This window comes from Planktothrix mougeotii LEGE 06226, from assembly GCF_015207485.1.
GTDB lineage: Bacteria > Cyanobacteriota > Cyanobacteriia > Cyanobacteriales > Microcoleaceae > Planktothrix.
Map to the genome: position 1 here is coordinate 1 of NZ_JADEWU010000028.1, position 57,671 is coordinate 57,671.

Sequence of the window (57,671 nt, forward strand, 5' to 3'; positions counted from 1 at the left end):
GGGATTTTGAGGGACAAAAATTACATCACCATTGGCACCCGGTAAGGTTTCTCCAACTAACCCGGTGAAGCTTTGAAAGATACCCGGAAGTTCTGTCGGAAAAATTAACAGGGTTTCCTCTGTATTAATAACTCTGGCCCTAACAGTATTAATTGCTGCACTTGTCATTTGTTAGTCTCCTCATGAATAAACCCAAGCAATCAAATTAACTCCTTACACCCCAACCTCGTTTCATTTATAGCATTCCCAGAAGGGTTGATGATAGTAACATCAATTTCTATAAATTGATCGGATTCAATTGTTTACCTGAAAACAAACATGACCAACCTCATTTTAATATTATTAGTAGAAAATTTTTTATTTCAAAAATGAGTAAGTTTCCTTGTGGAAGCCTTCCAAAATTGAAAATTGTACATTCAAAATGATGAAGAACTCAGAAAAAAAAAGAAGAAAAGCTAAAACTTGTACTTCATTGATTTCAAGTCCTTGCGTGAGATTTTATAGGTTAGTCTGAAGGTAAAATTTACCTTCTAGGGTTAGTTTTTAGGTAGACGATCCTGTACAAGTGGTGTCCCAACACTATTCCCTATATTATCTTATTTTTTCCCTTGTTCAATTTGAACCAATCGAAAGCTAAATATTCCCCAACTTACAGTTCAATAATAATCCTGATTACTGATTACTGATTACTGATAACTGATAACTGATAAAGGGGGCCAAGTTGTTCTTGGCCATTAACCGCTAAATCACTGTGACACAGAATTAAGCGATCGCTGACCCGACTCAACAAATCTACAATAATACGACGTAATCGTTGTAGATCAGCTTCCAACCCCTCTTCCACTGTCCAGGGACGATGCTCTCGTTCCCTCAAAAACAAAGGTGCTCCCCACAGGATACTTGCTCCCCCACTTAACCACAAGGGAGATCCCACATCAAGCCAAAAGTGCCAACGATGGGATGCTCGACTGGCCCGATATTGGAAAATCGTTCCTAAAGTCACCCCCCCAGGTTTAATCCCCAAACTGGATATGGGATAGGGATTGGCAGAAACCACTCCTAGGCGCAATAACTGAATAAACTGACCCACTTGTTCTGAAGGAGTAACACCAGTTTGCAGTTGTAAACGATTCTGCACCTCCCAATAATGAATTGCCGTTTCCATTAACTCTCGCAGGACGGACAATTGATCGGGTCTTAAACTAGAATTATGAATTAAAAAGTGCTGAACTCCCCGGTCTAACAGCACCACCGGACTTGCTAATAACCGTTGTTGATACTGTTGTTGTTGAACTTCAACCCAATGCAGAATCTGTTGGTAAGCTTGGGTTCCTTGATATCCCAACCGATCCCAACGGGGAAAAGCCGTCACCGGAAGCAACCGAGGATTTTCCCAATCTGGCACAAAACAATGATCCGCCAATAGACCAGCCCGTACCGGGTCAATCACAGGAGTTGACAATTCCCTGTTCCCTTCATAACTGAGAGTTACCAGCATTTCTGCGATCGCATCTCGGTGGACAAGGCGACCATTTCCCGGATAAATCAAGGCGATGAGGGTTAATAAAGCTCGAACCAGGGGAGAACTGACGAGGGGACGTTGTTCTTGCATCGACTCCACCGTAATACCTGCATGGTTGAGCAGTTCTCGTAGGGTATAACGAGCAATGGCATCTAAACCCGGAGCAATAACAGCAATTTCATCCGGTTGTACTTGACCTGTTTTTACCCCGGCAATAATCTGTTCAGCCGTTTGTCGCAGTAAATCAGCCCGTGATAGGGTTTGAATGGATTTAATATTAGGAGAAAATAATAGGGAGTCGGGAAAGGCGATGGCATTTTCAAACACTAATTCCAAAATCGGTTGCGCCAGGTCTTTTCCTAAACCTTGGGGTGAGTCTAAGGTTTCCACACGACAACGGGATTGTAAACGGGCGAGGTCATTGGGATCAGCCCCTAACCCTAACCGTACAGCCCCCTTTGGATTGTAGGTGAATGCAGCCATTTTTCCCTGCTCCAGAAAGAACTCAAACAAGTGGCGCGCGAGGGCGGGATATTCATCCACATCATCAGCTAAAACCACTGGATATCGACGCAGTAAGTGTTTTTGATAGATAGGATCATGCAGCAGGTGTTGACCATAGAGGTCTGCAATGATCCCATAGGTGAGTAACCCTCGTTCTAAGCACTCCTTTTGCCACTGTTTCAACCAAAAACCGATTTGTTGATTCAGGGTTTGGGTGGTGTCTGCGGGAGTCAAACCCTGCTCTAAAATCTGAGGAATGTCTTCAATGGAGGTTCCACTCAGAGCAGCCAGTTGTAGAAGATCCAAGACTTGGCGTACCCTCCGATTAACGCTAATCCCTGGACGTTCTAAGCTGTGGATTTCCAGATCACGACTCCAAAGTTGCAGCGCAAGTTCCTGTTCTGTTTCAGGACGTAATCGCAGGGGAAATTGGGCTTTTAGCCCTAACTTTTCGACTAATAGGGGCCAAAATAGAATCACTTCATCTTGAAAAAAGCCTAGGGGGGTTGTGGAGTAAAAAGAATATTGTCCCTGGGGTGTGGTGGTCAAACGCTCTGCTAAGACCATGCGATTATCACTATTAGCCGCAAAAATTAAGGTCGTCGTCCCCGTGAGTTGAAGCTTTAATCGGCTTTTTTCCCTTTTCTTTTTCCCCCTTTGGGGGTTGGGGAGTGTTCCTAATACAGGTGTCCATTCACAAAATAACTCAATGAGGCGAGTAGTTTTGCCACTACGGGAACCTCCAGTAATCCACAAAGCAGGAGACAGCACAGCAATCCGATAGAAATTTGCTAATATACCTCGTACATTGTACCGATCAAGGAGACAGTAGAAACCAGACAGAACATAGCCAGTAGGAGGCAAAAGTCACAAGTCATAACAGAAGAGATCCTGGAAGACTCATGACTGATAACTGATAATGCGGATACTTGATAACTGAATTATGGCGACTTCTAACTCTAATTTTTTAAACCGATGGTTTGGGAATGCGAATCAATGGTTTCGTGATACACCCGAACGGGCTTTGGATCAAGCTTATGATGCGGCTTTGAAGATTCGTTCCCTGGAAAATGAGCATTTTCAAGGGGAAAAAATTCCTTCGGAATCTCATACTGAATATAGCGATCGCACTCTGGCTTATTTTAATTCTGAATTGAAAAAACATCTCAAAATAATTCAGACTCGCTTAATGGTATTTAATGCTAGTCGTTCGGTTTTGGGATTATCTGAACAACTCAATCCGGCCTCAACGGTGAACGGTGAAATCACCCATAATCTGGAAAGGAATGGTTCATTACCGGACTCTAAAACTACTTCTATTATCTGTGAAAAGCTTGATTATATTGATACGGTGATTTCTCGATACCACCCCATGACACCGGAAGATTCCGTTGCCTTAATGAAAGCACCTACGAATCAATCTCTATCGCTGCGGAATACAGTTATTAATCAAGATCTTAGCATTACAAATGCTCCGGGAAACAATAAATCTTTGAATAATGGAAGTTCGACTTCAAGTTCGGGAAAAACAATTCAAGAGGATTTAACAACTAAACCTTCCCCCAGTGTTCTTCCTCGATCTTTGCTGAGAACTTTAAATCGGGTTCAACAGGAACTCAGACCTGAATCTGAGTTTGAAATGATCCAAAATTATCGAAAGTCTAAAATTAAAACCCTGGTTTCTATCCGATTTGTTTTATTGATCATTTTAATTCCCTTACTCACTCAACAATTGGCTAAAAATTTTGTAGTCGGCCCCCTTGTGGATCGAATGTTTACCAATCAAGAACAAACGCCTATTTTTCTAAATGTTAATATGGAGGAGGAAGCGTTTATTGAACTTCAGCATTATGAACAACGGCTGAAATTTCAAACCTTAATTGGTCAAGCTCCTCCCCTAACTCCCCAGGAACTCGATGAAAAATTAGAGGAAAAAGCCAAAGAATTAGCGGAAGAATATAAAGTTGATGGAAGTAATGCCATCAAAAATGTTTTTGCCGATATTATCGCTGTTTTTATGTTCTGTTTTGTGCTGGTTTCTAACCGGAAAGAGGTAGAAATTCTGAAATCTTTTATGGGGGATTTAATTTATGGATTGAGTGATAGTGCTAAAGCGTTTATCATTATTTTATCCACCGATATGTTTGTGGGGTTCCACTCTCCGCACGGTTGGGAAGTCATCTTAGAAAGTACAGCGCGACATTTTGGACTCCCTGAAAATCGGGATTTTAATTTTCTGTTTATTGCTACTTTTCCGGTGATCTTAGATGCGGTGTTTAAATATTGGATTTTCCGCTATCTCAACCGCAGTTCACCGTCTGCTGTTTCTACCTATAAAACGATGAATGAGTAAGGATAATTGCCTTATTCCAGAATGGCAACACGGGCATAATTTAGCCCACTAACCCCCGGAAGGGGATCAACGATTCCAAATTCAATTTGAGAATCTACCCACCCTTCCCGATGCAAATAACGAAAATATTGTTGATATTCTTGCCATTCTTCTTCTGTTGAATAAACAAGGGTTAGCATTCCGGGTTGGGTAATGCGAATTTTGGTGTCTTTATCTACTCCTTTATCAATCCGTTTTTTAACAATTTCATATCGGATATCACGGGTTCCTCGAACAGCAAAAATCCCTTCGGTATTCTCATCATGAAAAATATCAATCGGGGTATATTGGACTAAAACTAAATGGGCTAAATCTAGGGTGATTTTTTGTTCTGATTTTAAGCGAAATATCCTGCGGGCGCAATCACACATTGCCCTCAGTTGTTCATATCTTAAACTGCGGATATGAAAGGAGGTAAACCGAGAGTCAATGGACTTTCCAACATAAATAATATGATCCATTCCATCACTAAATTCCATTTCACAATAATGGGGAAGAATAGCCTGCATTTGCTCTTGCCAGTGTGTCCAAACTTGTTGTAAATGATAGGTAATTTGGTTTAACATTTCATCATAGTAGGAGCGGGCAGTATAAACACATCCATGTTCATTATTACAAGCTTCTTTATACTGTTTTAAAGCAGTTTGTACCTTGGAACTACACTGAGAAAAACAATCAAAATAAATTTCTAAATGCTCTTTCAAATAATCCGTTGAACTCATTTCAATTTCAACATTAATTTCTGTTTTAAGTTGAGTAATATAGTCTTGTAAATCCAGTTTAAGCTGTTCTCCTAATGAGGATTTTTGGGTTTCACATAAAGCGTCTACAATATTAATAGCTAATTGAAATTGTTCTAGTAAATCTACCTGAATCGCCCGATTTCGTTGTTCCGATGAACCTCGAATATCAGAAATTCCATAGAGGGGATAAACGGTTTCAAAGATAATTGTTTCGGGTTGAAATCCCCAACTCCGGCGCTCTGCTTCTTGTAAAAATCGCCATTCAACGGACGGATGAATATTGCGTAAGTTTGTGAATTGTTCTTGTAAACAATGGCAGAATGCTGTAATCAAAGCTGGGATTAATTGATAGGCGTTTTTAACATCACTTAAGGTAAAATGGTTGGGGTGATCACTGGTTAATCCAACTACCCCTAAAATTTGTTGACTTCCTTGTAAATTAACGGATTGAATCACTAAGGGAATTAATAAAACCGAACGTATATTTAGCTTTCTTAAATAGCGTTCACAATCTGTAAAGCACTGTTGTCTTAGGTCGGGAATATTAATGACTTGATTGTCTTGAAGTGCTTGTAACATCGGAGAATCTTTTAAGGTATCCAGAGGATAAATGATGGGTTGGTGAAGGGGATTATTCTTTAAACTCTGGGATAATTTGGCTTCTTGTCCTTGAATTCTCATGACTAAACAAGTTTTAACTCGAAATAAAGCTTGTAATTGTTTTTCAATATTTTCCCACTGCTGAGATTGGACAATTAAATCTCGACTAATTAATTGATGGGTAAGACGACGCATTTGTTCAGATTCTGTAATCTCTAATCCTTCTAACAAAAATACTCCCTTGACTTGATAGTTTTCTAAATTTAATTTTTGGGCAATATAATCTAAATTTCCCGGTTTTAAAAACCAACTTTCTCGCTCAGAAAAGGGCATTAAGTTAAATTTAAACTCTGCAAAGTCATCAAGTTGAGAATTCAGTTTTGTGATCTGTAATAAATCGGAATTTAACCAAATTGAAATAAATCGTTGTTCTGAAGTGTTAGCTGAATTTAAAATAGCGATCGCTGACTGATTAAACAGTTGTAAAGATTGTAAATCAATGTCATAATATTGCTTCAGAATGCGGTGTAAGAGATGATAACGATAGAGTTGTTCAAAGGTTAAACTATCCCACTGTTGAAACAGATCTGAAATTTTAAGATTTAAGCCGTTAAAGAGTCCGTCTTCAATTTTAAGATTTTTATTTTTTCCCAGCAACTTCTCCGATAATCCTGTTTCTGAGCCTAATAAAGTTGAATGAATATTAGAAACTTGACAAAATAATTCATTACCATAACGCAAAATTAAAGTTTGTGGCTCAATGACTGCCATCAATAGATGACTACAGCGCTGTAAATAGAATAACTGTTCTAAACTCTGTTTCCAATCCTGAAGGGGTTCAACTTTCTCGGACAGGGTTAATGGTTCTGTAGAGTCCGATGATACAGTATCTTTAGAAAGTTTACTGTTAGTGGAAACCGACTTAGAAATAGTCATAGCACAGCACCAAATTGGGGTGAAAGCTGAAGTTATCTCAATCTTCTACAGGTCGTATTTTTTTAGCTGCCCTATTTTTAGAAAGGTGCGAGAGCTATATCTATAATTTTATCAGGTTTTTGCCTAGGTGACAACCCCGTCCGATTCCTAAGCCGTTTATTTTTTGGTTAAATTAATAATACAAAGAACTAACTCATCAGGTTCAATCGGTTTAGCGAGGTGAACTTGAAATCCAGCCGCTAGAGCTAAAGCGTGGTTTGTTTCTCCCGCATAAGCTGTTAAAGCGATCGCAGGAATGGATGATGTTTTTCTGACTTCTGCAATTAACCCATAACCATCCATTTCTGGCATCCCAATATCCGAAACTAACACATCCGGCGCAAAATCCGACATCAAAGCCAAAGCTTCCCGTGCGCTGTTTGCAACCCTGACTTGGGCCCCGGCTTGTTTTAATATAAATTCGACTAAATCTCGAATATCAATTTCATCATCAACCACTAAAATTTTTAACCCCATTAAGTCAATTTTATCAGTCTCTATTGTTTGAGATTGAGGGTGTTCCCGCTTATATTCCATTAAGGGTAACTGGACGAGAAATACCGCACCTTGTCCTTCTCCTAAACTATCAACGCTGACAGTTCCTCCATGCAATTCTGTGAGATGGCGAACGATGGCTAATCCCAATCCTAAACCGCCAAACTTACGAGTTGTTGTACTATCTTCTTGACGAAAATAGTCAAAAACAAAGGGTAAAAATTCAGAATTAATTCCTTTTCCGGTATCTTTAACTTGAATTTGAGCTTGACCTTCTCGACACTCTAATCGCACCTCAACAATCCCTCCAGCAGGAGTAAATTTAATCGCATTCGATAACAAATTCCACATCACCTGTTGTAACCGAGTTTCATCCCCCAAAACATAGATAAAACCTGGAGATTCACCGGACAAAGCCTCTGAACTTCTCAAAACTTGTCCCAAAGAAATCACCTCAAACCTCACCTGAATTCCCTTCGCTTCTGCGGCTAATTTCACGGTTTCTAAAGCAGCTTCAATCGTGGGAATTAAATTGACAGGTTCCATATTTAACGCCATTTTGCCGCGTAAAATTCGAGAAATATCTAATAAATCCTCAATCAATTGGGTTTGTAATTTAGCATTGCGTTCAATCGTTTCCAGGGCACGAGCCGTTGCTGCTGCATCAAATTTGCGAGTTTGTAAAAGTTTTGTCCAGCCTAAAATCGGATTCAACGGCGATCGCAACTCATGGGATAAAACCGCCAAAAATTCATCTTTAATCCGGTTCGCAACTTCTGCTTCTTCCCGGGCGGCTCGTTCACGGGTTAACAGTTTTTCTCGCTCTTGTTCGGCTTGTTTTCGGTCAGTAATATCTCGACAAATCGCCTGTACCGTTGGTAAACCATTGAGGGTAAACAAAGTCGCACTCACTTCAACCGGAATTCGCTCCCCCTGTTTGGTGCGATGCACCGATTCCGCCACCAAACGCTTCTGCTCCAGCAGTTGTTCTATATTGGCTTGGGGATAAACCCAAGATGAACCCACAATATCGGCTACAGACATCCTAAGCAATTCTTCCCGACTAAACCCTAACCGATTACACGCTTGTTGATTCACCTCGATAAACCTTCCGGGTCGGTAATCCGGTGTCAGATGATACACTAGCACCCAATCTTCCATACCATTAAATAAGGTAATAAACCTCTGTTCCCGTTCTCGTAGTTCCTCTTCGGCTCGTTTGCGATCGCTAATATCCAAAAACGCACCAATCACTCCCCGAATTTTCCCCCTCTCGTCCCGTAAGGGAACCGCCCGACCATAAATATACCGAACTTCCCCATTTTCAAAGACAAACTCAAATTCTGCCTCAACATCCTCCCCCGTGCGTCCCGCCCTCTGCATCGGTAAGTCTTCTGGGGGAATATCAACCCCCTGGCGTTGAATTTTGAATGAAAAAGGATAACTTCCATCTTCCGGGGTAGCCGTCACAATCCCGCCAGACGGTAACTGTACCAATTGATGGGCAGCCCGGTTTGCTGTCATATCATGACATTGGGGATCGTGGGCAACCCAAACCGCAGCCGGAACCGTTTCCATAAAGGTTCTCAATTCCTCAGCTATTGCATTAGCCAACCCTTCACTTTCACGTAAAGCTAATTCCACTTGTTTATGGTCGGAAATATTAACCCCAGAACAAGTCACTCCGATAACTTCATCCTGAGTATTGCGTAAAGGTTCAATGGTTAAATCAAAATAATATTTCTGTCCCTCAATGCTCAAGCAAAGTTCCTCCCGTGCCCCGGTAGCAGTTTCTAAAACTCTTGATTTGAGTTGAACCAGTTGGGATGCTTGTTCATCTGGAAGTAAATCAAAATCGCTGCGACCGATAATTTCATCAGCAGATTGTTTCAGAAAGGGATTATAAATCCAGGTGTAGCGTAAATTTTGATCTTGATTAAATAACGTAATCGGTGCACTTTTAAGAGCAACTCGCAACCGTTCTTCACTTTGGAGTAAAGCTGCTTCTGATAATTTGCGATCGCTAATATCACTAAAAGAAATTGCCACACCATCACCAATTTTAACACACATATTCCGAAACCAACCCATAATTCCTTCTGATTGGTAAGATAACTCAATATCGTGGGGTTCTCCCGTTTCCACCACTCGCACATAACGTTCAAATAAATCACTATTAGTTTTATTCCCTGGAAGCACCTCTAAAAGTCGCTGACCGATTAAGTTTTCAACGGTTTGATGCAAAATATCAGCCGCCTTCGGATTAACATAAGTCCACTCAAAATCAATAATTGTACCCGTTTCATCTCGCACACTTTGCAAAATAGTAAAGGCATCTAAGGATAATTCTTGAGCCACCCGAAACCGTTCCTCACTGAGACGCAAAGCAACTTCTGCTTGTTTTCGTTCAGTAATATCTCGCCAATAAACCGCCAAACCTTCTTGATAAGGATAAACGTGGGCTTCATACCAAAACCCCGGATGAATCGTTGAAGTTTCAAAATGTTCTGCCTCCTGATTTTCCATGACTTCATGCAGTTTTTGAGCTTCAATAGATTCTAAAAAATCAGGATAAGTTTCCCACAAATTACACCCTAATAATTCCCCTCTGGTTTTCAAAAATAGCCGTTCTGAAGCTTGGTTAATATAGGTAAATCGCCACTGATGATCTAAGGCGAAAAAACCATCGGTAATACTTTCGAGAATATCAATCACCTGAGCTTTTGTCGTCTTTAACTCTTGTTCTCGAATTGTGGCTTCCTGTCGCAGTCGAGTCAGTTCTAAAATCGAGTGGACACGAGCTAAAAGTTCACGGGCGGAAAACGGTTTAATGAGATCATCATCAGCCCTCGCTTCTAAGCCTTCAATATCTGCCAAGGCTTCTGAGCGTTGTCGTTCAGTTTCGTAGGCTTGAGCATTGGCGATGGCAGTTGCGACGTGATTGGCAATTAAATCAAAAAACCCCCGATAGGAGTCATCAAAGGCACGTCGGGGGCTAATTCCTAGGATTAAAAACTCAGTTAAATGAGATTGAGGCTTTTGGGTTAAGGGGATGACCATCGCAGCCTGGGAAGGTTCATCCCAAGTCGCCTGTGGTAACGTCTGGAACCGGGTGTTTAAGTCTTTTAATAGTAGGGTTTCCCCGGTTTGGTTAACAAGATTTAACTGCCAAGGATCAGAATTTTCGGTTAAGTTAATCGGGGATAGGGCAATGAAATCATGGGGTTCTATTCCGGCGGTTCCTGCAAGAACAGCTTGTTTGCCCTCTTGAATGCGATACAACAGGGCAAAGGGGATGTCCATGTTGTTAGATGCGATCGCCTGAATTGCACGCTGACACGCTGTTTCAACGGTTTTAGCGTCCGTGGTGGCTGTGGCAATTTCCCGCAGGGTTTGCAGTCGTCGTTCTCCGATAATTTGTTCGGTGGTTTCGGTGACAGCACAAAAAATACCCCCGACTCCGCCACTTTCGTCGGTAATCGGACTATAGGAAAAGGTAAAATAGGTTTCTTCGGTATAGCCGTAACGGTGCATGATCAGCATCAAATTTTCCGACCAGGTAGGCTGACCGGTATGCAGCACACTGTCGGCTAAAAGTCCCACGACATCCCAGACTTCAGCCCAACATTCTTTCGCAGATTGTCCGAAAAATTGGGGATGTTTTTGGGTTCCTAAAATCGGGCGATACGCTTCATTGTAGAGGTTGATGTAGTCTTCGCCCCACCAAATGAACATCGGATAGCGAGAGTTTAAGATAATACTGACGGCGGTTCGTAAACTCTGAGGCCATTGTGACGGTGGGCCGAGAAGGGTTTTTGACCAATCCAAACTACAGATTAACTCATGGATTTCTCCTTGCCCACTGAACGAATCTTTTGACAGGTGAATGTTCACTCTTTGAACCCCCATTTTAGCTTCATCTGCATGCGTGCCCCACGTCTGACCCGTGATTGGCAGCGTGGGATACTTCGACAGTCCTTAGTCGGAAAAATATTGAGCCAGAAGATCCCGACTTCGTTGTTGCAGAGTTGGTTCTGGCGAAGTGCTCATCTGATGGAGTAATTGCTTAATCTGATTTAAGGCTAAAGGTAGGGGTCTGGTTCGCCCATTCTCCCAGCGATTGACGCTTTGGAATGATACCCCTAATTTTAAGGCAAATTGAACTTGGGACAAATTCAGACAGTGACGAGTTTCACGAATTAACTGTGCTACTCTTGGTTGCTCTGTAGCTTTCATAACAAAAGATAAAAAGGATTAATAATTAGCTCGAACTATACCAGATGTTATATTAAATATAACATCTATCTTTTGATAGATGTTATATTAGTCTATTATATAAAGTTCTGATGTTCACGACGATAAAAACCCTGATGGTTGATTGGGATTAACGTCGGTAAAATTTAAGGTTTGACTAATTGGGTTAAATCTGATTTTTTCAGAGAAAGCCAAATTAATCTGGGGTACTTTCAGTGTGAGCCGGAAGCAGAATTTTTTCCTGTAATAAGGCATCCCTCAATGTTTTTCGCAAAATTCGCTGAATCTGAAGATGTTTTCCGGGTTTCACTTTGGTTAATGTTCGTAGCAATAAGTTAGATTCGCTCAGACTTTCTACCCCATCAATTTGTGTAGGCTCTAGGATATCTGTAGAATTAGCTTTTAACTCCCGTCCTATGTCCTCAATAACTTGATAGATATAAACTAAATTAGAATCATAAGGGACGCTAACTTCTACTACTGCAAAAACATATTGTTTGGAATAGTTAGTAATAGAACCCATATCACCATTGCGAATAATTTGTAATTGACCATTGGGATGTCGGATGCGGGTTGTTCTGAGTTCGATGGCTTCAACAATCCCTTCTACTGTTGTTTCTTCGGCTTTCCTCAACTCAACATAATCTCCCACTAAATAGTAGTTTTCAAACAGAATAAAAAACCCACTGACGATATCGTTAATTAGGGTCTGGGCGCCTAAACCAACAGCAATACCAACAATCCCCGCACCTGCTAATATGGGAGTAGGATTAATATCGAGGGTATAAAGAATGAAAATTCCAACGGTGAAATACACTAAGTATTGCAATAAACTCCGAAACAAAGGAATTAGAGTTAAGCGTCTACTTCTTTGGATATCCGTCAAATTCTGCTCTTTAAATACTACTTCTTCTACGAGTAAGTGAATAACTTCAAATAATACTTGACTTAAGAAGACTATGGCAATAATCTTAATAATTCGTAGACCAAAAGTGGAGAGTTGGGCGATTAATTGGATCTGTTGCGTTACTAATGTGGCGATGCAAACATAGATGACAAATTCCAGACACCGTTTTAATAACGGAATCAGGTGTTGGAGACGAGCATAAAATCGTAACAGGTTATCGGAGTTAGAGTATTTGAGGGTGAGAATATCGAGGGTATCGACAATGGCGGCAACAGCTTTTAGAATCAGTAATCCAACTGCTATAATCAGATAGATTCGGAGTCCGATATAGAGATATTCGGAAACGATGACGGGTAATTTGAGAAATTGGGTACAGCAAATAATTACCCCCAGCCAAATTCCGCCTCTGATTCTTTGATAAAGGGCGGTAAAGAAAGCATCAATACTTTCATCATCGGCGGTGCTCCTTTCGATATTTTTGGCGCGAGTGCTGGCAATTTGTAGCCAATATTTCAGCAGTTTTAGGGCGATTACTGCTACAACAACTGCACCAATACTTTGACTAATACCGATGCCAAGGGTAATCCAAAATCCTGGGGGAATACGGCTAATTAAATTGAGTGTATATTGTTGAATATTTTTACCTTGGTAAAGTAAAAAACCATTGACACCGACAATCAAAATACACAGCACTAAGCCAACCAATAGCAAAAATGTTGTGATATTTCGGCGCAGGGTTTTGATTCGGGAATCGTCGCTTTTAAACAGGGAAAATTTAATTAAAAGTTGGGATGAATTTCTAACCAACCCAATCAAAACTATAAAAATAATGATCACTAGGCTAACTTCAGCCAAGATAATTAATAGGTTGCTCATTTCATTGTCAAAGTCAAAAACTAAGAGTTTAATAGACTATTTACTGATAACTGATACAGACGCGCCTGGGCGAAGCCATGCCGTAAGGCTATTGGCGCGTCTCTACACTGATGACTGATGACGGATAACTGTATTAGCTAATATCTTGAACGATCCGAAAACCAGCGTGTTGATAGAAATTGGGACGAAACCAATTGCGATAATATTTCAAAGCTTCTGTGCCGTTTGTAATCCAGCATCCCCCTAACATCATTTGATGTTGGGTATCAAAAAAGATAGCTGAATTGTCTTCATACAAAAAATGGGGTTCATATCCTGAAAGGGGGTTTAAATGATCACTCAACCATTCCCAAACATTCCCCCGCAAATCATAGAGTCCAGAGTAACTTTTTGCCGTTTCTAACAGTCCAACGGGACTCGGTGAGCCGAATTTAAAATTGAGATTATAATGGTCTACATCTTCTACTAAACCATTACCATAAGTGGCAACATTGTACTCGGCTTCATTCATTAACCGAGTTCCTTGACCTTTCCAACGACAATAAGCCATTGCTTCATAATAATTGACTTCCGCCGGCCAATCTAACGGTAAATCCATTTCATCAAACTGGGCGCGATATTGATAACTGCCATTTTCTAAACGCCAAAATTTGGGATGTTGGATATTATTTTCCGTTTTCCATTGCCAAGATTTTTCATCCCAATATTCTTGATTTTCATAGCCACCCGCCTTAACAAAATCCAGAAATTCGCTATTAGTAATCAGATATTTACTCGCTAAAAAAGGCGCAACTTCAACAAGGCGTAACCCATAATCAATATCCCAACCATAAGTTGGATCATCAAAAGCTTTACCCAGTTTTGCAATTCCACCTGCAACTTTTACCATTTCATTCTCAGGAGTGAAATGATTAGACGGGGCATATTTCCAGTCTGAAGGGCGTTTTACTCGCTCAATGGGTAACTGACGAAATAACATTGAAGAGGTTTCAATGTGAATGCGCTGATGTTCTATTCCCATGATTAACGCCCACAGGGGATAATCGGGAAGAATTGGCAAAGTAATCGGCGTTTTTTCAATGAATTCTGATAGTATTTCTAAGACTTGTTCTCGATATTTCCAAGCCGAGGTAACGTCTGGCCATTCCAAATGAGCGATCGCTTGATTCAATTCTGTGGGTGTTTCAGGATCAACCCCAACTCCAAACAGAATTTCATAGTCTTGATTAAGACATTTTTCTAATAATCCCACCCGAACTAATTTATTGATATAGAAAGCCGCCGAATGTCCGAGATAAAAAATAAGCGGATTTCTCAAAGGGTCAGGATTCAGATAAAAAGTGTCTTCTCCGACTAAACTTTTTAGGAGCATATCTTCGAGTTGCCAAGCTTCCTGAAAATAGTTGAGGAGGGTTTGGCGATCGCAACAATCTAGTTTGGGAGCGCAATTAGATACAAGGGTGTTCATAGGTAATGACGATGAATGTTTTCTCAGAATAAAACCCAAAAATCGGGCTGTATTGTTCAATTTTATCAACAAAATTGTTTCTAGCTTGATAAAGAATTAACCCAAACCAATGCTAGGTTTAATTGTTAGCGGCTTTCTGAGTTTGTTTATAGTGTTCTGGATCAGTTCGGAGATCGACATACAAGAAATCAATGCCTTCTTGTTCCAAAAGTTCTAATATGGCTAGATTCAAATTTTTCTCCGCATCAAAGTAGAGATTGTCATCATTAACAAAAGCAACGATGTTAATCACACGGGCATTATTTTCAATCTTACTAAACCGAACAATCATCTCTTTAGACAAGCCCTTAATAGATAAAGATATTTCTCGAATTGCATCACAAATTCGGGCGGTTTGTTTGGCTGAAATACCATCAATTTTGAGCGTTAAACTAATGCCCCATTTTAATTCATCACCTGGATTTTGTGACCAATTTTCTACGATTCCAGTAATCATTTTAGAGTTAGGCATTTTTACAATCGAACCCCATTGATAGACATGGAGAGTTGTCGTTCTAAATCCTATACTCATGATCTGTACAAAACCCTGTAATCCTGAGACTGAAACCCAATCTCCTTCTCGATAGAGATTATCAGAATAGATAATAATGGTACAAAACCAGTCATAAACAATATCTTTCAACAGCAAACCCAAAGTAATCCCAGCACCTCCTAATAGACCCACCAATGCTGCTGCGGATTGTCCTAAAAATATCTCACTGACTTTAATTGTGATGACGATAATGGCTGCTGATTGAAAAATCTTCGGCATCAAGGGCCTGAGTAACTCATCGAGTTCGGTTTCGGTATGCAGCATGACATTAGCAATGATCTGCCCGAAGATCGAAGCACTGCGATAAATCACATAAGCAACGATGAAAAAAACAATTAAGTTAAGAATTTTAGTGATTGCTTCGCTCAATTGGGGCCCAATGTTGATCGCCACAATCTCCTTAACTAGCCACAGTCCACCAATCAAAATCAGCCAACTTAAGGCGGGTTTGAGAATCGCAATTAATTCATCATCCAGTGTACTCTCGGTTTTTCGGGTTAAATACTCAATGCGTTTAATAATTGCTTCGATCAAAAATCGTCTGAATACCTGTGTTATTGTCAGGATCAGAATCACTAAAAGAATTTTGCCGACTGGGACACCTGAAACATCAATATTGATGTTTTTTAGGGTGTTTAAAATTTGTTCCATAATTAGTTTATTCCCTGGCATAAAATTGATAGGCGATCATCCAATATTGTTTGGACAATCACCCTAATACTTTCCTTGTGGGAAAATTTAGCATGATTAGAGGAAAGATTAGCGGATAACAGAAAAATTTAACAATACTTCACTTTGCTTTACTTCCGTAAAATCACTAGGTCATGGTTGCAGCTTTTTAAAACACTGATTCTTTCTTCAAATGGTAATATTAAAACAGGGAGTAGAGATCAGGGTTAATTTTCTCTACTCCCTTTTAAGATTTATATCAAAAAATTAATCTAGCTGACAGAAACGTCTACAACAGTTTGATCACGGTTGACAGATTCAACTTCATTAACCTCTGTCCCTTGGCGGGTTTGTTTGCGACGGTTTAAACCTTCAATCAGTAATTGTGATACTTCAGTGACTAAAATGGTCGCAATTATCCCATCATCTAACCATCCTACAACAGGCAGAAAGTCAGGAGAAATATCCACCGGACTCACTAAATAAAGTAAACTTCCTAAAATCACAACCCAACGATATTTTGTATTCCGTAGGGTAACGCGATACCAATTATAAAAGGATTGAATAAGATCTTTCATTTCAGAGCCCTAAAGTTGTTTACCTATTTATAGAATGACAAATTGAACTGGGAGCGAGAAGTGTAGAAAACCCTGTATTGTTGTAGGGATGTTTCACCAGAGATGTTTCCGTAATGGTGAGGTTGTTAGATGTAGGGTTTTATTTTAAATTCCTAATTACTGATGACTGATAATCACCTGGACTTTTGCCCCTAAATCTATTTTTAATTGTTGTTGAGCATTTCCCCCATTCATGGCAATTTCTACCCACTGATGCGAACCTACTAACCCCACCAATTGACCCGATGGCACATCTCCATAGGTTTCACCTTTTGGAATCAGACAAGATAAACCCGCAAGTTTATATTGTTCTGTCTGCAATATTTTTTTAGAATTTTTCTTGTTTTTAAGCTTATTTTTTTTGGGTTTGTGCTTTTTATTTTTGGTCTTTTTATTACCTTTACTGATTGCTATATACCAGTTTTGATCAGCAACAGTTTCCCCAGGAATATTGGTGACTAAATTCCCAAATCCATCAATATATTGAATACATCCTTCTATACCAAAATTAGTTAACTGATAAGACGGTAAAGATAACCGCACTAAGGTTTTGGGGTCAATGAAGGTTCCCAATTGTTCTAAGGGAACACCAGAGGCTAAATGAGCGCCAACCGCCGCAAAAATATCTCGACCGTGAAAGGTTGTACTTGGTTGAGTCTTTCGCCAATATTGAGGATTATTCAATTCAATCGCCATAATTTCAGAAGATTCTAAATGATTAGAATTAATGTCATTTTTAGGAGTTAAAAAGGATTCTAATAGTCCCGTTAATAATCCATTATCTGGCCCGACTAAATAGCTATTTTTAAATTGAATAGCGATCGCTCTTCGTTGGGTTCCTACCCCAGGATCAACCACAGCAATATGAACGGTTCCTTCTGGAAAATAGGAATAAGCATTCATTAAACAAAATCGGGACATAGCAATATTTTGAGGGGGGATTTCATGGGTTAAGTCAATCATATTAATTTGAGGATTAATTTGACTAATCACTCCTTTCATGACCCCGACATAAATATCTTTTGATCCAAAATCTGTTAAAAGTGTTATGATTGGATAATCTGGTGACATCATAAATTTTATCAATTAATAAAAATAAAAATGAACAGTCAATGGGAAAGTTTTCTAAAAAATCTGGGAGAATGGCAAGGATCTTTTACCCAGTTCTCAGCCCAAGGAGAACTCATTAATGATATTCCCAGTCATCTTACCCTAGAAAGTTTTAATGAAAATCAAATAGCCCGCCTAACCCTAAAACGATTTTATCCTAATTCTGATCCAACACTTCAACCGGAAATGAAAGAATTAGTTCGAGAATACCAATCTCTGGGACGAGATATTTTATTTTTTGAGAATGGTGCTTTTTCTCAAGGAACTATTCAACTGTCTCCAATTTCAAAATCCGGTGCAGAGTTCGGGTTTATTCATGAAAATCGACGGTTGCGTCTCGTGGAATTATTTAATCTTGATGGTTATTTAGAAAGCTTAACTTTAATTCGAGAAAAACGTCAGGGAAGCAATGACGTTGAACGCCCTGCTTTAACCCTTGAAGCTTTATTAGGAGAATGGCAAGGGGAAGGAATTACCCTTTATCCTGATTTACGTTCCCCTGAATCTTATTCAACTCGAATGCAGTTACAATTAGACAATGATCATCAACTTCAGCAAAATCTGACTTTTGGAGTTCAGGGAACTAAAATATCATCAAAAGCCAGAATTGACGGATCTATTCTTTACTTTGATCAAGGGAAAAACCCAGTTAGAGTAATATTATTGCCTGATGGGGCATCTGCTACAATTCCTGAGAAAGTAGAGCTAGGGAAGCCCTGCTTTTTTGAAGCGGGTTGGTTAATAAAACCCAATCTCAGACAGCGTTTAATTCGTCAATATAATAACAAAGGAGAATGGGTAAGTTTAACGTTAGTTACAGAACACAAACAATCCTAGGAGTCGGGTTTTATCCCTATAACGTTGATGGGGTAGCAAACTGAGAAACATAAATTCAATATCCAAAGTCCAAAAGTGCAGAGAAAGAATCGGTTTTAGGATAAACTGCAAGAATCAGCAATTTATTTCTGAACCAGAAACTAGAAATGAGTCAAATAATAGATAGACAACTGAACGAATTTATAGAAAAATCTCGGTTACTAACAGGGCAAATCATCCAAGAAAGAGAGCCTTGGAATACAGAAGTTACAGCACAAGCCATCAGACATTTTGCTTATGGGATTAGCGACGATAATCCCCTATGGCTCGATCCAGATTACGCCCGAAAGAGTGATTATGGCAGTCTGGTTGCGCCACCTACTTTTCTAATTTCAGTGTTATACCCATCACTGCATGGATACCCAATGAAATTATCCATGTCCAATTTGATTGCAGAACTGGAATATGAATGGTTCCTCCCGATTTTAGAAGGAGATTCCTTAAATTCATCAGCGAAACAAACAGGGGTTTACGAGTCTAAGGATCGTCAAAATCGTCCCTTGGTTTGTATTCTATCAGAAACAAGCTACTGGAATCAAAAGGAAGAATTAGTCGGTAAAGCCAAGAGTAATTTAGTTTGGGCGGCGCGGACGGAAAACGACTTTTTAGTGAATCGTTCGATTTACGAATATTCGGAGGAAGAATTAGCAGGGATTCGTGAAGCCTTAGAGCAGGAAACTCGCAGGGGCGATCGCGTTTTATGGGGAGAAGATGTTGAGATTAATACAAAACTTCCGCCCTTAGTTCGCGGCCCCTTAACTTTGGGTGATTTGATTTGTTGGCAAGCTGCAGTTGGCCCCTCTTATCGTCCTGGGGCTTTAGGGTATCGCGATATTCTCAAAGCTCCTCATACTGCGGTTAAAAATCCGATCACAGGTTGGTCAATTAAAAATTCTCAACACCATGAGGATTTTCTCTTAGCGAAACAACGGGGAATGCCCGCCCCTTTTGATAATGGGGTGATGCGCTTTGCTTGGCTGTCGCCGTTGTTGACGAACTGGATGGGCGATCGCGGACAGCTTAAACGCTTATCGGTACAAATGATCGCTCCAGTTTTATATGGAGATACAATTTGGTATGAAGGAACAGTGATTAAAAAAACAGAGAGCGAATTAGGAATTTTAGCCAAAGTCAAAATTACAGGCACAAATCAACTGGGAGAACTAACCACCACAGGAGAAGGAGAAGTTTTACTTCCCAGTCGAACTCGGACACCTGAAAAAAATTCTGTTGAATTCATCCTCGCCAATTCTTATCCAGAAGAACCCTGTTTTCATCAGTTAATTGAAGTGCAAGTCGAAGGAAGACCAGAGGCGATCGCTCTGATTGATAATCGCCAACAACTCACTTATCGAGAATTCAATCAGCAAGCTAACCAACTGGCTCATTATCTCAAGCAATTCAATCTTAAACCTAATACTTTAATCGGAATTTGTTTAGACCGTTCTTGTGAATTTGCGATCGCGATTCTTGCCATTCTCAAAGCAGGTAGCGGTTATTTACCCCTAGACCCAGACTATCCGGCAGAGCGTTTAGCATTTATGTTAAAAGATGCCCAAGTTCCGGTTGTCATCACGCGCAAAGAACTTGGAAAAATCAATCCAGAGTCAGACATAAAGTTCGTTTATCTCGACTCAAACCACTCAGAAATTACCGAGCAAAGTTTAGAAAACCCAGCAGATGAAGTCAGTTCTAACCATCTGGCTTATGCAGTCTATACATCTGGATCGACAGGTCAACCTAAAGCAGTTTGCATTCCCCACTATAGCTTATCTTCTTATCTGCAATCGATTGTTTTGCCTTTAGGAATTGAACCCAGTGATCATTATTTACATACTGCTTCTTTTGCCTTTTCAGCCGGGGTGAGGCAAACGCTTTTACCGTTATTTTTAGGGGCAACATTAATCATTGCTGATCGCGAACAAAGACAAGACCCTGTACAGCTTTTCCAACTGATTAAAAATGCCAAAGTCACCATCTGGGATACCGTGCCGACCATCTGGCGATTTTGTATCGATTTTTTGCAAGAAATAGACAGTCAATTCAGATTGGATTTACTGAATAATTCCTTACGATTAATTTTAGTGACCGGAGAACCTTTGGCTTGGAATATTCCCCACGATTGGCGTTATCAAATCCAACATCACGCCCAAATGATTAATCTGTATTCCCAATCTGAAACTACCGGAACTGTAAGTTATTATATCATTCCTGAAGCGTTTCAAGATCAAACCGGAATTGTCCCTTTAGGAAAGCCTGTTGAAGATGCAACGATTTTATTACTAGACGAACATTTAAAACCCGTACCCGAAGGAGAAATTGGAGAACTCTGTGTAGCCGGAAAACGTCAAGTCTGTAGTTATCTCAATCGTCCAGAATTAACTGCCCAGAAATTTATTCTTAACCCCTTTAAAGGAATAACTCATCTTTATAAAACCGGAGATTTAGCCCGGTATTCGCCAGAGGTAATATTAGAATTTGTTGGCAGAAGCGATCGCCGGATCAAAATCAGAGGATTTCGAGTAGAACTCGAAGGAATAGAAGCAACCCTAAACCAACATCCAAATGTCAAAGAAACTGTAGTCATTGCCCGCGATGATTCGCCAAAAGACAAGAATTTAGTAGCTTACGTTGCCACTAATAATCATCCTTTGAATCCAGAAGAATCCACTCAAATGCAAGAAAAACTTCGCAATTTTATTGCCGAAAAATTACCGGAATATGCTGTACCAAACTTCTTTGTTTTTTTAGATACTTTGCCCCGAAATCCTAACGGTAAATTAGAGCGACGTAATCTTCCTTCTCCCCAATCATTAACTCGTCAACAAAGTAATTTTATCGCTCCTCGCGATGAATTGGAATTAGAATTAACCAAGATTTGGGAAAGCATTTTAGAAACTCAACCCATTGGCATCCAAGACAACTTTTTTTCCTGGGGAGGTCATTCTCTTTTAGCAGTTCGCTTGTTTGCCAAAATTGAGCAAATATTTAACCAAAATTTACCCCTATCAATTCTTTTTGATGCTCCCACTATCGAGCAACTCGCTAATCTCTTACGTCAGGAAGGATGGTCAGCAACTTGGTCATCATTAGTTGCAATTAAGCCCAAGGGATCAAGACCGCCTTTATTCTGTGTTCATGGCGTGGGTGGCAATATTTTATCTTATCGAAATTTAGCGAATTATCTGCCTTGAGATTTACCCGTTTATGGACTACAAGCTTTAGGCTTAGATGGAAAACAACCTTATTTAACCACAATTGAAGCGATGGCAGAACATTATCTCACAGAAATTCAGTTGGTTCAACCGCAAGGGCCTTACTTTTTGTTAGCGCATTCTTTTGGGGGAAAAGTTATTTTAGAAATGGCGCAAAAACTCCATAAACAAGGTCAAAATATTGCCTTATTAGCTTTGTTAGATTCTTCTTCCCCGGAAGAAAAGTTCATTCCTCTTTCCCCAGCCGAAGAACACCAGCGCCAAGAAAAATTTATTAGTCAACTTCCCCCTTGGTCGCGAGAGCCTGGAATTTCACCTTTAATTGAAGTTTTATACCAAGCAAAACGCCAATATGAAGCCAAGCCTTATCCGGGTAAAATCGTTTATTTTAAGGCTAAAGAACAAGGATCAAGAAATACTGATATATTTATCGAGAACTGGCGAAAGTTCGCTCAAGGGGGCTTAGACTGTTATGAAGTTAGTGGAGATCATTGGTCTATGCTTGAAGAACCTCACGTTCAAGAGTTAGCCCAACAAATAGAATTGTGTTTGGCTATGAATTTTTCTTGAGTTTGTTCTATAATCGTCTAAATTAAAGCCAGAATTAGGTCAAGCAAATAGAGTCAAATTAACTGAATGTATGCACACAAATTCGTCCCGTAAAACAACAAGCGTTAATTGCTCCTCTCCCGATGCACTAATCAAGATTTTGCCTGAAGTTGTTAACCAGGTTGAACAAAAGGGGTTTTCTGTTTTTTCCGCTTGGGATACGGAAGCAGATACTGTCCAAAAAATTCCCCGACAATTTGGCAAAATCATGAGACATATTAGGGCAGATGAATCAGGAATTACCACCGTTGCTCAGGAAAAATCTTGGCATCAAAATTCCAATTCTAGTCAAAATTCACCCATTGAGAAAAATGAATATCAAAGTTATGATGCCCATGAAGTCATAGCCCATACGGATGGAACTTTCATTGATGGCATGAATATCATTGATGGTCAGATCGTGCGTGTAGAACCGCCTTATGTTGTACTTTTTCAATGTGTCGCTCCGGCTGAAGAAGGAGGAGAATTAATTTTAATTGATACCCAGCAGGTTTTGAGCGATATGCTAGTTGAAAATGCCCCATTAGCAAAAATTCTCTTAACACCGGGATGTATATCTTTTTGTCGCGATGACCAAATTGCTTTAGACTTTCCAGTATTTCAACAAAGGTTTGATGGTAGTTTGCGAGTTCGGATTAATTGCGACAATAAGGCTTTTACACCAGATTGGTCTTATGAGGCAGTTAAAAGATTATATGAAGAGTATTTCAAGAATCCAAAATATCGAGTAGCTCTCAAATTAGAGTCCAAAGATGTTTTAGTTATCGACAATTATCGGGTTTTGCACGGTCGTGCTGTTTATCAAGTTTATAACAACAATAATATCCGACATCATCGACGGATCTGGGTTGCTAACGAACCTCCGAACCTGGTTAAAAATTTGCAAGAAGAAGTCAAGATGAAGCGTGCCTTTGAAATTTACAATCCTTACCGAATCACTTCTCCTTTGCTCGAAGAAGTTCCTTTTAAAATCAAAGGCGGAATTCGTTTAAAAGCGGAAAGTGAAAAATTATTACAAGGTATTTTGCATGACTCAAACTTCTCTAACTCAAACGGAAAATAGTGTTAGAATTATTACTCTCGCTAAGAGCAGCGCGATCGCTTTAACTTTACAATTTGCGGGAGTGGCTCTGGCTTACCTCGTTCAAGTCTTTCTCGCTCGCTGGATGGGAAAAACTGAATATGGTATCTACGAATATGTTATAACTTGGTCTTTGTTATTAGCCGTACCTGCCAGCCTGGGTTTGCCGAGGGCTGTCGTTCGTTTTATTAATGAATACCGCGTTAAGCAAGAGTGGGGACTTCTGCGAGGACTCGTACTGGGGAGTTGGCAACTCACGATCGGGATGGGTTTGTTCCTAGGTGTGTTGGGTACAGGATTAATTTTCCTCGTCAACCACTACTATCCATTTTCTTATGCTCCCGTTTTACTAATTGGGATTTGGTTAGTTCCCTTGCAAGGGTTAGTTTTATTGCAAGAAGATATGGCTCGGGGAGCGGAAGATATTATCCTTGCTTATACTCCCACGAAAGTAATTTGGCCGATGCTGGTACTGGTTGGGGGGTTTCTTCTCTGGCATGATCAGCATATTCTTGGCAGCATTTCGATGACTGAGGTAGCTTTGGGGACGCTGTTGGGAATTATCGCCTTTCAAGGCTGTCTGGTATGGTTCAAAATTCAGGGTGATCTCGTTGTTACCGATCCCATTTATACTCCTAGGGCTTGGTTAAAAGTTTCCCTACCCCTTCTGCTTTATCGCGCCTTCCGAGAACTTCTAGTGCAAACGGATATTTTAATGTTGGGTTCATTTGTCGGTGCTGGTGCGGTTGGTATCTATAGTCCAGCTTCCAAAACTGCTCTGTGGGTCAGTTTTGTCTTGCAAGCTATTAATATTGTCGTTGCACCTGCTTTTGCCATTCTCCACACCCAAGGTGAGCGGGCTGAATTACAAAAGGTCATTTCTATCGTTACGGTTTGGATTTTCTGGTCGTCAATAGCCATCGGACTCACCTTAATTGTTTTTGCCAAACCCCTTCTGGCAATTTTTGGCCCGGAATTTACCGAAGCTCATTGGGCTTTAAAAATTCTGGTCATCGGACAATTGGTTAATGCTTTATCGGGTTCGGTGGGCAATTTACTCTCGATGACGGGCTATCAAAATCAATTAATGCTGGTTTCGGGTTGTACTGCTTTAATTAATCTGGTTTTAAATGCTATTGCTATTCCTCTGTGGGGTACTGTGGGAGCCGCTTTAACCACTGCTCTCACACTCAGTATTTGGAATGTCTGGCTGGCTATAATCGTGATTCGTAATTTAGGCGTTAATCCTACTGTTTTTTCGAGTTTTGGACTGGGGATAAATCAGAGCAGTATATAGCCCTGTTATTGATTAAGGCACTATGAATTCGGGTGCGATCGCCTATTTTAGTGTTAAGTTAACACGCTTTGAAGAAGACCGCACCCCGTATACTCTATTTACCCTTTAACACAGAGAATTTGTTTCAAAGTCGCCACAACTTCAACTAAATCGGATTGTTGTTTCATGACTTCATCAATGGGTTTATAAGCACCCGGAATTTCATCAATCACGCCTGTATCCTTGCGGCATTCAATTCCTTGAGTTTGTTGAATTAAATCATCTAAAGTAAAGGTTTTTTTGGCTTTACTCCGAGACATTAATCGCCCTGCGCCGTGGGAACAACTACAATAACTATCATGATTTCCCTTGCCTTTAACAATAAAAGATTTTGCTCCCATTGAACCGGGAATAATCCCATAATCTTGTTCTGTGGCGCGGACTGCACCTTTACGAGTCACATAAACTTCCTCGCCAAAATGCAGTTCTTTTTCAGAATAATTATGATGACAATTCACCTCTAATAAAGGTTTAGTGGGTTTACCTCCCGCAACGGCTTTTTCTACAATTCGTTTAAACCGTGCCATCATAATATCTCGATTAAATCAGGCATAATGTTGTGCCCATTGTAAATCATTCCAATAGGCTGCAAATTCGGGAGTTCCTGATACAAAATACGCTAAATCAGGGTCAGGAAGTTTAAGTTCAGCTAATTTTGCTAGGTGTTTTGCGGTGTCAATATGGTTCTGGGCTAACATATTACCAATATGACGAGAACCAGAATGCAACATTAACCAAATATTGTTTTCTGCATCTAAACACAGTTCAATAAAATGATTTCCTCCTCCTAAAGATCCCATTTGTTTCATTGCTTTTGATTCTAAGTTTTGCACCTTAGAATGTAGGTCTTTAAAGTTTCGCCATCCTTGCCAGTTGGTAACAGCTTTTTCAATGTCTTTATTGTCATTAAATCCGACTGGAATAGCAGCTTCAATTTCTTGGCGAATTTTTTTAAGTTTTCCCTCTACTTGTTCGCCAGTAAACGGTAATTTGAGCGCACACATCCCACAACCCACATCAACCCCCACAGCCGCAGGAATAATGGCTTCTTTTGTAGCAATAACAGAACCGACTAATGCCCCTTTTCCTAAGTGAACATCGGGCATTAAAGCAACGTGCTTAAACACAAAGGGCAAAGAAGCGACGTTTTTTGCCATTTTGGTTTCTTCGGAACCTAACTCATGATTTGCCCAAGATAGGACGGGTTTAGGGGTGGAAAGATTTAAGGTTTCGTAAGGCATAAGAGTTTTATAGGGGATCTAAATATACATCTATATCAATAATATTACATTTATACTACATTGTCAAGAGGCGTGCAGATTTATGATAGGGTTAAGTTAAGTGAACTAGAAACCGGGTTTCTCAACAGATCTTAATTTGATGCCATTAATCTCCCCTAGAAACCCGGTTTCTGACGGCGATCATTTCCCTACTAAAATCTCCTATGTATTCAACTAACCCGCAAATTGAATTTAAGCAAATTCAGCATCTTGATCACCCTGATTTTGAGAATGCGATCGCTCTTTATGAACAAACATTTCCGCCTCAAGAAAAAATTCCGATTTCTTGGATACGAGAAGCAATTTTAACTCAAAAAACTCAATTATGGGGCGGTTATTATCAAGAACAATTCGCCCTAATGTCAATTTTATATCCCCTTCCCAGTTCTAATTTTATTCTATTAGCTTATTTAGCAACAGTTCCCCATTTGAGGAATATTAAAATTGGGTCTAAATTTTTAAAATATCTAATAGATTTAGAGAAAAGAGAGTCTAAATCGTTGATTTTAGAAGTTGAACATCCTGACTTTGGCGAAAATCGAGAATTAAAGCAGCGTAGAATTCAATTTTATCAACGGTTGGGAGCTAAAAAATTACAGGATATTGTATATATTTTACCAGCTTTAGATGGAACTAAAACTACAGAAATGATATTAATGCTGATTTCTGATACAAATTCAGAAAAGCTCGAAAAAACCGTTGTTAAACAGTTAATTCGAGAGTTATATACAGAAGTTTATCATCGTCATCCCGATGATCCGATTTTTAATTGGATTGAAAATATTAAAGATGATATTATTATTCTTACTGATAACTGATAACTGATAACTGATAACTGATAACTGATTATTGATTCATTTGACGATTAACAATATCAATTTTTTTAACAAAATAATCCTCTCTGTATTTTAATTGTTGTGCTAATCCTAATCCTTGTTGAAAGGCGGCGATCGCAGATTGATAGGCTTTTTGTGATAAATAAATATCGCCAATTTGATCATAAGCATTCATCATGCCATAATAGTTATAAGCTTGTTGATTGACTAAAACTTGAGCTTGATAAATATCTAAAGCGGTTTTAATTTGATTTTGAGAGCGATAAAGTTTCCCCAGTCTTCCTAATGCTTCGCTGGCGTTATCAAACTGTTGAATAGAGGTCGCAATACTGTAGGCTTCTTGATAGGTTAATCCGGCTTGTTCAAATTGTCCTAATTTTTCATAATTCCCACCAATTGCTAATTTAATTTCGGGAATGGGAAATAAATTAGGTTGATTTGCATAATAACCTGCTAGTCTTTCCCGAACAGAAATAGCTTTTAAATATTCTCCAATTTGTTCATAAATAAAAGCTAATTGTTGCAGCGATCGCACTTCACTTGCTGGCGGTGTTGGGTTGGGATTTTCTGGTGTCGCAGGTTGGGGTTGAGGCGGTGGCACATCTCCTCGTATTGTGCGAATTTCCTGCTGTAATTCTAACAGTTTTTCATAGGTTTCTGCGGCGTTGGGATAATCTAACCAATTCATATAAATTTGAGCAATCTCATTAAAATATTGTTCTTCGGCTAAAATATCTTGACTTTTGTTAGCTGTTTCTAATAAAGCTTGATAAACAGTTAAAGCTTGTGTTTTGGCTCTAACATTTTTAAAAGCTAATCCCAATAATTGCCATAATTCCAAATTATTATTTTTTTCTGTTTGCAGTTTTTGTAAAATTTGATCCAGACGTTCAGTGATAAATTTTATATAGAGTCGTTGACTATTATTCCAAGCAATTAATCCCACCCGATTTAAAGCAGCAATTTCTTGAGATAATCCGAAATAACGACGAATTCTTAACTCTCGGTTCCATAATTCAAACGCACCCGGAATATTTTGGGCGGCTAATAAGGCGGTTGCTTCTGCATTTAATTTGACTAATTCTGGTTCTAAGATTTCCTGTTGACTTTGACCTAAAATTTGTCCTTCCGAGGGAGGGGAAGGAAGTAAAGGATCAAGTTCTTTACTGAATAAGGGGTTAGGAGAAAAATCATCGAGTAGAGGTTTTTCGGGTTCAGTTTCTTTTTGTTTTTGGGCGATCGCAATTTCGGTGTTTCCGAAACCCGATAAAAGGATAGTAACAACCATTACAAGAGTTAGGTTTTTACGATTGCTCATAAAGTTAAAAGGGTATTTTTAAAAGATATTATAGCAAGCATCTATTAATTGTACCCTAAAAGTAACCGTCAATCTACTAAAAGTTGATAAAATATGGGATAATAGCAAAATTAGCATTCGGGAGGAAAGGAAATTGAAAGCAATCAAAAAATACAATCGTCTTTTTAAAAGCCTAACAATCTTATTCTGTAGTCTAATTTTGTTAACCGCTTGTTCCATTCCCCAAGTGTCCGCAGAGGATCGAATGTTTGTTGATTTATCCTTAAATTTTTTAGGGAAATATGAACTATCAAACCCAATTTTATCAGACGATCAACCTGTAAATCAGTTATCTTCTCTAACTTATCAAGTTCCGGGGTATGGAACCTCAACGGATAATAGAATTCAATTTTATGGGTTATCAGATGCAGTAACAGCAGAGTCTCCAGCTAAATTTTATACCCTTAACTTTACCTTAGATCCTTCTGAATCAATTCCTTTAAAAAATATCACCCTAGAGGGATTTACACAACTCAAGGATAAACAAGATCAACCGCTTTTGGAAACACAAGTTTATCCTGAAAGTATTGCATTTTCTCCTCGTAACTCGGTCTTTATTGCAACCGAAAATTTAGAAAATGCTAACACTCCTCCTTTAATTGCTGAATACGATTTAAAAACAGGACAATTAAAAAATACCGTTCCCCTTTCTCCGTTTTATCTTACCCAATTTAATAACTCTGAACAAACCCAAGGAGTCGAACCTAAATTTGGCTTTAAAGCCTTAACAATTTCTCCCGATGGCTTTAGTCCCGATGGTCGAGATCCCTTTAGATTATTTACGGTGACAGAAAAACCTTTAATTCAAGATCGAGATCCAGAAAATTCAACTAAATTAAGATTATTGCATTATGTCATCGCAGATAGAGCTTCTTTTCTAGTTTCTGAAACCTTATATCTACTAGATGAAACCTCTCAACGCTTAGTGGATATTGCAGCGGCTAAAGGGGGAATATTACTGAGTTTAGAACAATCAAAAGACACGGGTAAAATTTATCAGTTATTCACCGGAGATGCAACGGACACCTCTCGTATGGTGAGTTTACAAGGAGACTTAATTAAAGTACAACCTGTGCGAAAAAAATTATTACTTGATTTACAAGATTTAGGAATATCTTTACAACAGTTAAAGGGAATGACGTTAGGCTCTCGTTTACCGGATGGAAATCAAAGTTTAGTCTTAATGGGTGAAGATGATAATAAAAGGACTCAGGTTTTATTATTGAGTTTGAAATAAATCTAAAAATTTTAATACCCTCTCCCCACGGTCTATAGATGTGTAGAGAGAAGGTAGATCAATTATTGGATGCCAGCCTACTGGCTTACGGATATTTATATCTTAGCCTCAGATCAGGCTAAGTGTCAACTCTGGTGTTGAAATCCATTTTTTTGAGGAAAGCTTGATGATATAGTAGGGAACAGGGAGCAACTTCACTTGAAAGTGGAAAAGAGTTCACCACTTTGGGTTGACTGCATCGGTCTTTGTCCTAAGCATTAGCTGTGACTGCTATAATATTATTGTTTTACATCATAATCAAGGGATAAAGATGAAGTCAGTCAGTATTCTTTTAGATGGTGGTTTTGTCACAAAAAAACTCTATACCTTATTAGAAAATCGACAACCAACTGCTCATGATGTGTTGAACTTTTCCAAATGTTGTCTCAAAAATGATGAAGAATTATTTAGGATTTATTATTATGACTGTCCTCCCTTCGAGCAAAAGATTACAAACCCTATCTCAAGAGAAGAAATAGACTTTAGTGCAACAGAGGTTTGTGGGCAAAAAAAATCGCTTCAGGATTCTTTAGCGGTAACGGATTATATTGCTTTTAGGCGAGGTGTGCTTTCTTTTAAAGGTTGGGTTTTGAAGCGCAAAGCCTTAAAAGAAATCACTAGAACTGCACGTCCTTTAACAGCAGAAGACTTTGAGCCTGAGTTTACACAAAAAGAAGTTGATATAAAAATAGGCCTTGATGTTGCCTGGTTAGCTTCTAAACGAATTGTTCAACGGATTATTTTGGTAACTGGAGATAGTGATTTTGTTCCTGCTATGAAATTTGCTCGTCGAGAGGGGGTTCAGGTTATATTAGTGCCAATGGGACATCGCCAGATTTCGGTAAGCTTAAAAGAACACGCTGATGAAGTCCGCGATGTAATTTATCCGCCGATACCAACCGCAATATAGATACTGATATTATGATAACTTTGATTTTGAATTATTATCTATCTAATCTCAATAGAATTTAGCCATGACTCATTCTACCGATATTGTCGCCTTAGCGAAATTAATGGCTGCGGACTTCAGTAACCAAGCGCAAGCCTTTGAAAACCCGCCGTTTTTTGCCCATATTCGGGTTTGTATGCGTCCCCTCCCGGTCGCCTTATTAGACGGTGTTAGCTTGTATTTAGAACAAGCCTATGATATTAACTTAAAACAACCCTATCGCGTGCGGGTGTTGAAATTAGTTCAAAAAGAAAATCACATTGAAATCGAGAATTATGTGATTGAAAATGAACAGGAATTTCATGGTGCTTCCCGTGAACCCGAACGACTGCAACAGTTAACAAAAGACCGTTTGAAAAAAATGGAAAAATGCTCTTTTATTACCCATTGGACAGGACATAGTTTTAAAGGAGAAGTCGAACCCGGTAAAGGATGTATAGTCGAACGCAAAGGAAACGTCACCTACCTGGCGAGTGAATTTGAAATTGATGAACACCATTTTATTAGTCACGACCGGGGACACGACCCAGAAACCGATGAACAACTGTGGGGTGCTTTAGCAGGGCCATTTCAATTCGTGCGCTGGACAAGTTTTGCGGACGAGGTAAAAATTTGATCCCCTTTCCTGATAAATTTACCCAATATTGGCACATCAAGATTCAACAAGTGTATTTATGAAAGTCCTGGTTATTGGTGGGGATGGCTACTGTGGTTGGGCCACAGCGTTGTATTTGTCCAATCGTGGCTATGAAGTCGGTATTCTGGATAGTTTAGTTCGACGTCACTGGGATCAACAACTGTGTATTGATACGTTAACCCCTATTGCACCGATTCAGCAACGGATTCAACGTTGGAAAGATTTAACAGGAAAGTTTATTGACCTGTTTATTGGGGATATCAATAACTACGATTTCCTGATCAAGAGTTTACTTAAGTTTGAACCGCAAGCCATTATTCACTTTGGAGAACAACGTTCTGCACCATTCTCGATGATTGATAGAGAACACGCCGTTCTCACCCAAGCAAATAACGTTATTGGCAACCTCAACCTGTTATATGCCATGCGGGAGCATTTTCCCGATTGTCATTTGGTGAAGTTGGGAACGATGGGAGAATATGGAACCCCCAATATTGATATTGAGGAAGGCTATATTACCATCGAACATAACGGCCGTAAAGATACTTTACCCTATCCTAAACAACCCGGCAGTTTCTATCACCTCAGCAAGGTACATGACAGCCATAATATCCATTTTGCTTGTAAAATTTGGGGTCTACGAGCAACGGATTTAAACCAAGGTGTTGTTTATGGGGTGTTGACAGAAGAAACCGGAATGGATGAACTGTTAATTAACCGTCTCGACTATGATGGCGTTTTCGGAACGGCTTTAAACCGTTTCTGTATTCAAGCCGCTATTGGTCATCCGTTAACAGTGTATGGAAAAGGTGGACAAACTAGAGCCTTTTTAGATATTCGGGATACGGTACGCTGTATTGAATTAGCATTAGAAAATCCGGCAGATGTTGGACAATTCCGCGTCTTTAATCAGTTTACCGAATTGCATAGCGTCGGTGACTTAGCCCTGATGGTTAAAAATGCGGGTATTGCTTTAGGATTAGATGTGGAAGTGGAGAATATTCCTAATCCCCGTGTTGAATTAGAAGACCATTATTTCAACGCTAAAAATACAAATCTATTGGATTTAGGTTTACAACCCCATTTTCTGTCTGATTCCTTGTTAGATTCGCTGTTGAATTTTGCCATTAAGTATAAGCAACGGGTTGATAATACCCAAATTATGCCCAAAGTGTCATGGCGTAATCCGGGTTAATCAGGGAGAATGTTGTTGATGTTTACTGTAGAGAAAAGTTATGGTCTCTACAGTAAGCACTAAATTTTAAACCTTTCCTAACGATGAAATTAGATATTGTTGAGTATATTGAAAATGAAGGTTTACCGAGTCAATGGAGTATTGAGGGATGTCAACTCGGTTATATTAATTTAATTGTTGGTAAAAATGCGACAGGAAAATCGAGAATTCTCAAAGCGATAAATATTTTAGCTGATTTATTAGCTGATCGAGAAAAAATTAAATCCAGTTCTAACAAAAGACAGTGGAATTTAATTTTTAACGCTTATGAACCTGAAGAAAAAATAGAATATACACTAATTATTGATCAAGGTCAAGTTACTTTAGAAAATTTTTATATCGGTTCAAAAACTTACCTAGAACGCGGAGAAGGTGGAGAAGGAAGAATTTTTGCAGAAGAATTACAAACTCAGATGAAGTTTCAAACTCCCACTGATAAACTCGCTGCGGTAGAACGTCGGGATACCGTTCAACATCCTTTTTTTGAATCTTTATATAATTGGGCTAAATCTTTAAGATATTATCGATTTGGAACCTCATTAGGTAAGAATTCTTTCCTGGCATTTTCTGCAAAAAAAGATATCAGAACAATTATTGATTTTAAAGATACAGATTTTGTTGTTGAGATTTTGAAAATCGGTAAAGAAGACTTTGGAGATAAGTTTGTTGAATCGATTTTAAGCGATATGAAATCGATAGGATATGATTTATCTTGGATTGAAATTCAAAAACCTTCCTTTCTTCAAGAAGAAATAGAATCTGTTCCTTTTTTCCTTGAAGATGCACAATATTTATCGGTTCGAGAACATACTTTAAACGCCAACACTGAACAATCTCAAATGTCTCAAGGGATGTTTAGAGCATTATCATTGATTATTCAAATTAATTATGCTCTATTTAGCCGAGAACAATGTCCTGATTGTATTTTAATTGATGATATTGGCGAAGGATTAGATTATGAACGTTCATCAGCTTTAATAAAATTACTGATTGAAAAAGCAAAGACTGGATCATTACAACTGATTATGACTACTAATGATCGGTTTATTATGAATGGTGTTCCCCTTGAATATTGGTCTGTAATTGAACGCTTACCCGGATGTTCTAAGTTATATAATATTTATAATTCCCAAGATAGATTTGAAGAATTTGAGCTTACCGGATTAAATAATTTTGACTTTTTCTCAAGTGACTTTTATTTAGAAGGCTTCGCTGATGAGGACGCTACAGCATGAGGAAGTTAGCGATTTTTGTAGAAGGTCAAACTGAACAAATTTTTGTTCGAGAGTTTCTAAAATCCTTTGCAAGTCAGCATTCTATCCGTATCGAGGAAGCGGTTATTGGAGGTAAGAAAAAAATCCGTACAGTTACACTGATTAAAAATGAACCTCCCAATCCAGAAACCGAATTTTATATTCTAATTTATGATTCAGGACAAGATAACAGTGTTAATTCAGATATGAGAGATCAACGCTCTAGTTTAACTCAAAATGGATATGAAAAAATTATTGGATTAAGAGATTTATATCCTAAAAATATTTCAGAAAAAGCAACTTTAGAGCGAAGTTTTCAATATACTTTACGCAATCAAACAGGAATTCCGATTCATTTAATTTTTGCTGTTATGGAATTTGAAGCTTGGTTCTTAGCTGAATGGAAACATTTTCAAAAGATAGATAAATGTTTAACCCCTAATTATATTAAACAAGAATTTGGATTTAACCCTGAAATTGATAATATGGAAAATAGATCTCACCCTGCGGAAGATTTAGATCTAATTTATCAACGAGTTGGACGCTGCTATGATAAAACTAAAGCTCAAGTTGAAGAAATTGTCTCCTATTTAGATTTTGATTTTATCCGTTTAGATGTTGTTAATCGTGTTGAGCAGTTAAAATTATTTATAAAAGAAATTAATACATTTTTTGAACTTTAAGTTAACACGTCAGCAAAAAACTGAACTCAAACGTCAGCAACAGGAAGCTAAGTTCAAACAGAAACAGGGAAAAGAAATTTGTCAGTTAATTATTATTGTGACTGGTGTAATTTTATTAGGAGGAATTGGATTGTTGATTTTAATCGTTTTAATTCTAAGCTGAGTAATCTAAATATTGTGGCTTCAGAAACTCCTCAAAATCGTTTATCAACGTCTGAAAAGTTAGCAGTATAAGCATCAAAACTAATTGAAAATCCTCCCCATCCTCTAACCGTTTGGAAACAATCTATTAATTTACTTGAATCTATTCCTAAAGATTCTTTTATTTATCCTGAAAGTCAAGATCGACTAAAAATTTATCGAACAAATCATGAAGCATTAGCCCAAAAAAACCAGCAGAAAAATCAATAATCAGACCCTATTAACCCTCACAGGGATTCCTTTTTCCGTTCAGCAAACTTTTTTTGAGCTTCTGTATTTTCATTTTTGAATTTAGGATTATAACCCCATGATTTGTCTGATTCTTTATTAGATTCGCTGTTGAATTTGTATAAAGAACGGGTTGATCAGATCCAAATTATACCCAAAGTGCTCAGGAATTGGGGAAAGGTTGATAAGCTAATAACTCTTGGGATATCAATTGTAAAATCTGCTCTCGATGACTATCCAAAAACAGATGTTTACCATCAACCTGATGTAGCTTAAATGACTTGTTAGTATGAACGCCCCAAGGGGAAAGATGGTCTTGATTCAAAAATTTATCCCCACAACCCACAAAGCTAGTAATAGGACAATCTAGCGGTTTTTCTTCTGTGTAAGAATAGTGCTCTTTTTGGATCACAGATGCTACTTTCAAGGAATTTAGCAACATCAGTAAAAATGGATCATCTTCTCCAACAGATTTAGAGAGTTCTATATTCGTTAAATCTTTCACAAACTTGAGTAAATCGGCGTGAGAAAGGTTTTCTAAGGAAGGATAGGGGTAAGGAAGTTGGGGAGCGTGTTGAGCCCCGACAAAGAAATGAATCGGTTGCTTATGATGATGACGACGCAAATAACGACACAGTTCAAAATTAATTAATGCTCCTAAACTATGACCATAAAAAGCAAATTCCAGATCAAGATAAGGTAACAAAAATTCTGCCAAATCTGCCACTAAGGGAGTCAGATCCTCAAAAGTCGGTTGACTTCCAGTATATGTTTGAGGAGCAAGCTGGAGGCTATAAACTTCAATATCTGGTGGTAGACTATGTGACCAATCTTTGAATACAGAAATATCTCCTCCCCCATGAGGAAGACAGAAAAGACGCAACTTAGCATTGGGTTTTCCTTGGCGATCAATAATCCATTTGGATGAGGTTTGTGACCGTTCTAAATTGATTATAGGTTTCTCTTTTACTGTCAGCGATTGATTAAGATGACAATTAGATGATACCCTCATTAACTCAGATTTTTCCTTGAGTTTTTTCAGGGAATAGAGAGAAGCCATAATAGAATCTGCATCAATTCCAAAGTCAATTAAACAAGCAATTTCATCAACTCCAATAGCTTGTAATTGTTGCACCATTAACTCACAACTTTCGGGCGTACCAATTAAAGCGCTAGTTTGAAAATAACGCTCAAAAGCATAAGCCAATAAATGTTCTCTTTCTTTGGACTCCAAACCCTCCAGATTCGTAATTCCATGTCTCCACAGATTCACAGAACTTTCTAAATAATCAGTAAATGGCTTCCTGACTTTATGACGCACTAAATTCATATCTTCACCAATGAAAGTATGCAGCATCAAAGTCACTTGTCCCGCCTCTGCATCATAACCATTTTTTGCCAATGACTCTCGATAACAAGCAATTTTTTCGGCTAATTCTTCAATGGGTTGGAACAGAAGTGCAGTTAAAACATTAGCCCCCATCGCGCCCGCTTCAACAAATCTTTCTTTTCCCCCAGTACAAGTAATCCAAATTGCTATTTCCTGTTGTTTAGGTAGGGGATAAATCCGAGTTTCAGTTTCTTTACCCATACCATTTTGTAACAAAATTGATTCACCTTGCCACAACTTCTGTACAGTTTTAATCCCAGAAAACATCACTTCTGCACTATTCGCAAATTGATTAGGCGCTAAAACAAAATCATTTGGGTTCCAACCCCGAGCAAAAGCAACATCTACACGCCCTTGGGAAAGGTTATCTACCACCGCCCATTCTTCAGCCACTCGGATAGGATTATGTAGAGGTAAAACCACACTACCCGCCCGAATACGAATGCGATCTGTTACCATTGCTAGAGCAGAACCCAAAACAGCAGGATTGGGGTAGAGTCCACCAAAAGCATGAAAATGGCGTTCGGGTATCCAAACTGCACTGAAGCCATGTTTATCAGCAAATTGACTACTTTCTATTAATAATCTGTACTTGTCATCTTTGAATTCAGCTTCGTTACTGGCAAAATATAATAAGCTAAATTCCATCGCTTTTTTGCCAACGGGGAATGGGCTGATTAACTTTCTGTGCTCCTCTTCAACGGTTGAAACTGGGTTTTCTTGATCGCCAGCTAAGTGCTGCGCTAAAGTTTCAATAGTGGGAAAATTCCAAACGATTGTGGCTTCTAAGGAACGTCCGAGCAATTTTTCTAAATCTTTAGCTAATTTTACGGCTCCTATGGATTTGAGTCCATAATCGAGAAAAGATTTTCCTGATTTGCCATTGTCCGTTAATTGGGTTTCTCCGGGTAAATTTTGATGCAGCCAGTTGACTATCCAATTCTGAATTGATTCGGCTGTAGGAGTCAAAACCAGTGAAGCTGATTCGTCAGTAGAATCAGAATTTAGAGTTGTTTTTAAATCGGGGTTTGATGGAGTTTCAAGACTATTTTGACAAGCTATTTCTGGGGTTGATACTGGGTTTGATAATGGGGTGGTTTGGTAAAAACTATTGGCATCTTGATCAAACCAGTATCGTTGTTTTTGGAAGGGATAAGTTGGCAGTAATTGCCAATTTCGAGGATAATCCCGATCAAAACCATGCCAATCTACAGGAACTCCCTGTAAATATAAAGTTGCTAAATTTTGCAGGAGTTGTAGCCAGTCTGACCCATCTGAATTAGCCCCCGTTAACCAAACCCCCACACCTGGATCTAAACAGTCTCTACCCATTGCTAAAAGTAGAGATTGGGGGCCTACCTCCACAAAGACTTCATAACCTTGATGATCAAGAGTCTTAATGCTATCAGCAAATCGGACTGGCTGCTGAATCTGATTGCACCAATATTCAGGAGTTGCGATTTCTGCTTGAATTTGTTGTGCAGTAATCGGGGAAATGATATTAATTTTTGGGGATGAATAAGTTACGGTTGAAGCAATTTGTTTAAATGCTGCGACAACGGGTTTCATCAAGGGAGATTGGGCTAGATCTGCGAAAACCTCTAGAAACCGGGTTTCTGCGTTAACCTCTGTTTTCACCATAGAGCTAGTTAAGAAACCCGGTTTCTGGGGTGACAATGATTGCATTAAATGTCCCCGTTGGGCGACTAGACTGAGGGCATCTTCTAAGCTAAACACCCCAGCCACACAAGCTGCTACATATTCACCCAGGCTATAACCCATAACAGCATCGGGGATGATCCCCCAAGATTTCCATAACTCAGCTAAGGCATATTCCAGGGCGAATAAAGCAGGTTGGGTATAGGCTGTTTCAGTTAATAAATGAGTGGCTGTGCTCTGATGTTGTGGATATAAAATCTCTAGTAGTGGCTGATCTAAATAAGGGCGGAGAATTTCTTGGCAGCGCTCTAAAATAGCCCGGAATGTAGGTTGAGTTTCGTAGAGTTGACGACAGGAGTTGAGATATTGAGTCCCCTGTCCAGGGAATAAAAATACTATTTTGGGTGGCTGACCCTTGAGCGATCGCTTTTGATCCCTTCCCAAAATATCAGTTTGATGAGCAATAGTCGCTAACTTTTCTACCAATACTGCCCGTGATTCTGCCACAACAGCTAAACGATGGTCAAAATGAGTTCTTCCGGTATTAGCACTGAAACAGAAGTCTGCTAGGGAAAAATTAGCATCACTGTTCTGCAAGTTTTCTCTATAAAGATTTACCAGGTCTAATAGTGCCTTTTCGCTCTTAGCGGATAGGGTCAGAAGATGGAGGGGACGTTCCATTTTAATGATATTTTTATGAGATAATAACGGAGCTTCTTCCAGAATCACATGACAGTTAGTACCCCCAAAACCAAAAGAACTTACTCCCGCAAATCTTGACTCTGTGCTTGAATTCCAAGGCTCTAAAGTTGTTGGGATCGAGAAAGTTGTCCCGGCTAAAGAAATATAAGGATTGACTTGTTTAATATGTAGATTAGGAAAAATCTGTCGATGTTGCAGAGATAGGGTTGCCTTAATTAAACTTGCTATTCCAGCCGCCGCTTCTAAATGACCAATACTACTTTTAACTGAGCCAAGCCAACAAGGTTGATCGGGCTCTCGATTTGGCATTAATATTGTTTTTAAGGCTTTATATTCAATAGCATCTCCTAAAGCTGAAGCAGTGCCGTGGGTTTCCACATAACCAATTTGATTAGGTGAGACTTCAGCATTTTCCAGCGCTTGTTGAAGCAGTCTTTGTTGAGCCAGTCCATTAGGAGATGTAATCCCATGACTCAGACCATTATGGTTAACAGCCGAGCCTCTAATCACAGCCAGAATATTATCTCTATCTTTAAGGGCATCATCAAGGCGTTTGAGAACAACAATTCCGCACCCTTCACCCCTAACAAAACCATTCGCCTCAGCATCAAAAGTTTTACAGCGACCATCAGGAGATAGCATCCCCTTGAGAGAAAGAGCAATTGATTCTTCTGGAGATAAACGCAGGGATACTCCTCCAGTAATAGCCAAATTAGACTCACCAGTCCGTAAACTCTGACAAGCTAAATGTACAGCAACCAGAGAGGAAGAACAAGCCGTATCAATGGCTAAACTAGGCCCTTGTAGATTTAAAAAATAAGATAAGCGATTAGCGACAAAACAAAGAAATGTGTGGGGCCCATCTTCAGCATCTATGGCAGATATATCTTTATAAAGTAATCTATTATGATCGCTTTGGCTCATGCCAATGAACACCCCTGTTTTACTACTGAAGAGTGTATGGGGGACGATACCAGCATTTTCTAAAGATTCCCAAGCCACCTCTAATACCAGTCTATGATGGGGGTCTATGCGCTGGGCATCACCGACGGAAATCTGGAAAAAGTCGGGATCGAAATGATCAATATTATCTAAGAAGCCACCCCAACGGGACACGATTTTTCCGGGTGTACCTGCTTGGGGAGCATATAGATCATTAATATCCCATCGCTGTATCGGGATCTCAGTGATGGCATCTCGACCGTCCCTCAGTAGTCTCCAGAAGGATTCTATATCTTGAGCTTTGGGGAAACGACAACCCATTCCAATTATTGCGATAGCTTCCATAAAGATATTCTTTATTAGTAATAACCATAGTGGCAGCCAGGAGAATAGCTGAATTAGAATTTTACCACTTCTAGCAATATTGGAGCGCTGTCTCTTAAAAGACTTAATCTTCTATTATCGAATCAAGCTTAATCAGGTATATTGTAAAATGACTGGCAATCTGTAGTCTGAGCATGACCAAGTATATACTTGCTATTCAATCAACATTTCTCAATAAATTATGACTATCACAGTCAATGTTCCAGAAGTACAAACTGAAAACAAACCAACTCTGAACACTTTACTGTTAATTCCCCTAGCAGTATTTATGTTGTCTCTAGCACCAATATTTATCAGAGTCAGCGAACAAGAAATTAGTCCTAATGCGACAGTCTTTAATCGCTTTTTGATTTCTACTGTCATCCTTGGGGTTTGGGAGATCCTCACAATAATCAGTAGTAAAGTATCCCAGAGGCCCCCTAAACAACAGGAGTCTTGGACTCTTCAGGATATAGGATTATTTGTACTAGCTGCGGGTTTTGGTGCTGCTAACTTAACGGCTTGGGCTTGGTCTTTAACTCAAACCAATATTGCCAATTCCAATTTGTTGCATAATTTCACCCCATTCTTTGCCACTTTAGGCGGTTGGCTGTTTTTAAAACACAGGTTTGACAGCAAATTTATTATGGGTTTGATTTTAGCTTCAGTCGGTGCGTTTACTATTGGTTTTGAAGATTTTAACTTAACGAGCACTCATTTTAGAGGAGATGCTATCGCTTTACTTTCATCTGTATTTTATGCGGGAAATGCTTTGTGTGCAGAAAAATTACGAGCTAAGTTTTCGGCAACAACTATCATATTATGGAGTTGTTTGTTCAGAACTCTTTGGCTGTTACCCATAACTTTGATTTTTGATGATCAAGTTTTTCCCATTTCCGTGAATGGATGGTTAGCCGTAATTTCCCTCGCACTTTTCTGTCAAGTTCTAGCGACGGTGATTATGTTCCATAACCTGAAAAAGTTTTCGTCAGGTTTTATATCTTTATTCCTGTTGCTTGATCCAATTATTACTGCTATATTAGCCTGGGTAATATTTTCCGAAAAACTCACTATCCTCAACTGGGTCGCTTTTTTCGCCGTGTTGGCTGGGATATATTTAGCTAAATCTGGTCAAGGTTCTCAGAAAGCAGCAATTCAAGAAATTACTGTTGACTCAGACTAAATATTTTTATCCCGACTCCAATACTAAATCAGTAATAAAAATTATCCAATTTCAGCACCCCGTACTCTCAGTTTCTAAAGATTCCACCGTTTTTTATGACACCAGAATTAACAGCTTGGGTACCAGACTTAGAAGGATTACTAGGGCAGATTCTTGAATATTTACGCAGTCAAATCTTCAATCACCTTAATGGTAGCCGTCGCCTTTATTGGCTATATTTATTAACTTCTCTGTTATTAGCTGGACTGGTTTATTGGCGATCGCAACCTAAGTCTGATCTTAACTTTAAAGGTTTTCTTAATTTTTGCTTCCCCAAAGAAACCTACTTTCATCCTTCGGCTAAGCTAGATTATCAAATCTTTATCATCAATAATATTCTCGCTCCTGGTGGTTTGCGTTTAGCGTGGTTTGAAACATCATTGGTAGCATCCCTAATCAATAATTGGCTGCAAGAAACCTTTGGTCATTTTGGAGGATTCACAACCGAAAACTGGGGGTCGCTCGTGATTTTTACCATCTTATTTGTTGTAGTTTTTGACTTTGCATCTTACCTGAACCATGCTTGGCATCACCAAAATCCTATCCTCTGGCAATTTCATAGTCTACATCATTCCAGCGAAGTCTTAACCCCCATTACGTTATATCGTTCTCACCCCTTATATGAACTTAATAAAAAGTTGATTACTACAGCCATCAGTGCCCCTTTACAAGGGATACTAATTTATCTATTTTTTGGTAAAATCCAGGTTATAACTCTATTTGGTCTAAATTTTTTGGTCGCTCTATATTATCTGGCAGGTGGTAATCTTGCCCATTCTCACATCTGGCTTTCATACGGAAACATAGGGAACCATATTTTTGTGAGTCCAGTTCTACACCAAATTCATCACAGCATAGCACCCCAACATCTTAACAAAAACTACGGGGAGTTTTTAGGAATTTGGGATTGGATGTTTGGGACTTTATATCTACCCGAAAAAGAGGAAAAATTAGAATTTGGTATTGGCAAAAACCAACCTCAGCCTTATCCGACTTTAACCCAGGCTTATTTAGATCCCGTCGTCAATGCCATTAATTTACTAATTGCCAAAATCCCTGGAAACAGTAGAATTAAAACGATTAAATTGAATTAAATCCTATGCTCTTAACTAAAGGCTTTGAATTAGAAATGTTTCTGGGTACTCCCCAAGGCGATCCCATTCCCTTAGCTGAACAAATTGCCGGAAAAGTGGATAGGTTTATGCTAGAAACAGATGAGCGACATATCGAATATACCACTGAACCTCTTCACAGTTACGAACAGTTGTTGAGTCAATTAATATTACCGCGAATTCAACTCAGAGAATATCTGAAAACTTTAGGAGATTATACGGTAATTCCTGGCAGTACATTATCATTAGGAGGAAGCGATCGCTTTTATCGTTCAGGAGATACAAATCCTTATTTAGAATACATTGAGCGCCACCACGGAACTAATGTCGTTACTGCTAGTGTTCATATCAACATTGGTTTTAGTGATCCAGAACTGTTGATCCGAGCTTGTCGGCTGATTAAAATGGAAGCACCCTTATATTTAGCCTTAAGTGCTTCCTCTCCATTTCTTGATAATCAAATTACAGGTTATCATTCTACACGCTGGCACATTTTACCCCATTCTCAATATCACATTCCCCTATTTGAAAGCCACGCCGAATATATTGAGTGGGTAGAAGGACATTTAGCCGCAGGGACAATGTTTAATGTTCGTCATCATTGGGATAATGTTCGACCCAATGGCGATCGCCGACCTTATGATATTAATCGGCTAGAACTCAGAATTTGTGATTTAGTGACAGATCCTCATTCTCTTCTGGCTATTACCGCTTTGTTAGAAGCGCGGCTTCTGCAATTGATTAATGATCCGAGAATTGACCCTTTAGAAATGAGTCAATTACCCGCAACAACCCGGAAACAAGACTTAATTGATTTAACAAAAGCGAATGAAGCCGCCGTCAAAGTATCTAGTTTAGAAGCTGAGTTAAGACATTGGCAAGACGGTAGAAAAATTCTAGCTCGACATTGGATTAATGAAATTTATAATGATGTTTTGCCCTTAGTAAAACAGCAAGGCTTTGATCATTTTCTCTCACCTATACAAACAATTTTACAGGAAGGAAATACAGCACAAAAGTGGTTAAAAATGTATGATCAAGGCTATGATATTCGCTCAATTATTACCCAAGATATTCAAGAGATGGCCAAGCAAGAACTTGACCATTTTTGAATTCCCCGAAAGGGTTAACTAGCCACCCAATTTTGTAAATCAGTAACCTTAATGGTTTTTTCAAGTTGGACTGACTTGTAAAAGTTCGTCCAATTTCCCCTGCTTATCTAATGCGGAAATATCATCAAAACCACCAATATGTTGATCATTGATAAAAATTTGAGGAACACTCCGTCTGCCATTAGCCCGTTCTGCCATCTTAGCTCTCGCATCTTCATCCCCATCAATAGAGTATTCAGTAAATTCAACCCCTTTCTTCTGGAGTAAGGCTTTGGCTCTAGGGCAAAAAGGGCAATAAGTCCAAGTGTAAATTTCTACTTTAGCCGTCATGGTATGTTTAATCGAGGGATATCGTTTTTTATTTTAGCGTGATCGACAAAATGATTAATCAGAATATCGTCTCTGATCTACAAGTAGAGACCGACCATGGCGCGTCTCTACGGCAAAAAATTGCCCCCAAATTTGAGGCTGTTGTAGGTAAAAAAGCAGTTGTCCAACGCCAAGAAGAATTGCTCACCTATGAATGTGATAGTTTAACAAGCTATCGTCAACGTCCCGCATTAGTGGTACTACCTCGCACCACTGAACAAGTAGCAGAGGTCGTAAAAATCTGCTATGAAAATCAAATTCCTTGGGTGACGCGAGGTGCGGGAACAGGTTTATCTGGAGGTGCGTTACCCGTTGAAGATTGTGTTTTAATTGTCACCACCTTAATGAACAAAATCTTAAAAGTTGACCTAGAAAATCAGCGAATTATTGTGCAAGCGGGTGTGATTAATAATTGGGTGACTCAAGCTATTAGTGGTAAAGGTTTTTATTATGCGCCAGACCCTTCCAGTCAAACGGTTTGCACAATTGGGGGTAATATTGCGGAGAATGCTGGGGGTATTCATTGCTTAAAATATGGGGTAACAACGAATCATGTCTTGGGGTTAAAATTGGTAATTCCTGACGGTTCTGTGGTTGATGTTGGGGGAATCATTTCAGAAATGCCCGGTTATGATCTCACGGGTTTATTTGTCGGTTCAGAAGGCACGCTAGGCATAGCTACAGAAATTACTTTACGCATGATTAAAACACCTGAAGCCATTGGTACTGTTCTAGCAGACTTTACCACTATTGAAGCCGCTGGTGATACTGTTACTCATATTATTAGTGCTGGAATAATTCCGGCGGCAATGGAATTAATGGATGGGACTACGATTAAAGCGATTGAAGATGTTATTAATACCGGATGTTATCCTAGAGATGCTGCGGCAGTTTTGTTGATAGAGGTTGATGGTTTAGCAGTAGAAGTTGAAAGCAGTAAACAGCAGGTTGCTAAAATTTGCCAACAAAACGGAGCCAGAAATGTAATCATTGCTAGTGACGAACAAAGGCGAATAAAACTTTGGCAAGGACGTAAAACAGCCCTAATTGCATTAGGGTATCAAAGTCATTATTTTCTCCAAGATGGAGTTATCCCTCGGACTCAATTAGTCGCTGTTCTGAAGGAAATTTCAGCTTTAGGAAATCAATATGGGTATCGTATTGCAAATGCCCTTCATGCGGGTGATGGGAACTTACATCCAGTCATTCTTTATGATCATGCCATTCCTGGTGCTTTTAAACAGGTAGAAGAATTAAGTGGCGAAATTCTAAAACTTTGTGTGAGAGTGGGTGGAAGTATTTCTGGAGAACATGGTATTGGTGCTGATAAAAAATGTTTGATGCCGGAAATGTTTAATCATATTGATTTAGATACCATGCAATGGCCGCGCCTAGCTTTTAATCCTCAAGGTTTGGCAAATCCAGGTAAGATGTTTCCCACACCTCCGACTTGTGGTGAAGCTGCACAGGCTCAAAAAATGGGGCGGTTTTCAGACTTAGAAGTATTTTAGCGATCTGGGTTTTGGGGAGTAGGAGATAAGGCGTTTGTCTGTGAAGGCGGAGTGCTGACTGCCATAGCGTGAAACCTTGGTATTAGGTACTTCACTTAGGCAATATAACAATGCTAGTATGTCGTAGATGTGCTGTATGTAGCTTTTGAGTATTAATAATGGGGAAAACAGAAAAAAGGGATTCAACTTTAGTAGAAATACTACGGGATCAGGCCGTTGCTCACCCTAACCAAATAGCCTTTAAGTTTCTTCCAAATGGAGAACAAGAATCAGATCAATTAACCTATCAAGAATTAGATCAAAAAGCTAGAGCAATTGCCTATCAACTGGGTCAGAAAATTAATCGGGGTGAAAGAGTATTATTGTTATATCCACCCGGTTTAGAATTTATTAGTGCTTTTTTTGGCTGTTTATATGCTGATGCGATCGCTGTTCCGGTTAATCCCCCTCGACCCAACAGACCAGCAACTCGGCTTTTAACAATCAAATCAGATTCACAAGCAACATTAGCACTAACTACAACATCTTTATTCAGCAAACTCAAATCACAACTAGCTAATTATCCAGAATTAGCAACTTTACCTTTAATAGTTAGTGATGAAATCAGTATTGATCTAGGTTCAGATTGGGAGAAATCAACAACAACAATAGATTCTTTAGCTTTTCTCCAATACACATCTGGATCGACAGGGACACCAAAAGGAGTCATGGTAACTCATGGTAATCTATTGCAAAATTCCGAGTATATCAAACAAGCCTTTCAACTGACACCAGAAAGCCTATCGGTTAGCTGGCTACCCAGTTTTCATGATATGGGTCTAATTGATGGAATTATTCAGCCTTTGTACACTGGATTTATGGGGGTATTGATGAAACCCGAAAGTTTTATCCAACACCCTTGGCGATGGCTTCAGGCAATTACAAACTACAAAGCAACCCACTGCGGCGGGCCTAATTTTGCCTACGATCTTTGCGTTCAAAAGATTACCAATGAACAACTTGAAACCCTCGACCTCAGTAGCTGGGAAAGTGCTTACAGTGGTTCTGAACCCGTGCGGAGAGACACTTTAGAGCGTTTTATTGCTAAATTTGCCCCTTATGGTTTCGCGGCTAATAGTTTTTATCCCTGCTATGGGATGGCTGAATCTACCTTAATGATTTCAGGGGGACTGGTTCAAGAAGAACCCATTTACTGCACCGTTGTCGCAGACGCATTAGAGCAAAATGGGGTGACAGAAGCATCTAAAGACGTTGAAAATGTTAGACATCTCGTTGGATGTGGACGAGGTTGGCTAGATACCCAAATTGTCATCGTTGAACCCGAATCTTTTCAGCAATGTCATTCAGGTCAAGTCGGGGAAATCTGGGTATCGGGTGAAAGTGTTGCTCAAGGCTATTGGAACCAACCCGAACTTTCAGAACAAGCTTTTGGAGCTTATCTAGCAGAAACGAATCAGGGGCCCTTTCTCCGCACTGGAGATCTAGGATTTTTGCGAGAGGGGGAGCTATTCATCACGGGACGGATGAAAGATATGATTATTATTAGAGGTCGCAATTATTACCCCCAAGATATTGAAATAACAGTAGAAACCAGCCATCCAGCGTTGCGAGGCAATTGTTGTGCCGCTTTTGCAATAGAAAAAGATAATACAGAGCAGTTAATAATAGTAGCTGAAGTCGAACGGACACATTTACGACATCTGAATGTCAAAGAGGTCGTCGCAGAAATTGGTGAAGCCATCATGCAGCAACATGAAATCCAGGCTTATGGCACGGTACTGATTAAAACGGGGAGTATTCCTAAAACTTCCAGTGGCAAAATTCAACGGCGTATTTGCAAAGAAAAGTTTCTGTGCGAAACTCTCAATATTGTCGGGGGAAAGATTGGCAAATCGGAGTTATAAAGTCCTTTCGTTTTAAATTTTCCCCTGCTATTTAAACCTAGGTCAATTGAGGAAACATCAATGTCTATACCCGTGGATAGCCCAACACCCAATATAAGCCCCAAAATCACCCTAGAAAATGATTATCTTAAATCCCTGCAACAGCGTTACGCCTTTGCTACTATCTTGATTCCTTTTTTGGGGTTATTAGTAGCCATTTATACAACTTTTAAGTTGGGGATCAGTTTAGTAGACATTGGACTATTTCTGATCATGTATACCTTGACAATGCTGGGAATAACAGTGGGTTTTCACCGACATTTTGCTCACGGTGCTTTTAAGACCAATACAGTTATTAGAGTCCTGTTGGCAATATTAGGATGTATGTCCGCTCAAGGGCCCGTTATTCAATGGGCAAGTATTCACCGTCGGCATCACAAGTATAGCGATCGTCCGGGCGATCCCCACTCTCCCTTAATATATAAAGGAGAAAAATGGGCAACTCTGCGGGGATTGTGGCATGGTCAAGTTGCTTGGATGTTGAACAGTGACGTTACCAATACGGTTGTTTTTGCTAAAGACTTGCTCAGAGATCCAATCATTACCAAAGTCAATCGTTTTTATCTGACTTGGGTTATCCTGGGTTTAGCCATTCCCGCAATTATAGACGGACTTCTTACGGGAACTTGGATAGGCCTTTTACAAGGATTTCTCTGGGGGGGTTTGGTGCGAATCTTTTGTGTTAATCATGCCTTTTGGACAATTAACTCCATTGCTCACTGTTATGGACAACGCCCCTTTGAGACCGAAGAGCAAAGCCACAACACATTCTGGCTCTCCCTAGCCAACTTTGGAGAAGCTTGGCATAACAATCATCATGCCTTTCCCCACTCAGCCTTGTTAGGTCTGAAATGGTGGCAAATTGATATGGGCGGTGGGGTGATTCTGGCTCTCCAAAAAGTAGGTTTAGCTTGGGATCTCAAAACCCCCACAGCCGGGATGATTGCAGAAAAGTTGAAAGTTAACAAACAGTCTGAAAATTTAACAATAGATGCCAGCAATTTCTAGTAAACTTGACTGAATCTGGATTTTTTGCAGTGCCAACTTTTTCTATTGCGTCATCATGAGGAGTTAGAGAATGACAACACATTGCGATAGTGCCATACCCAATCAGAAGACAAAGGTTATTAGCAATGACTACATTAAAGGACTGCAATATAAACATTTTTGGTGGTACAACTTTGTTCCCTTTTTAGGAACAATTGTAGCCATTATTTCCCTGTGGTGGCTACCTATTGGGCCAATCGAGATCGGAATGCTGATTGTGATGTGGGCGTTGACCATGACCGGGGTAAGTGTCGGTTTTCATCGCTACTATACCCATCGTGCTTTTAAAACTCACCAGAGCATTCGGGTGATATTCGCTATACTGGGTTCTGTAGCTGCCCAAGGGCCCTTAATTTCCTGGGTAGCCGTTCATCGTCGCCATCATGAGTGCAGTGATCTACCCGGTGATCCCCATTCCCCTAATCTTCACGGTCAGGGATTTCTCGGAACTCTCAAGGGATTATGGCATTCCCATGTTGGCTGGCTGATTGATCATGATTATCCTAATCCTGCCTATTATGCCCCCGAACTCCTGCGAGATCAAAGCATATCCAAAATTAGCCGATTGTATCTAGTTTGGGTGCTTCTGGGTCTAGCGATTCCTACTGTGATCGGCGGACTACTTCATTTGTCCCTAATAGGAGCATTGCAAGGCTTTCTTTGGGGGGGTGTTGTGCGCTTGTTTATTGTAGATAACATCATATTGAGCGTTAATTCTGTATCTCATCTTTATGGGACTCGTGGTTTTAAGACAGGCGATCAAAGCAAGAATAACCCTTGGGTGGCGATCCCAACGTTTGGCGAGTCTTGGCAAAACAATCACCATGCGTTTGAAAGCTCTGCTGCTATCGGTTTGAAAGGGTGGCAAATTGATATTGGTTATGCAGTAGTTTGGATATTAGAAAAATTAGGCTGGGCTTGGGATGTAAATCGGCCCACCGCCAAGATGATAGAGGCGAAAACAATTACCCTAGCTCAGGATTAAAGTCCCGACTACAAAACTTATGTAGGTTGAGCCAACAATGCAAGCAATCACAATTAAAAGCGATCGCCTGAAGAGACAACAAGAAATTCACGGCATCGGTAATCTCATCATTCCCTTAAGCGGATCTGTCGCAGCAGTAGTCCTGGCTTTTCAGATCGGTGTTAGTGCCGTAGATATCTGGCTATTGCTGATTATGTATTTTTTAACAGCCATTGGCGTAACAGTAGGACTGCATAGACACTTTGCCCACTGCGCTTTCCAAGCTAATCAGACGGTGAGAATTATCCTGGCTATCCTGGGTTCTATGGCCGCAGAGGGCCCCCTCAATTATTGGGTAGCCACCCATCGCCGTCATCACAAATACAGTGATACCCCCGGAGATCCCCATTCTCCCTTTGTTAAAGAAGATCAAAAATTGGGCTTTTTAGAAGGGCTATGGCATTCTCATGTCGGTTGGACATTCAATCATGAACTCACGAACACTTTTGTCTTTGCTAAAGACATGGTGCGAGATCCGATGCTGAACAGAATTAGCCAACTTTATTATTTGTGGCTATTTTTGGGGGTAGCGATTCCGGGTGTTATTGGTGGAGTAATCACCGGAACTTGGATGGGGGCCTTGACCGGAGCATTATGGGGCGGCTTTCTCCGTATCTTCCTTCAACACCATTTAGGTTTCTGGACGGTTGGCTCTCTGGCCCATCTCTTAGGAAATCGTCCCTTTGAGACTGACGACTATAGCCGTAATAACCTCTGGGTGGCTTTGTTCACCTGTGGAGAATGGCACAACAACCACCATGCTTTTCCCTATGCGGCTATTCATAGTTTCCAATGGTGGCAAATCGATCTCGGTGGCTTCGTGATTCGGCTCCTCGAAAAGCTCGGTTTAGTTTGGGACTTGAAAATGCCCACAGCCGAAGCGATCGCCGCTAAAAAAAGAAAGGTGAGTAGTAATGAAGCCTGCAACTAGCCTTCAAGTTGGGCATTAAACCCAGAAAAGCAATGATTAACCGCAATCATGAACTTAACTGATCCAATGATTACAGAACCTCTTGTTAATCCAGACAAAAGACAAAAAACCATCACAGCCCCTCACCTGATAGTTCCTCAAACCATACACTTCATCTTGTTTGAAGTTGTACCTTTTTTTGGGATTCATCACCGCCCTTGTTTTACTATTGTTCGGAATTCCTGTGACTTGGGTGGACTTAGGGCTGTTTATCAGTCTGTGGTTCTTAACTCAAATTGGCTTTACTGTCGGTTGGCATCGCCTTTTTAGCCATAATGCGTTTAAAGCTAATGTCGTTGTTAGAGTGACCTTAGCCATTCTGGGTGCTATGGCTGCCCCTGGCCCCTTGCTGTTGGCAGTAGCCGCCCATCGTCGTCATCATGAATATGCCGATCAACCCGGAGATCCTCATTCTCCCCATCTTTTTGGAGAAGGATTGACGGATCAGATTAAAGGCTTTTGGCACGCTCATGATGGCTGGTTAGCGACCAACAGAGAACACCCCAATACTATCCACTATGTCCCCGACTTACTGCGGGACAAAGCCCTAACCACAGTAAGCCAATATTATTGGCTGTGGGTGATTTTAGGACTGGTAATTCCTGCTATCGTAGGCGGTGTTTTGACCAACTCATGGCTGGGAGCTTTTCAAGGCTTTCTTTGGGGAGGACTGGTGCGGATGTTCTTTGTCAATAACCTCATCAATGGCGTCAACTCTTTTTGTCACGTCCTGGGCGGTCGCTCCTTTAATACCCCTGATCACAGCCGGAACAATCTCTGGCTGGCTCTTCCTTCTTTGGGTGAAGGATGGCACAATAGTCACCATGCTTTTCCGCAATCAGCCATTTTTGGTTTCGACTGGTGGCAAATTGATATCGGGGGCTGGGTTGTCCTCATTTTGGAAAAGCTGGGTTTAATTTGGGATGTCAAGATTCCTAAAGCCGATACTATCAAAGCTAAAAAAGCTTTTTTAGCCGCTAGAAATGCAACATAGCAGGATACTAGAATCTATCTCGTGTACTGTCTTAATCCTGAACCTAATTTTCTTGTTTTAGAAATTTAATGTTCACCCCTAAAAACCCAGAAAAAAACCTACAAATTTAGGTTTATAATTTAGGGAATGGATTTTTTAACGACCCAATCCATTGTTCCCATTTTTGGGGATCAAAATTTTTATCCCAGACCCATTAGGAGAAAATTATCATGGCAATTCAAAATCAAGAAATCGCTGTTGAAACCAACAAGAACCAAGCCGCTATTCAAGCCTGGTTGGTTTCTTATATAGCCCAACTTCTGGAAATTGATCCCAAGGAAGTTGATGTGAAAGCTTCTTTTGATCGCTATGGCTTGGATTCCTCAGCAACTATTGGATTAACTAGCGATTTAGAGAACTGGTTGGGAAGTTCTATTGATCCAACCATAACCTATGATTACCCCTCAATTGAGTCTCTATCAAAATATCTAGCTGCATCATAAGCTAATTTAGTTTTGAAAAAATATTAAACCCCTTGCTATTGGCTAGGGGTTTAAAAATTAGATATTTAAAATATTTGTAAAAGCCGAAATTAACAGATATGGAAACTATTAATTTTACTGTAAACCATGTAAAAGTGTCTTCGGAAAAATCCTTTGCCCAAGTGACAACGGCTATAGAGTCAATGGTTGGTAAAGCTAATAATCTAATTTTTCAAAAGCTGATCGATGCAAATGCTTCTTTTACAGAAGTAGAAAATGCAGTTAAATCAATGGTGGGTAAAAATGATTTAATGATTTTCACACACCTTGAATCTGGTAAAGTGCTTTCCTTATGTGGCAAATTTAAACAAGCTAAACTTTATATAATTGGTAATCCCCTGATTGCGAATCAAATGTTTGAAGAAGACCCGGCAGTCGGTCTTTACGTTCCCCTGCGATTGTTTGTGTATGATGAATATAATGGCAAAACTTATATTACCTATGATCAACCTTCATCTCTATTAGGTAGATTTGAGAATCCGAAAATTTTGAGAGTTGCAGAAATGCTCGATCAAAAGCTCCAAGAATTAGTAACAATGGCTGTCCAATAGTATAGCAAAAATTAGAATTAACCCGCAGTTTAGTATTGGTGAACTACCCCTTCTTCTCTACTATTTGATGGGGGATAATCCATATAACCAAACGATTAATAATGGGGTAACAATCGTTAGAATTAAACTCAAAGGAGCGCCAACACGGGTAAAGTCGAAAAATTTATATCCCCCTGGACTGTAAACCATTGTATTGGTTTGATAACCAATGGGGGTCATATAACTATTAGAAGCGGCAAAGGTGACAGCATACATAAAGGCAAAGGGATTTAAGCCTAATGTTACAGCAACTTTTACTGCAATGGGAATCATTAAGACAACTGTTGCATTATTTGATAGAATTTCTGTTAGAAGCGATGTGGCAATATAGAACAATAATAAAATCCAATAACCGGATAAATTACCCCCAAAACTAACTAACGTATCAGCTAACCATTGAGTGGCGCCCGATTTATCCATTGCAATTCCTAATGGAATTAATCCTGCTAATAAAAAGATTACATCCCAACGAACAGCACCATAAATTTCTCCGGGTTTAATACATCCTGTAATTACCATTAAAATCACACCCGCTAAAGCACTAACTAAAATGGGCATTAAATCAAAAGCGGCGACAACAATAACGCCTAAAATAATAGCCAGTGCGACCCAAGCTTTATCTTGTCTGAGATTTTCGACATCTCGTTCTTCTAAAACTAACAGTTCCCGTGTGGTTTGTAACCCAATAAAGCTCTGTTTGGGGCCTTGGAGTAATAACAAATCCCCAAATCTTAAAGGAACTTTCCCTAATCGTCCTTGGACTAATTCTGAACCCCGACGAATGGCTAAAACCGTTGCGTTATAGCGTTGACGAAATCTTAAATCTTTTAAAGTTGTTCCAATTAATCGAGAATTCGATAAAATTAAAACTTCGGCTATTTTTTCTTCTCCTGAACTCAAAACTGTTTCTAAGGATTCTTCTTTAAACTTAACATCGGGAAGCAGTTCTAAACCTCTCTCATCGCGAATTTTGAGTAAATCTTCTCGACTGCTGCGAACAATTAAAATATCTCCAGCACTTAATACTTTATCCCCCAAAGGTTGAGGAAAGCGCATTTTATTTTGAATTAATTCAAGTACATCTAAATCAAATTTGCGTTGAATCTCGCTTTGATTAACGGTTTGTCCGACTAAGCTAGAACGAGGAGTAACAACCAGTTCACTCACATAATCTTTTAACCCATATTCTTGTTCAAGAATTTCAAAATTTGCGGGTTTGCGGTCAGGTAAGAGTCGAGGCGCAATAACCGCTAAATAGATGATACCGATAATAAAAGTGATAATCCCTAATGGGGTAAATTGAAATAACTGAAATTCCCCATATCCCATTTGTTTAGAAATTCCACTGGCTAAAACGTTTGTTGAAGTTCCAATGACAGTAATCATCCCCCCTAAAACCGTTGCATACGATAAGGGAATTAATAATTTAGAGGGAGAAATTCTTTGTTTGCGACACCAATCTTCTACAATGGGTAAGAAAATGGCAACCACTGCGGTGTTATTAATAAAGGCAGTAATGGGGCCAACAATTAATCCCATGACTAAAATTTGCTGACCGGGGGTTTTTCCGCCCCATTTCACTAACCCATCTCGAACGGTTTGTACAACTCCTGTTTTTGTAATTCCCGCACTTAAAATAAACATCGCCATCACCGTAATTGTGGCAGAGTTACCAAACCCCGATATGCCTTCATCCGGTGTGACTAACTTCAAAATCATTAACACAACGGTAACGGTTAGAGCGGTTAAATCAACCGGAAGCCACTCAAAAATAAAGGCAATTAAAGCCAGAACAACAATACTAAGAGTCAGAATAATATTGGTCATGAAAAATATAATCGGGTGTATCGAAACTCAGAAAATGGAATCTGTAGGGGCGGGGTCATCCCGCCCATAATCAGTCAGCAGCTACTCTATCTTGGCTTAAGATTTAGGCTTTTCAGAGGGGGCTGTTGTCGCTTTAGGGGAAGGAGAAGCTTTAGGAGTTGGAGTAACTGTCGGCGCAGGGGTTGGAGTGGGTGAAACCGTTGTATTAGGAGCCGCAGGGGTGCTAACGGCGGGGGTTGTCGCAGGTTCACCCATAATACTTGGATTTCCATTATCATAAAATCCCGCTAAACAAGCAATCATCATGGTGGCTAAGGTTCCAGCAAATAATGCTTTCCACCCTAATTCGGAAATATCTTTTCGCCGAGACGGAACTAAACCCACCATTCCCCCCACAAAAATTCCCACTGAAGCGACATGGGCAAAACCGGATAAAGCATAACTAACAATTAACACGGTTCTAGGAGTAATTAATCCTTCTTTGGCGGCTTCTGCTAAGGCTTGATAGGGAGGAATTGCTGTTTCTAATAACCGACGACCAATAATAACTGAAGCTGTCCAAGAATCTTCAAAGGGAACTCCCGTTAAAATGGTTAAGGGATAAAAAATAAATCCCAAAATATTCGCTAAGGTTAGAACTTGAAAAACGTCTCCCACCGGACTCGGTAATAAACCTAACCAGCCTGAAAATTGATTGACTAAAGAAACTAATCCTAAAATTAAGATTAGAACCGCAGCAATAGCAACGGACATTTTCACCCCATCTAATGCCCCAATAATCGCAGAGTCTAGGGGACTAACTCGCTCCATCAGTTCACCGCCAACGCTTTCTAAATGGGGTTCTCCGTCTTCATGGGTAATTAAGTTGTCTTCTTTCTTTTCTTCGGGTAATTTACCCAAGGTTAAGGGTTTATCGGTTTCAGGAACTAAGATTTTAGAAATGACAAAACAGGCAGGAATTGCGATAATGGAAGCGGAAACTAAATGCCCTAAAATATTCGGAAAAACAGGTCTTAAAAAACTAACATAAATCGCTAAGGTTGAAGATGCCGCCGTCCCAAAACAACAACTTAGAATCGCACACAGTTCAGAACGGGTCATCTTTTCTAAGTAGGGCTTGACCACAATGGCGGCTTCAATTCCCACAAAAATATTTGCTGCACCGCTTAAGGCTTCTGCCCCACTTAAGCGCATGGTTTTATAGAATAACTTAGCAAAAACATTCGTAACAACTTGAATTACACCTAAGTTATATAACAGTGCCATTAAGCCAGAGAAGAAAATGACGGTTGGTAAGGCTCTAAATGCAAAAATATAACCTAAATTAACATCAGGGGTTTGCCCAGGAAGGGGAACAATATTTTTACCAAAAACAAAATTAGCTCCTTTATCGGCGGCTAAAAATAAACTATCAAGGAGACTACTAAACCATTCTAAAGCCGTTCTGGTGGGAGGAAAGAGAAATACAAAAAAGGCTAAAACCAATTGTAAGCCAATCCCTAAACCCATTGTTCGCCAGGGAATGACTCGTTTATTTTCTGAGAATAACCAAGCGATAAAGCATAAGCCAAAAATTCCCAAAAAAGAAATTAAATTTAGGTAACTCATAAGTGTTTTTGGGTGTATTCCTAATTAATTGTTTCCCCATTTCCTGCACCCTGGGTTCTCGTCCTGATCCTATGGCGAATGGGGTCAATTGGCAATAGTGTTTTGTGAAACTCACACAATATTGAGGAAGTTGCGTTAAGGGACGAAACCCCAGCACAACCAAAACCTTTTTCAACAGGACAGGGTTAGCTGTGAGTTATTGAGTGCAACGCTACCACTAACCCTGCCAAACGTCAATGTCAGACCTAGAAACCGAGTTTTTGTCCTTTGTTTAGGGTTAAATTAAAATTCATTCTTTACAAACTGGGATTTTGACGATGTTTGAAAAACAATTTCTGAACCACTTTTTCCATTTCAATCCAGATAAACATTAACGCACTAAAACCCAAACAGATTAACAATTCAGTAAAGGTTAACGGGTGAGTTCCAAAGAAACTTTGTAAAGGGGGAACATAAATTAAGAGTAATTGAAGAACGGTGGTTAATCCTACAGCAGCCCAGAGATAAAGATTCGTTTTTGGATTCATTTGTATTGTTAATTGATTATCAGAACGCACCGCTAACGCATGACCCATTTGAGCTAAACATAAGGTTGTAAATACCATTGTTTTCCAGCGTTCAGGATTACCATTACTTTGAGCTTCGTTATAAGCCCAAATCATCAAAACAATTGTTAAAATTGAAAAAATAATCCCAATTCTAATCATATATAAGCCTAATCCTCGCGCAAAAATACTTTCACGGGGATTATAGGGAGGACGCTTCATAACCGCAGGTTCGGCGGGTTCCATCGCTAAGGCTAACGCAGGTAAACCATCGGTTACAAGGTTCATCCATAAAATTTGTAATGGGGATAAGGGAACGCCCCCCAACCCTAAAATTGGAGAAGATGCAATCACTAAAACTTCCCCAATATTACTACCGAGAATATATTTAACAAAACGGCGAATATTACTATAAACCACTCGTCCTTCTTCTGTGGCGGCAACAATGGTAGCAAAGTTATCATCCAACAAAATCATATCACTGGCTTCTTTACTAACATCAGTTCCAGTAATTCCCATCGCAATCCCAATATCAGCTTGTTTTAAGGCGGGAGCATCATTGACTCCATCCCCGGTCATGGCGACAAATTCACCATTCTTTTGTAAGGCTTGAACAATGCGAAGTTTATGTTCAGGAGAAACCCTGGCGTAAACGCTGACTTGCTCAACTTCTTGTTCTAATTCCGCTTGAGAAAGTTTCTGTAATTCTTGACCCGTTAAACTTAAATCGTTAGCGGTGGCAATACCTAAATCTTGAGCAATAACTTTTGCGGTTAATTGATGATCTCCAGTAATCATCACCGGACGAATACCCGCTTCTCGACAGCGTTTAACCGCTTCTCGAACTTCAGGACGGGGAGCATCTAACATTCCCACTAATCCTAACCAGACTAATTCCTCTTCGGCGGCTTCTTCAGCGCCTTCTTCGGGTAATGTCATTAAAGATCGAGTGGCAAATCCTAAAACTCGTAATCCTTTTCCGGCCATTTCATTATTTTGGTCGAGAATTCGTTGACGGTCGGCTTCAGTTAAAGAAACCGTTTTATTTCCGACCAAAACAGAATCACATTGAGCTAAAATCAACTCCGGTGATCCTTTCGTAAACATCGAAAATTCATCATCAGATTGACAAATCACACTCATGCGCTTCCGTTCTGAAGAGAAAGGAATTTCAGCAACACGGGGGTTTTGTTGATTATGAGTTTCTCGAAATAAACCTGCTTTTCCAGCTAACGATAATAACGCCCCTTCTGTGGGATCTCCTAAAATAATCCATTGATTTTTATCTTGTTGTAATTGAGCATCATTACATAAAACACAGGCCGTTAAAATGGGTTGTAAAACTTCAGCAGCAGGAGAGAGGTTGCTATTTTCTTCTGAAGTTATCACTTGTAACTCCCCAACGGGATCATATCCTTCTCCCGTAACTTGAAACACTTCATTTA

38 protein-coding genes and 3 pseudogenes (1 of these 41 running past the window's edge) are annotated in these 57,671 nt (G+C 39.6%); 25 read left to right on the forward strand and 16 right to left on the reverse strand.

The annotated features are described in order from the left end of the window. Positions 1–679 precede the first annotated feature (679 nt). Positions 680–2,803, reverse strand: coding sequence for a PD-(D/E)XK nuclease family protein (locus IQ236_RS13485; protein ID WP_193869778.1), 2,124 nt, complete (start codon positions 2,801–2,803; stop codon positions 680–682). A gap of 166 nt (positions 2,804–2,969) precedes the next feature. Between IQ236_RS13485 and IQ236_RS13490 the strand changes: the two genes are divergently transcribed. Next, a complete protein-coding gene (locus IQ236_RS13490; RefSeq protein ID WP_193869736.1) occupies positions 2,970–4,379 on the forward strand; it encodes a proton extrusion protein PcxA in 1,410 nt (469 codons plus the stop codon). Between the two features lie 11 nt (positions 4,380–4,390). Here IQ236_RS13490 and IQ236_RS13495 read toward each other — a convergent pair whose 3' ends face one another. From IQ236_RS13495 to IQ236_RS13530, 8 genes are all read right to left on the reverse strand, one after another. After that, the gene (locus IQ236_RS13495) at positions 4,391–6,697 is read right to left on the reverse strand and encodes a GAF domain-containing protein (protein WP_193869737.1); all 2,307 of its coding nucleotides are present in this window, start codon (positions 6,695–6,697) and stop codon (positions 4,391–4,393) included. Between the two features lie 156 nt (positions 6,698–6,853). Beyond that, positions 6,854–11,125: a PAS domain-containing protein gene (locus IQ236_RS13500; protein ID WP_322744156.1), complete on the reverse strand. Its 4,272-nt coding sequence runs from the start codon at positions 11,123–11,125 to the stop codon at positions 6,854–6,856. Between the two features lie 84 nt (positions 11,126–11,209). Continuing rightward, positions 11,210–11,467 carry a helix-turn-helix domain-containing protein gene (locus IQ236_RS13505; RefSeq protein ID WP_193869739.1) on the reverse strand — a complete coding sequence of 86 codons (258 nt, stop codon included), beginning with the start codon at positions 11,465–11,467 and terminating at the stop codon, positions 11,210–11,212. Positions 11,468–11,681: 214 nt separating this feature from the next. Continuing rightward, complete coding sequence (locus IQ236_RS13510) at positions 11,682–13,268, reverse strand: mechanosensitive ion channel family protein (protein WP_193869740.1); 1,587 nt, start codon at positions 13,266–13,268, stop codon at positions 11,682–11,684. Between the two features lie 133 nt (positions 13,269–13,401). Then, positions 13,402–14,736: a 5-histidylcysteine sulfoxide synthase gene (gene ovoA / locus IQ236_RS13515; protein WP_193869741.1), complete on the reverse strand. Its 1,335-nt coding sequence runs from the start codon at positions 14,734–14,736 to the stop codon at positions 13,402–13,404. A gap of 118 nt (positions 14,737–14,854) precedes the next feature. Further along, positions 14,855–15,979, reverse strand: a complete 1,125-nt coding sequence (locus tag IQ236_RS13520) for a mechanosensitive ion channel family protein (protein WP_193869742.1) — start codon at positions 15,977–15,979, stop codon at positions 14,855–14,857. 290 nt (positions 15,980–16,269) lie between these two features. Then, the gene (locus IQ236_RS13525; RefSeq protein WP_193869743.1) at positions 16,270–16,575 is read right to left on the reverse strand and encodes a YkvA family protein; all 306 of its coding nucleotides are present in this window, start codon (positions 16,573–16,575) and stop codon (positions 16,270–16,272) included. A 156-nt stretch (positions 16,576–16,731) separates the two neighbouring features. Further along, a complete protein-coding gene (locus IQ236_RS13530; RefSeq protein WP_407676153.1) occupies positions 16,732–17,688 on the reverse strand; it encodes an SAM hydrolase/SAM-dependent halogenase family protein in 957 nt (318 codons plus the stop codon). Positions 17,689–17,715: 27 nt separating this feature from the next. Here IQ236_RS13530 and IQ236_RS13535 point away from each other — a divergent pair, with 27 nt between their 5' ends. From IQ236_RS13535 to IQ236_RS13555, 5 genes and pseudogenes are all read left to right on the forward strand, one after another. Next, positions 17,716–18,561: a DUF3598 family protein gene (locus IQ236_RS13535; RefSeq protein ID WP_193869744.1), complete on the forward strand. Its 846-nt coding sequence runs from the start codon at positions 17,716–17,718 to the stop codon at positions 18,559–18,561. Positions 18,562–18,707: 146 nt separating this feature from the next. Continuing rightward, positions 18,708–21,794 (forward strand): amino acid adenylation domain-containing protein, encoded by a 3,087-nt coding sequence (locus IQ236_RS13540; RefSeq protein ID WP_193869745.1) that lies wholly within the window; start codon positions 18,708–18,710, stop codon positions 21,792–21,794. Positions 21,795–21,812: 18 nt separating this feature from the next. Beyond that, a pseudogene (locus tag IQ236_RS13545) lies at positions 21,813–22,385 on the forward strand (thioesterase domain-containing protein); the annotation flags it as partial. A gap of 70 nt (positions 22,386–22,455) precedes the next feature. Then, positions 22,456–23,487, forward strand: coding sequence for a TauD/TfdA family dioxygenase (locus tag IQ236_RS13550; RefSeq protein ID WP_228041617.1), 1,032 nt, complete (start codon positions 22,456–22,458; stop codon positions 23,485–23,487). After that, the gene (locus IQ236_RS13555) at positions 23,453–24,802 is read left to right on the forward strand and encodes a flippase (protein ID WP_193869747.1); all 1,350 of its coding nucleotides are present in this window, start codon (positions 23,453–23,455) and stop codon (positions 24,800–24,802) included. Before IQ236_RS13550 ends, IQ236_RS13555 begins: the two co-directional genes overlap by 35 nt. 98 nt (positions 24,803–24,900) lie before the next feature. Here IQ236_RS13555 and IQ236_RS13560 read toward each other — a convergent pair. Beyond that, positions 24,901–26,082, reverse strand: a pseudogene (locus IQ236_RS13560) (RtcB family protein). Between the two features lie 203 nt (positions 26,083–26,285). Here IQ236_RS13560 and IQ236_RS13565 point away from each other — a divergent pair. Continuing rightward, positions 26,286–26,939: a GNAT family N-acetyltransferase gene (locus IQ236_RS13565; RefSeq protein ID WP_193869748.1), complete on the forward strand. Its 654-nt coding sequence runs from the start codon at positions 26,286–26,288 to the stop codon at positions 26,937–26,939. A 28-nt stretch (positions 26,940–26,967) separates the two neighbouring features. On the opposite strand, the gene IQ236_RS13570 is transcribed toward IQ236_RS13565, so the two are convergent. Continuing rightward, positions 26,968–28,275, reverse strand: coding sequence for a tetratricopeptide repeat protein (locus tag IQ236_RS13570; RefSeq protein ID WP_193869749.1), 1,308 nt, complete (start codon positions 28,273–28,275; stop codon positions 26,968–26,970). A 133-nt stretch (positions 28,276–28,408) separates the two neighbouring features. On the opposite strand from IQ236_RS13570, the gene IQ236_RS13575 reads away from it, so the two are divergent. The 7 genes and pseudogenes from IQ236_RS13575 (at position 28,409) to IQ236_RS13605 (ending at position 34,509) form a co-directional block, all read left to right on the forward strand. Beyond that, the gene (locus IQ236_RS13575) at positions 28,409–29,551 is read left to right on the forward strand and encodes an esterase-like activity of phytase family protein (protein ID WP_228041618.1); all 1,143 of its coding nucleotides are present in this window, start codon (positions 28,409–28,411) and stop codon (positions 29,549–29,551) included. A gap of 310 nt (positions 29,552–29,861) precedes the next feature. Then, complete coding sequence (locus IQ236_RS13580; protein WP_193869750.1) at positions 29,862–30,500, forward strand: NYN domain-containing protein; 639 nt, start codon at positions 29,862–29,864, stop codon at positions 30,498–30,500. Between the two features lie 64 nt (positions 30,501–30,564). After that, the gene (locus IQ236_RS13585; RefSeq protein WP_193869751.1) at positions 30,565–31,155 is read left to right on the forward strand and encodes a chromophore lyase CpcT/CpeT; all 591 of its coding nucleotides are present in this window, start codon (positions 30,565–30,567) and stop codon (positions 31,153–31,155) included. Positions 31,156–31,213: 58 nt separating this feature from the next. Beyond that, entirely contained in the window at positions 31,214–32,371 is a 1,158-nt protein-coding gene (locus IQ236_RS13590; RefSeq protein WP_193869752.1) for an NAD-dependent epimerase/dehydratase family protein, read from the forward strand. 74 nt (positions 32,372–32,445) lie between these two features. Then, positions 32,446–33,645, forward strand: a pseudogene (locus IQ236_RS13595) (ATP-binding protein); the annotation flags it as partial. Further along, positions 33,642–34,346, forward strand: a complete 705-nt coding sequence (locus IQ236_RS13600) for a DUF4276 family protein (protein WP_193869754.1) — start codon at positions 33,642–33,644, stop codon at positions 34,344–34,346. The pseudogene IQ236_RS13595 and the gene IQ236_RS13600, both read left to right, overlap by 4 nt. Continuing rightward, positions 34,336–34,509: a hypothetical protein gene (locus IQ236_RS13605; protein WP_193869755.1), complete on the forward strand. Its 174-nt coding sequence runs from the start codon at positions 34,336–34,338 to the stop codon at positions 34,507–34,509. The genes IQ236_RS13600 and IQ236_RS13605 overlap by 11 nt, the downstream gene beginning before the upstream one ends. 429 nt (positions 34,510–34,938) lie before the next feature. Here IQ236_RS13605 and IQ236_RS13610 read toward each other — a convergent pair whose 3' ends face one another. After that, a complete protein-coding gene (locus tag IQ236_RS13610; protein ID WP_193869756.1) occupies positions 34,939–39,813 on the reverse strand; it encodes a type I polyketide synthase in 4,875 nt (1,624 codons plus the stop codon). 220 nt (positions 39,814–40,033) lie between these two features. On the opposite strand from IQ236_RS13610, the gene IQ236_RS13615 reads away from it, so the two are divergent. The 3 genes from IQ236_RS13615 (at position 40,034) to gshA (ending at position 43,277) form a co-directional block, all read left to right on the forward strand. Continuing rightward, complete coding sequence (locus IQ236_RS13615; RefSeq protein ID WP_193869757.1) at positions 40,034–41,014, forward strand: DMT family transporter; 981 nt, start codon at positions 40,034–40,036, stop codon at positions 41,012–41,014. 95 nt (positions 41,015–41,109) lie between these two features. Beyond that, on the forward strand, positions 41,110–42,147 hold the full coding sequence (locus tag IQ236_RS13620; protein ID WP_193869758.1) for a sterol desaturase family protein: 1,038 nt from the start codon (positions 41,110–41,112) through the stop codon (positions 42,145–42,147). Positions 42,148–42,152: 5 nt separating this feature from the next. Next, positions 42,153–43,277: a glutamate--cysteine ligase gene (gshA, locus tag IQ236_RS13625; protein WP_193869759.1), complete on the forward strand. Its 1,125-nt coding sequence runs from the start codon at positions 42,153–42,155 to the stop codon at positions 43,275–43,277. Between the two features lie 60 nt (positions 43,278–43,337). Here gshA and grxC read toward each other — a convergent pair whose 3' ends face one another. Then, a complete protein-coding gene (grxC, locus tag IQ236_RS13630; RefSeq protein WP_193869760.1) occupies positions 43,338–43,607 on the reverse strand; it encodes a glutaredoxin 3 in 270 nt (89 codons plus the stop codon). Positions 43,608–43,657: 50 nt separating this feature from the next. On the opposite strand from grxC, the gene IQ236_RS13635 reads away from it, so the two are divergent. The 8 genes from IQ236_RS13635 (at position 43,658) to IQ236_RS13670 (ending at position 52,207) form a co-directional block, all read left to right on the forward strand. Continuing rightward, complete coding sequence (locus IQ236_RS13635; protein WP_193869761.1) at positions 43,658–45,157, forward strand: FAD-linked oxidase C-terminal domain-containing protein; 1,500 nt, start codon at positions 43,658–43,660, stop codon at positions 45,155–45,157. A 158-nt stretch (positions 45,158–45,315) separates the two neighbouring features. Next, the gene (locus IQ236_RS13640) at positions 45,316–47,061 is read left to right on the forward strand and encodes a fatty acyl-AMP ligase (protein WP_193869762.1); all 1,746 of its coding nucleotides are present in this window, start codon (positions 45,316–45,318) and stop codon (positions 47,059–47,061) included. Positions 47,062–47,121: 60 nt separating this feature from the next. Beyond that, positions 47,122–48,108 carry an acyl-CoA desaturase gene (locus IQ236_RS13645; protein WP_193869763.1) on the forward strand — a complete coding sequence of 329 codons (987 nt, stop codon included), beginning with the start codon at positions 47,122–47,124 and terminating at the stop codon, positions 48,106–48,108. A gap of 70 nt (positions 48,109–48,178) precedes the next feature. Beyond that, positions 48,179–49,132: an acyl-CoA desaturase gene (locus IQ236_RS13650; protein ID WP_193869764.1), complete on the forward strand. Its 954-nt coding sequence runs from the start codon at positions 48,179–48,181 to the stop codon at positions 49,130–49,132. Between the two features lie 37 nt (positions 49,133–49,169). Then, entirely contained in the window at positions 49,170–50,102 is a 933-nt protein-coding gene (locus IQ236_RS13655) for an acyl-CoA desaturase (protein WP_193869765.1), read from the forward strand. A 223-nt stretch (positions 50,103–50,325) separates the two neighbouring features. After that, a complete protein-coding gene (locus IQ236_RS13660; protein ID WP_193869766.1) occupies positions 50,326–51,135 on the forward strand; it encodes an acyl-CoA desaturase in 810 nt (269 codons plus the stop codon). Positions 51,136–51,344: 209 nt separating this feature from the next. Beyond that, on the forward strand, positions 51,345–51,617 hold the full coding sequence (locus IQ236_RS13665) for an acyl carrier protein (protein WP_193869767.1): 273 nt from the start codon (positions 51,345–51,347) through the stop codon (positions 51,615–51,617). Between the two features lie 98 nt (positions 51,618–51,715). Beyond that, a complete protein-coding gene (locus tag IQ236_RS13670) occupies positions 51,716–52,207 on the forward strand; it encodes a DUF302 domain-containing protein (protein WP_193869768.1) in 492 nt (163 codons plus the stop codon). 60 nt (positions 52,208–52,267) lie between these two features. Here IQ236_RS13670 and IQ236_RS13675 read toward each other — a convergent pair whose 3' ends face one another. The 3 genes from IQ236_RS13675 to IQ236_RS13685 form a co-directional block, all read right to left on the reverse strand. After that, the gene (locus tag IQ236_RS13675; protein ID WP_193869769.1) at positions 52,268–54,073 is read right to left on the reverse strand and encodes an SLC13 family permease; all 1,806 of its coding nucleotides are present in this window, start codon (positions 54,071–54,073) and stop codon (positions 52,268–52,270) included. Between the two features lie 96 nt (positions 54,074–54,169). Further along, positions 54,170–55,681 (reverse strand): NupC/NupG family nucleoside CNT transporter, encoded by a 1,512-nt coding sequence (locus IQ236_RS13680; RefSeq protein WP_193869770.1) that lies wholly within the window; start codon positions 55,679–55,681, stop codon positions 54,170–54,172. Positions 55,682–55,977: 296 nt separating this feature from the next. Next, a protein-coding gene (locus IQ236_RS13685; RefSeq protein WP_193869771.1) for a cation-translocating P-type ATPase crosses the window boundary here: on the reverse strand, positions 55,978–57,671 show its 3' portion. The gene runs 1,108 nt beyond the window's last position; the window shows 1,694 of its 2,802 coding nt (coding positions 1,109–2,802); its start codon lies off the right edge, out of view; its stop codon occupies positions 55,978–55,980.

What these genes read in the sequence shown, in the direction of transcription:
- IQ236_RS13490 (WP_193869736.1), top strand. Translation starts at nt 2,970, where the DNA reads ATGGCGACTTCTAACTCTAATTTTTTAAACCGATGGTTTGGGAATGCG.
- IQ236_RS13495 (WP_193869737.1), bottom strand. Translation starts at nt 6,697, where the DNA reads ATGACTATTTCTAAGTCGGTTTCCACTAACAGTAAACTTTCTAAAGAT.
- IQ236_RS13505 (WP_193869739.1), bottom strand. Translation starts at nt 11,467, where the DNA reads ATGAAAGCTACAGAGCAACCAAGAGTAGCACAGTTAATTCGTGAAACT.
- IQ236_RS13510 (WP_193869740.1), bottom strand. Translation starts at nt 13,268, where the DNA reads ATGAGCAACCTATTAATTATCTTGGCTGAAGTTAGCCTAGTGATCATT.
- ovoA (WP_193869741.1), bottom strand. Translation starts at nt 14,736, where the DNA reads ATGAACACCCTTGTATCTAATTGCGCTCCCAAACTAGATTGTTGCGAT.
- IQ236_RS13520 (WP_193869742.1), bottom strand. Translation starts at nt 15,979, where the DNA reads ATGGAACAAATTTTAAACACCCTAAAAAACATCAATATTGATGTTTCA.
- IQ236_RS13525 (WP_193869743.1), bottom strand. Translation starts at nt 16,575, where the DNA reads ATGAAAGATCTTATTCAATCCTTTTATAATTGGTATCGCGTTACCCTA.
- IQ236_RS13530 (WP_407676153.1), bottom strand. Translation starts at nt 17,688, where the DNA reads ATGATGTCACCAGATTATCCAATCATAACACTTTTAACAGATTTTGGA.
- IQ236_RS13535 (WP_193869744.1), top strand. Translation starts at nt 17,716, where the DNA reads ATGAACAGTCAATGGGAAAGTTTTCTAAAAAATCTGGGAGAATGGCAA.
- IQ236_RS13540 (WP_193869745.1), top strand. Translation starts at nt 18,708, where the DNA reads ATGAGTCAAATAATAGATAGACAACTGAACGAATTTATAGAAAAATCT.
- IQ236_RS13550 (WP_228041617.1), top strand. Translation starts at nt 22,456, where the DNA reads ATGCACACAAATTCGTCCCGTAAAACAACAAGCGTTAATTGCTCCTCT.
- IQ236_RS13555 (WP_193869747.1), top strand. Translation starts at nt 23,453, where the DNA reads ATGACTCAAACTTCTCTAACTCAAACGGAAAATAGTGTTAGAATTATT.
- IQ236_RS13565 (WP_193869748.1), top strand. Translation starts at nt 26,286, where the DNA reads ATGTATTCAACTAACCCGCAAATTGAATTTAAGCAAATTCAGCATCTT.
- IQ236_RS13570 (WP_193869749.1), bottom strand. Translation starts at nt 28,275, where the DNA reads ATGAGCAATCGTAAAAACCTAACTCTTGTAATGGTTGTTACTATCCTT.
- IQ236_RS13580 (WP_193869750.1), top strand. Translation starts at nt 29,862, where the DNA reads ATGAAGTCAGTCAGTATTCTTTTAGATGGTGGTTTTGTCACAAAAAAA.
- IQ236_RS13585 (WP_193869751.1), top strand. Translation starts at nt 30,565, where the DNA reads ATGACTCATTCTACCGATATTGTCGCCTTAGCGAAATTAATGGCTGCG.
- IQ236_RS13590 (WP_193869752.1), top strand. Translation starts at nt 31,214, where the DNA reads ATGAAAGTCCTGGTTATTGGTGGGGATGGCTACTGTGGTTGGGCCACA.
- IQ236_RS13600 (WP_193869754.1), top strand. Translation starts at nt 33,642, where the DNA reads ATGAGGAAGTTAGCGATTTTTGTAGAAGGTCAAACTGAACAAATTTTT.
- IQ236_RS13610 (WP_193869756.1), bottom strand. Translation starts at nt 39,813, where the DNA reads ATGGAAGCTATCGCAATAATTGGAATGGGTTGTCGTTTCCCCAAAGCT.
- IQ236_RS13615 (WP_193869757.1), top strand. Translation starts at nt 40,034, where the DNA reads ATGACTATCACAGTCAATGTTCCAGAAGTACAAACTGAAAACAAACCA.
- IQ236_RS13620 (WP_193869758.1), top strand. Translation starts at nt 41,110, where the DNA reads ATGACACCAGAATTAACAGCTTGGGTACCAGACTTAGAAGGATTACTA.
- gshA (WP_193869759.1), top strand. Translation starts at nt 42,153, where the DNA reads ATGCTCTTAACTAAAGGCTTTGAATTAGAAATGTTTCTGGGTACTCCC.
- grxC (WP_193869760.1), bottom strand. Translation starts at nt 43,607, where the DNA reads ATGACGGCTAAAGTAGAAATTTACACTTGGACTTATTGCCCTTTTTGC.
- IQ236_RS13635 (WP_193869761.1), top strand. Translation starts at nt 43,658, where the DNA reads ATGATTAATCAGAATATCGTCTCTGATCTACAAGTAGAGACCGACCAT.
- IQ236_RS13640 (WP_193869762.1), top strand. Translation starts at nt 45,316, where the DNA reads ATGGGGAAAACAGAAAAAAGGGATTCAACTTTAGTAGAAATACTACGG.
- IQ236_RS13645 (WP_193869763.1), top strand. Translation starts at nt 47,122, where the DNA reads ATGTCTATACCCGTGGATAGCCCAACACCCAATATAAGCCCCAAAATC.
- IQ236_RS13650 (WP_193869764.1), top strand. Translation starts at nt 48,179, where the DNA reads ATGACAACACATTGCGATAGTGCCATACCCAATCAGAAGACAAAGGTT.
- IQ236_RS13655 (WP_193869765.1), top strand. Translation starts at nt 49,170, where the DNA reads ATGCAAGCAATCACAATTAAAAGCGATCGCCTGAAGAGACAACAAGAA.
- IQ236_RS13665 (WP_193869767.1), top strand. Translation starts at nt 51,345, where the DNA reads ATGGCAATTCAAAATCAAGAAATCGCTGTTGAAACCAACAAGAACCAA.
- IQ236_RS13670 (WP_193869768.1), top strand. Translation starts at nt 51,716, where the DNA reads ATGGAAACTATTAATTTTACTGTAAACCATGTAAAAGTGTCTTCGGAA.
- IQ236_RS13675 (WP_193869769.1), bottom strand. Translation starts at nt 54,073, where the DNA reads ATGACCAATATTATTCTGACTCTTAGTATTGTTGTTCTGGCTTTAATT.
- IQ236_RS13680 (WP_193869770.1), bottom strand. Translation starts at nt 55,681, where the DNA reads ATGAGTTACCTAAATTTAATTTCTTTTTTGGGAATTTTTGGCTTATGC.